This window comes from Streptomyces sp. BRA346 (genome assembly GCF_052851135.1).
This window is the reverse complement of sequence record NZ_JAIWIH010000027.1, coordinates 55,823-113,493: the sequence shown is the minus strand read 5'-3', so window position 1 is coordinate 113,493 and position 57,671 is coordinate 55,823. Positions and strand designations below refer to the sequence as shown.

Sequence of the window (57,671 nt, the reverse complement as noted above, 5' to 3'; positions counted from 1 at the left end):
GGTGTGGACGTCGGGGGCGCGTACGGCGGACTACGGCATCCTGCTGGCCCGTACGAACCCGGCGGCGCCCAAGCACAAGGGGCTCGGCTACTTCCTGGTCGACATGAAGCGGACCGCGGGGATCACCATCCGCCCGCTGCGGGAGATCACCGGGGAATCGCTCTTCAACGAGGTGTACTTGGACGACGCGCTGCTCCCGCCGGAGGCGGTGGTGGGCGAGGTGGACGCGGGCTGGGCGGTCGCCCGCAACACTCTGGGCAACGAACGCGTCCACATGGCCGACCAGCTGACCTTCGACACCGGTCTGGAGGCGCTGATCGCCCACGTTCCGGACACCGGCCCGGAGCGCGAGCGCGTCGGCGGGCTCATGGCCGAGGCCCACGCGCTCGCCTGCATCGGGCTGCGCACCACCCTGCGCCAGGTGTCCGGGGTGGAGCCGGGCGCGGGCGCGAGCGTCCGCAAGCTCGTCCAGACCGCCCATCAGCAGAAGGTCGCCGAACTCGCCCTGGAGCTGCTGGGTCCCGGTGGCGCGGTGCGCGAGGGCGCGGGGGAGCGGGCGCTGCACGGCTTCCTGATGTCGCGCTGTCTGACCATCGCGGGCGGTACGACCCAGGTGCAGCTGAACGTCGTCGCGGAACGGCTGCTCGGCCTGCCCCGCGATTGACCGGGGGTGTCTCGCCGATCATGCCGGGTTCCCGACGCCGCTGTGACATCAGCCGCTGCCGCGGCGGGCGGCACCTCGCGGCCCCGCGCTCGTCGCTCCCCCAGCTACCGCTGGGCGGTGCCCCCTGACGCCGCTCGCTGATCCGGCCTGACCGACAAGACACCCCCTAGGACTCGCCGCCGCCCGCGAATGCGCAGAAATGCCGATGCGTTGGGTCCGTGTGCAATGCGAGCATCACCGCCATGTCCACCCCAACTCCCCCTCCGCCCGCCCTTCCTTCCACCTCCGCCTCCACCCGCCGTCCGCCGCGCGCCTCGCCCCCGGCCTGGGCGGTGCTGCTGGCCGCCTGCTCCGGGCAGTTCCTGGTGGTCCTCGACATCTCGGTGGTCAACGTCGCCCTGCCGTCCCTCCGCACGGACCTGGGGCTCGGCGAGACCGCTTTGCAGTGGGTGGTCAATGCCTACGCGCTGACCTTCGCCGGGTTCCTGCTGCTCGGCGGCCGCGCGGCCGACCTCTTCGGACGCAAGCGGGTCTTCCTCACCGGGCTCGGGCTGTTCACGGCCGCCAGCCTGGCCGGCGGCGTCGCCCAGCAGCCCTGGCAACTGGTCGTGGCCCGCGCCCTCCAGGGCCTCGGCGCGGCCGTGCTCTCACCGGCCACGCTCACCATCCTCACCACCGCCTTCCCGCACGGCGCGGCCCGCACCCGCGCCATCGGCACCTGGACGGCGGTCGGCGCGGGCGGGGGAGCGGCGGGCGGGCTGGTCGGCGGGGTGCTGACCGAGTACCTGTCCTGGCGCTGGGTGCTGCTGGTCAACGTGCCGGTGGGCGTGGTGGTGCTGGTGGCCGCGGTGGTGTGGCTGACCGAGGGCCGCTCCGGGACGGCGCGACGGCTCGACGTCCCCGGAGCGGTGCTGGTCACGGCGGGTGTCACCGCGCTCGCGTACGGCATCGTGCAGACCGAGCCGCACGGCTGGGGCGCCGTCGCCTCGCTCGGGCCGCTGCTCGCGGGGCTGGCGCTGCTCGCGGTGTTCGTGGCGGTCGAGGCGCGTACGGAGGAACCGCTGATGCCGCTGCGGCTGTTCCGGATCCGGGCGGTCACGTCGGCGAACGCGGTGATGGTGGTGTGCGGCGGCGGCATGTTCGCCATGTGGTACTTCATGACGCTCTACTTGCAGAACGTGTTGCACTACAGCCCGGTCAAGGCCGGTCTCGCCTTCCTCCCGCACAGCTTGTCGATCGTCCTCGGCTCGAAGCTCGCGCCCCGGCTGATGGCCCGGCTGGACGGGAAGCTGCTGGCGCTCGCGGGCGGTTCGCTGGCCGTCGTCGGCTACGCGTGGCAGAGCCGGATGGGCGCGGACGGCACCTACGTCGGTACGGTGCTGGGCCCCGCGATCATCATGTCGTTCGGGGCCGGGCTGATGATGACCCCGCTCGCCGCCTCCGCCACCTCGGGCGCGGGCCCGTCCGAGGCCGGGTTGGTGTCGGGGCTGGTCAACACCTCGCGGCAGATCGGCGGTGCGCTCGGCCTGACCGTACTGGCGACGGTCGCGGCCGAGCGGATCACGGCCCGCGGCGGGGGCGGGCCGGAGGCGCTGGCGGCCGGTTACGGGCATGCGTTCGTCGTGGCCACGGGGATCATCGCGGCGGCGGTGGTGCTGATGGCCGTGGCCCTGCCGCGCACCCCGGCCGCGGCCCGCGCGGACTAGTACGCCAGTCGGACTTCCGACGCTCGTCCTCACCGGCTCCAGCACCTGCTCTCGGGCGCGGTGTGGGACGAGGACGCCGTGCGTGATCAGGTGCGTGGCTTCGTCGCCCGCCGTCTGGGAGCCGCGACCAAGGGGCAGATGCGTTACGCGCGCAACGCCTGCGACAGCGCGTCAACGGTCACGCCCACGATGGCCAGGAGCTGCGCCGGGCTCGCCCCGGCCCTGCTCATCACGGCGAGCGACCCGCGATAGCAGACTTCATCGCCGACGACGACTGACACCCGTCGAACCGCGCGAAACTCAGCCCACGAAGTCCGACTGCCGTACTAGGACGTCAGGAACCCGCGGATGTACCCGGCCACGGTGTCCAGATGGCTTTCGAGCAGGAAGTGTCCGCCTCCGCGAATCAGGTGGATCTCCGCGTCCGGCAGGTCCCTCGTGAAGGCCCGTGCGCCGTCCGGGCCGAAGATCTCGTCGCCCGCGCCCCAGACCGCGAGCAGCGGGACCTGGCGTTCCCGGAAGTAGGCGTGCACCCGCGGGTAGAGGGGCGGATTGGTGGCGTAGTCGCGGAACAGGGCGAGCTGGACGAGGTCGTTGCCCGGCCGGTTGACCTCGCGGTGGTCGGCGGCCCAGGTGTCGGGATCGACCAGCTCGGGCCGGTCCACTCCGTGCAGGTACTGCCAGCGGATGGCGTCGAGCGAGAGGGCGGCACGCACGGCGGGTTCGGTCTCGGGGCCCGGGTTCTCGGCGTACGCCCATACGGGCTTCCAGAATTCCGGTACGAAGCCGTCCTCGTAGGCGTTGCCGTTCTGCGTGATCACCGCGGTGATCGCGTCCGGGGTGCGCAGGGCCAGCCGCCAGCCGATGGGTGCGCCGTAGTCCTGGACGTACACGGCGTAGCGGGTGATGCCGAGCTGGGTCAGCAGGGCTTCGGTGATGTCGGTCAGGGCGTCGAAGGTGTAGGTGAACGCGTCCACGGGCGGGGCGTCGGAGTTGCCGAAGCCGAGGTGGTCGGGGGCGATGACGTGGAACCGGTCGGCGAGCGCTGGGATGAGGCGGCGGAACATGCGTGAGCTGGTGGGGAATCCGTGCAGCAGCACCAGCGTGGGTGCCTCGCGGGGTCCTGCCTCGCGGTAGAAGACGCGATGGCCCCCCACGGTCGCGCAGTGGTGGCGGATCTCGACCATGACTAACCCCTTCGAGGTCTTTTGATGGTTATCACTGGTGTCCAGTAGACCGCCCTGGGAGTAACCTGTCAAACGGCTTGATGGAGTTAGTGAGGTAGGTGATCGGTCCGTGCTGGACGACCGGGCCCTCATGGAGGCGCTGAACAGCACCCCCGTGGTGGATGGCCGACGCCAGGATCTGTGGCGCGACGACCATGAGCTGGACAGATGGGCGCGGGAGCACGGGGGGCTCGGCGGCGACGAGGAGCGCCGGTGGCTGCGCACCGCCCGCGACGCACTCCAGGCGGTGGAGTCGGGCACCTCGGCGGAGCCCCGGCTGCGCCGCGTCCTCGCGGGCGTGCGCAAGGTCCCGCAGCCCGGTGTGTCGGGTATCGAGTGGCAGGTGGAAATGCCGCCGGAGCGCAGGCTCGCGGTGGAACTCGTCCTCGCGTGGGCGGACGTCAAGGAGCGCATGCCCGGCCGCCTGCGGCCGTGCGGGAACCCCGAATGCCGCCTCTTCCTCTTGGACCGCAGCCGTGCCAACACCGCGCGGTGGTGCTCGATGAAGACCTGCGGGAACCGGCTCAAGGCCCGTCGGCACCAGGCGCGGGCCCGGGACGCCGCGCCCCCCGAGTAGCCGTCCGCGGTACGGGCCGGCTCCTGGCGGGTCGCGCGCCCGGCGGAACCGGCGAAGCCGAGGGTGGCGGGCCCCGGGTGCCTGCGCCCCCGGGGGAGGCCCGGCGGCCGGGATGGTGACGAACGGCCCCCGGCGGGTCCGGCCGGGTGGCGAAACTCGCGAAACTGACGACCTGTCAGCAGCCTTCCCCCGTCAGGGGGATTGGGCTATACAGGTGCCATCGGCTAGAACGCGTTCTAAACGCGGCGCGGCCCTGCCGACCAGTGACGACCCCGGCGCGGCCGACGGTGCGGACGGGCGGGCCGGGGTCTTCCCGCCCCTCCCGCCAAGGAGCGCTGTCGCCCTATGCCCATCGACGCCACCGAGGCCGTCTCGGCCGAGCCCCGGACCACCGCCCTCGCCTGGGGACACAAGGACATCCAGCTCTACCACCTGGGCATCGGCGCCGGAGTCCCGGCCACCGACCCCGATGAGCTGCGCTACACCCTGGAGAGCGAGCTGCACGTCCTGCCCAGCTTCGCCACCGTCGCGGGCGGCCGGATGGCGCTCGCCGGGGGGCTGAACGGCCCGGGGATCGACGTCGACCTCGCGTCCGTCCTGCACGGCGGCCAGACCGTCGAGGTGCACCGGCCGATCCCGGTGACCGGGGACGCCACCCAGACGTCCCGGGTCGCGGCGGTGTACGACAAGGGCAAGGCCGCGGTCATCGTGCTGCGCACCGAGGCGGCCGACGCGGACGGCCCGCTGTGGACCTGCGACAGCCGCATCTTCGTCCGCGGCGAGGGCGGATTCGGCGGCGAGCGCGGCCCGTCCGAGCGGCTGGAGACCCCCGCCCGTGAGCCCGACCGCACGGTGGAGCGGGCCATCCGGGAGGACCAGGCGCTGCTGTACCGGCTCTCCGGGGACTGGAACCCGTTGCACGCCGACCCCGGGTTCGCCAAGGTCGCGGGCTTCGAGAAGCCGATCCTGCACGGGCTGTGCTCGTACGGCATGGTCCTCAAGGCGGTCGTGGACACCGAGCTGGGCGGCGACGTCGCCCGCGTGCGCTCGTACACCACGCGCTTCGCCGGGGTGGTGTACCCGGGCGAGACCCTGCGCATCCGGATGTGGCGGGACGAGGGGCGCGTCCAGGTGACGGCGAGCGCCGTCGAGCGCGACGACGCGCCCGTCCTCGGCGACACGGTCGTCGCCCACGCCTGACCTTCTGATCCCAACTTATTCAAGAGGAGGCGCTGTGCGCGCAGCCGTACTGCACGAGACGGGACAGGACAAGCTCGAAGTCCTCGACGACATCGAGGCCGTGGGCTTCGGCCCCGGCAAGGTCCGGCTGCGCATCAGGGCCACCGGGCTGTGCCACTCCGACCTCTCCGCGATGAGCGGCGTGCTGCCGCAGCCCGTGCCCTTCGTCCCCGGCCACGAGGGCGCGGGCGAGGTCGTGGAGGTCGGCGACGGGGTGACCGGGCTGAGCCCCGGGGACAGGGTGCTGGTGTGCTGGCTGCCCGCGTGCGGCGGCTGTCCGTCCTGCAAACGCGGCCAGAGCCAGCTGTGTCTGTCCGGGTTCATGAACGCCGGAACGCCCAACTTCAAGCACGCGGGCGACGATGCCTCCCAGGTCTTCGGCATGGCCGGGACCGGGACCTTCGCCGAGGAGGTCGTCCTCCCGGCGCCGTGCGCCGTGCCGATCCCCGACGACGTCCCGTACGACATCGCCGCGCTCATCGGCTGCGGCGTGACCACCGGGCTCGGCGCGGCCCTCAACACGGCGCGGGTGGAGGCCGGTTCGTCGGTCGCCGTCATCGGCTGCGGCGGGGTGGGCATCAGCGTGGTGCAGGGCGCCCGGGCGGCGGGCGCGGCCCACATCGTCGCCGTCGACCCCGTCGCCTCGCGGCGCGAGGCGGCGCTGCGCTTCGGCGCCACCGAGGCGGTCGCCCCGGAGGGCCTCGACGACGCCAAGAACAGCGTCACCGCGGGCGAGGGCTTCGACTACGTCTTCGAGGTCGTCGGCAAGTCCGCCACCGCCCGCCGCGCGTACGAGACCACGCGGCGCGGCGGCACGCTGTGCGTCGTCGGGGCGGGCGCGGTGGACGACTTCCTCCAGCTCAGCATGTTCGAGCTGTTCTTCGACGAGAAGCGGATCCTGCCGTCCCTGTACGGCGGGGGCGATGTGCTGCGCTCGTACGAACGGACCATCGCGCTGTGGCGCGCGGGCCGCATCGACCTCGCCGGGCTCATCACCCACCGGGTGCGGCTCGGCGAGATCAACGAGGCGCTCGGCCAGATGCGGACGGGGGAGGCGCTGCGCACATGCATCGAGATCTGAAACGTCCCCTGGTGGGGAAGACCGCGATCGTCACCGGCGCCGGGCGCGGCCTCGGCCGCGCCGAGGCGCTGGAGCTGGGCAGGCTGGGCGCCGCCGTCGTCGTCAACGACTACGGGCAGGGCGGCCGCGACGGCTCGGGCGAGGCGTCCTGCGGCCCCGCCGAGGAGGTGGCCGAGGAGATCCGTGCGGCGGGCGGCCGGGCCACGGCCCACGTGGGCGACGTGGCCGACTTCGACACGGCGCGCGCACTGGTGCAGCTCGCGGTCGACACGTACGGCGCGCTGGACATCCTGGTCAACAACGCGGGCATCCTCCGCGACCGGATGGTCTTCTCGATGACCGAGGACGAATGGGACTCGGTCATCCGCGTCCACCTCAAGGGCCACTTCAACACCATCCGCTTCGCCGCCGCGCACTGGCGGACACGCTCCAAGGCCGCCGGGGGCGGGCCGGTGCACGGCCGCATCGTGAACACCTCGTCCGAGGCGTTCCTCGCCGGATCGCCCGGCCAGCCCAACTACGCGGCCGCGAAGGGCGGCATCGTCGGCCTGACCCTCTCCACGGCGGGCGCGCTCGCCAAGTACGGGGTGACGGCGAACGTCATCTGCCCGCGGGCCCGCACCCGCATGACCGAGGACGTCTTCCCGGACATCGACCTCGCGGAAGACCGCCCCGACCCGCTGTCCCCCGCGCACGTGGCCCCGCTCGTCGGCTACCTCGCCTCCCCGCAGGCGACGGCGGTGAACGGCCAGGTGTTCGTGGTCCACGGGGGCATGGTGGCGATCGTGGAACGGCCGCGGGTGGCCGCGAAGCTGGATGCGGTGGGGGAGGTCTTCGGCTTCGGGGAGCTGGACGGCCTGCTCACGCCGTACTTCGACGAGCGGCGGGGGGAGGGGTTCGCGGCGCTGGAGGTGCTGAGCCTGAAGCGGGGGTGACGCGGTCGTCGGGGCGGGGGCAAACGGCCCACCCCTCCCTGCCCCGCAGCCGTGCGCCGTCTGCTGCGCGTGCTGCGGGAAAGGGAGGGGCGGGGTGAAGCGCTCCCGGCGCCCTTACGAGACGTTACGAGGCGTTCTCGCTCGGACGGCGGTGGCGGCCGTGCGCCGGAGCCTGCGGCTCCTCGGACGCGGCCTGCTGGCCCCGGTGCTTGCCCTGGCCTGAGGCGGCATCGGCCTCGGCCGCCTCCTGCGAGCGCGCCTGGGTCATGTCGGTTCGGGCTTCGGACATGTGGGAAGTCACCCCGGTAAGTTCGCTGCGTACTCTGCGCGAGGGGCCCGCCACAACGTCGATACACGCCGTGCCAACCGGTCTGCGCAGCCCCAGCGACCGAGTCTAACCAGGGCGGTGATCGCGGACCCAGCGGGGTGGCCGGGGCTCCCGTGACCTGGCGAGAGGCGCCTGCTGGAGCGGCACGGGCCGTGGGGCGACCACGGTCAGCTCGGACTCCTGGCCGGTCTCCTGCTCGACCCCGGGCCAGCATCCCGTCCCCACCCAAGGCTCCACCCCGGACTCCCCCCGCCCCGCGCCCGTGCCCGCACCGAATCCGCCGTCCGGGCCCGCGCCCGCGACCGAGCCCGGCCCCAGGCCCGCGCCCGCGTCACCGAAGCGCGCGCCCGCTCCCGGGTCCGGGTGCGCGCTCACGCGCACGCGCGCACCCGCGCTCGTATCCGCACCCGCGCCCGCGCGCCCATCGGCACCGAAGCTCGCGCTCCAGTCCGCGCGCGGGTCCGTCTCCAGCCTCGCGCCCGCATCGAAGCGAGCCCCTGCGGCCAGGCCCGTGCCCGTGTCCGGACCCGCGCTCGCACGCGAGTCCGTGCCCAGGCTCGGGCCCGTATCGAAGCGCGTATTCGGACCCTGGCTTGCGTCAGCGCTCAGGCCCGAACCCGCGCGAGCGCTCTCACTCAGATCCGTGCCCGCGCCGAAGCGCGCCCTCGCGGTCGGGCCCGGGTCCGCGTCCGTGCTCTCCGCGCGCGGGTCCGCGCCTGGGCCCACGCGCATGCGCGCACTCGCGTCCGCACCCAGGTCCGTGTCCGCGCTTACGCGCGCGCCCGCGACGCCCCAGTCGGCACGCGGATCCGTGCCCGCGCCCAGGCGCCTGACCCCACCGAAGCTCGCCCCCGCGCCCAAGTCCGCACGCGGGTCGGTACCCCCGCCCGGGCTTGTGTCCGCCCCCGCGCTGAGGCTCGTGCCTGCGCTCGTGCCCGTACCGAAGCGCCCGCCCGTGCTCTGGCCCCTGCCTGTGCCCAGTCCCGTGCCCGCACCCAAGTCCGTATCCGTGCCCGCGCCCGCGCCCGCGCCCAGGCCCCCGTCCGTGTCCGCCCCCGTGCCCAGGCTCCTGCGTACGCCCGCGCCCAGGCTCGCGCCCGCGCTGAAGCTCGCGCCCGCGCCCCAGCCCGCGCGCGGATCCGTGGCCGCGCCCGCGTGGGTGACCGCATCAGCCCCGGTGGCCTCGCCGCTGACCTTCCGCCACGGCGTGATCCCGGACACCTCCGAACCGCGGGCCGGGCGGGGGGCCCGCCGGATCACCCGCGGGGTCGCGGAGGATCCGGCGGACGCCCGCGGCGCCGTGGCCTCCGGCAGCCACACCCGCGCCAGCCCGCACGGCACCTGCCGCGTCGCGTACGGCAGCCACAGCTCTCCGTCCCGGCTCCACAGGCCGGACCCGGCCAGCCAGCCCTCCGGTGCCGAGAACTGGCGCAACCGCCGCTCGGACGGCCGCCATACCCCCACCCACGGCCGCCCGCCCGCCGCGGCGTCGATGCGGAAGGCCACCGCGCACGCCTCCGGCATCAGCATCTGCCCCGGCTGGATCGCGAAGGGGGTGGCCGTCGCCTGGGCGGGCGGGCGCAGGCAGTCCGGGAAGCGGACGGGGAGGGTGCTGCCGAGGACGCCCCACCCGAGCCGCTCGTCGCCGGGCGCGTCGGACCGTACGAGCAGCAGACCGCTGTCGGGGTCGGCGAGGAGCAGACGGTCGTTGCTGCGCTCGGTGATCTGGAGCAGCGGGCTGGTCTCGCCGCCGCGCCCGAGGTCGACGACGAGGGTCTTCGTACGGCCGTCCAGCTCGCGGTCGAGCGCGAGCAACCGCCCCATGCGGTCCAGCCAGGCGCCGCCCGTGCAGCGGCCTGGCACCTCGGCCAGGTGCTGGAGCCCGCGGGCGCCGCCGTGGATCAGCCACACGGAGGTGGACCGCGGGCCGCGCCCCAGCGCGTACGCACAGGTGCCGCCGGGCGCGGGCGGCAGCAGCGAGACGTCGGCGCGGTCGATGCCGCCGAGCACCCGCTCGCCGGTCCCCGGGCCGGTGGGGTAGAGCAGCGAGAAGGCGTGGTGCCCGGCCACCCGGCGGTGGATCAGCACCTGCCCGTCGGAGAGCGGCAGCACTTCGCTGTCCGGCTCCTCGGGCTGGGCGCCCGGCAGCGGCACGGCGTACGGCTCGGGCCCGTCCAGCGTCCAGCGCTCGGGGAACCAGCAGCCGGTGTCGCCGCCGAGCGTGAGCCGCGCACCGTACGAACGGTCCGGGGTGATGGTGAAATCCGTGGACCTTTCTCGTGGCCGGGCGCTGCCTCCCGTGGCGAGGGTGGCGTCGAAGGCACAGGCGGTCATCGTTCAGTCACCTCCGGCCACTGAACGTAGGTTTCGTACCCCCTCCCGGTGGCCGATAAGAGGTCGGTTCCACCCTTACGAGTGGCTGCTGACCGATTCGCCTGAGAGGTCGGGGATGAGTGTGCTGTAAGGGGTCGCTCCGCCGTGCGATTAAAGTAAGGCACACCTAAGTGCCACCTTCCGCACGACCCCTGGAGCACCAGATGTCCGTACGCCGCCGCAGCAGCGCCGCCCTCGCCCTTGCCCTCGCCGGGGCCCTCTCCCTCGCCGCCTGCGGCACGTCCGACAGCGGCAAGGACGACGCCAAGGGGAACGGCGGCGGGGGCAAGTCCGTCGCGCAGGGCGGCAAGGACTTCGGCAAGGCCGCCGAGCAGACCGCGAAGATGGGCACCGACGCGAAGCCCGGCCAGTTCCCGCGCACCATCACCCAGGCCATGGGCAAGACGGAGATCAAGAGCAGGCCGAAGCGGGTCGTGGTGCTCGACGTCGGCGAGCTGGACAACGTCGTCTCGCTCGGCATCAAGCCGGTCGGCTACGCGCCCTCCGAGGGCGACCAGGCCGTCCCCGGCTACCTCAAGAAGGAGGCCGGGAACCCGAAGAACGTCGGCACCATCAACAACCTCAACCTGGAGGCCATCAACGCCCTCCACCCCGATCTGATCCTCGGCAGCAAGCTGCGCGCCGAGCCGCTCTACGACGAGCTGAAGCAGATCGCCCCGACCGTCTTCTCCATCCGCCCCGGCTTCACCTGGAAGGAGAACTACCTCCTCAACGCGGCGGCCCTGGACCGCACCGCCGAGGCCAAGGCAAAGCTCGACGCGTACGAGACGAAGGCGAAGAAGCTGGGCGAGGACATCGGCCCGAAGAAGCCGACCGTCACCATGCTGCGCTTCATGCCGGAGTTCACCCGGCTCTACGCCAAGGCGTCCTTCATCGGCACGATCCTCCAGGACGTCGGCCTGCCCCGGCCGAAGAACCAGCAGGTCGAGGACCTGGCCACGGAGATCGGCCCGGAGCGGATCAACGAGGCCGACGCCGACTGGATCTTCACCGGGGTCTACGGCGACCCCAAGGCCACCAAGCGGGACCAGGCGGAGTCCAACCCGCTGTGGAAGAAGCTCGACGCGGTCAAGGCGGGCCACGCCAAGAACGTCAAGGACGAGACCTGGTACCTGGGCCTCGGCGTCACCGCCGCCGACCGGGTGCTGGACGACCTCCGCGGCTACCTGGTCCGCTGATCCCCCATCAGATAGGTCATCGAGGGGCGGTCGCGCTGAGTGAAGGCAGGGGCAAGGCTTCCCGGTGATCTGGGAGGTAGCCTTGCCCCGTGCCCGCTCTCACCGATGTCCTCGCCGCCCTCGACGCCCTCTGGCCGCCCGAGCGGGCGGAGCAGTGGGACGCCGTCGGGACGGTCTGCGGGGACCCCGATGCCCAGGTCAGCCGCGTCCTGTTCGCCGTCGACCCCGTCCAGGAGGTCGCCGACGAGGCGGTGGCGCTCGGCGCCGATCTGCTGATCACCCACCATCCGCTCTATCTGCGGGGCACGACCACGGTCGCCGCCTCCACCTTCAAGGGGCGGGTGGTGCACACCCTGATCAGATCCGACATCGCGCTGCACGTCGCGCACACCAACGCCGACCGCGCCGACCCCGGCGTCTCCGACGCCCTCGCCGGAGCGCTCGACCTGCGGCCGGTCCGCCCGCTGGTGCCGGACCCGGCCGACCCCGCCGGACGTCAGGGGCTCGGCCGGATCTGCGAACTCGACCGCCCCGAGACGCTGGGCGAGTTCACCGAGCGCGCCGCCGCCCGGCTGCCCGCCACGGCGCAGGGCATCCGCGCCTCGGGCGACCCGGACCGTACGATCCGTACCGTCGCGGTCTGCGGCGGCTCCGGGGACGGCCTGTTCGCGGAGGCGCGCGCCGCCGGAGTCGACGCGTACCTGACCGCCGATCTGCGCCACCACCCGGCCTCCGAGGCGCGCGAGCACAGCGACCTCGCACTGGTGGACGCCGCGCACTGGGCCACCGAATGGCCGTGGACCGAGCTGGCCGCGGCACAGCTCGACGAGATCTCCGACCGGCACGGCTGGGACCTGCGCACCCATGTGTCCCGCAAGGTCACCGACCCCTGGACGGCCCACGCCGCGGCCGCCGCCCCGTTCCGGGCCTTCGCGCCCGACCCCGCCTCGGCCTCCCCGGCCTGAGGCCCGCCTCTTCCGTCCCCTACGACCACCTCTGGAGCCCCCCGCTGAACGCCGCGCCCGCAGACCAGATCCGCCTGCTCGACGTGCAGGGCCTCGACGTACGGCTCTCGCAGCTGGCGCACAAGCGCCGGACGCTGCCCGAGCACGCCGAACTCGACACCCTGACCGCCGACCACACCCAGCTGCGTGACCTCCTCGTCGCCTCCCAGACCGAGGAGAGCGACACCGCCCGCGAGCAGACCAAGGCGGAGCAGGACGTGGACCAGGTGCGCCAGCGCGCCGCCCGCGACCAGAAGCGCCTGGACTCCGGGGCCGTCACCTCGCCCAAGGACCTGGAGAACCTCCAGCACGAGATCGCCTCCCTCGCCCGGCGCCAGAGCGACCTGGAGGACGTCGTCCTGGAGGTCATGGAGCGCCGCGAGGCCGCCCAGGAGCGGGCCACCGAGCTGGCCGGCCGGGTGGAGTCCCTCCAGGCCAAGATCAGCGACGCCACGGCGCGGCGCGACGCGGCGGCCGAGGAGATCGACGCCGAGATCGCGACCGTCACCAAGGAGCGCGAGGTCATCGCCGGGACCATCCCCGCCGACCTGCTGAAGCTCTACGACAAGCTGCGCGAGCAGCAGGGCGGCGTCGGCGCCGCCCGGCTCTACCAGCGGCGCTGCGACGGCTGCCGCCAGGAGCTGGCCATCACCGAGCTGAACGAGGTCCGCTCGGCCCCCGCCGACACCGTGGTGCGGTGCGAGAACTGCCGCCGGATCCTGGTCCGTACGCCCGAGTCGGGGCTGTAGGGCCGATGGCACGGCGTCGCTTCATCGTCGAGGCCGACGGCGGCTCCCGGGGCAACCCGGGGCCCGCCGGGTACGGCGCCGTCGTCCTCGACGCGGTGACCGGCGAACCGCTCGCCGAGGTCGCCGAGTACATCGGCACCGCGACCAACAACGTCGCCGAGTACAAGGGCCTCATCGCCGGTCTGCGGGCCGCCCACGCCCTCGACCCGGAGGCGGAGGTCCAGGTCCGGATGGACTCCAAGCTGGTCATCGAGCAGATGTCCGGCCGCTGGAAGATCAAGCACCCGGACCTGCGGCCGCTCGCCACCGAGGCCAAGGGACTCCTGCCGCCCGGCCAGGTCACGTACGGCTGGATCCCGCGCGAGAAGAACAGCTACGCGGACCGGCTCGCCAACGAGGCCATGGACGCGGGCAAGCTGGGCGAGCAGTGGCAGCCCAAGGTGCCGCCGGGCGGCACCCTCGCCGCTGCCGCCCCCGAGGCCCCCGCCGACGACACCCTCGCCGAGCCCGCCGCCCCCGAGGCCCCGTCGGCCGCGGTGGCCCCCGTCAGGGGCTGGGGCTCCGCCGACCTCGGGGCGCCGACCACCTTCGTCCTGCTCCGGCACGGCGAGACGCCGCTCACCCCGGAGAAGCGCTTCTCCGGCAGCGGCGGCACCGACCCCGGCCTCTCCGACATCGGCCACCGCCAGGCCGAGCTGGTCGCGGCCTCCCTCGCCGCGCGCGGCACCATCCAGGCCATCGTCACCTCGCCTCTGAAGCGCTGCCGCGAGACCGCCGACGCCGTGGCCGCCCGGCTCGGTCTCGACGTCCGCGTCGACGAGGGGCTGCGCGAGACGGACTTCGGCGCCTGGGAGGGCCTGACCTTCGCCGAGGTGCGCGACCGCCACCCGGACGACCTCGACGCCTGGCTCGCCTCCTCCAAAACCGCCCCCACGGGCGGCGGGGAGTCCTTCGCCGCGGTCGCCCGCCGCGTCGCCCTCTGCCGCGACAAGCTGATCGCCCGCTACGCGGGCCGTACGGTGCTCCTCGTCACCCACGTCACGCCGATCAAGACCCTGACCCGCCTGGCCCTCGGCGCCCCGCCGGAGTCCCTGTTCCGCATGGAACTCTCGGCGGCGTCCCTGTCGGCGGTGGCGTACTACGGCGACGGCAACGCCTCGCTCCGCCTCCTGAACGACACGTCCCACCTGCGGTAGGCCTTGCGGCTGCGGCAGTCCGCGCCTTCGCCGGCAGCCCACTTTCCTACTCTTTTGATAAAGTGGGCCCATGTCAGAGGCTGAGGAGTCGTACAGCATCGGTGAGGGGCCGGCCACCCGGGTCAGTCTCTCCCTCCCCGAAGGGACCGCCGAGGCGATTCGTGCGCGCGTCGGCAAGCGGGAATTCTCGGCGTTCATCACCGAAGCGGTGGAACGTGAGCTGCGTGGTCAGATACTGGACGAGTACCTGGCCGACTACGAACGGCGCAAGGGCCCGGTCTCTGCGGAGGCGCAGGAGCGGGCGCGTCAGGTCTTCGACGAGGCGTTCGCCGAGGACGAGCAGTGGCCCGCCGCAAGCTGAGCCATGACGGGACGCTCGTCCTGGACAGTGAGGGCCTCTCCAAGCTGCTGGGCGATGACGAATCGGTCGTCGCCCTGGTCGCGGAGGCGCGAAGGCGGGGTATGGAAGCCGTGGTCTGTGCGCTCACCGTCATCGAGGCCGTGCATGCGCGCATCGACAAGGCCCGGCTGGGCTGGGTCCTTTCCGGTCTCCGTGTCTTCCCGGTGGGGGAGGAGGAGGCAAAGGCGGCCTCGGTGCTGCTGATGGAGGCTGGTCTGCGCGGCCACAAGTACGCGATCGACGCGGCCGTGGCGGCGACTGCCCTCAAGCAGCGGCACCCCGTTGTCATGTTGACCTCCGACGTGGACGACATGACCAAGCTCTGCGGCGACCGGGTGCGCCTGGTCGCCGTGTGACGCGGCTCCGGCCCCGCAACGCGGTTGTGCGCCGGGGGCGGGTGATCGTCTCCGCAGCGCCTGCGGCGGTAGGCGCGAATGGCCTCGCGGGCCCTGCGGATCGCCGTCCGGAGATCTTCCTTCGCCGCCGCACTCAGCGGCGGCGCCCCCTCATGAACTGCCCAGGTCGACCAGTAGGAGTCCAGGTGGCCGCATACCCGGGCGAGTGACGTCTGGACCCCAGGTGCGGGGAGCTGTCAGATGGGTTCGGCCATCCCGTAGCCGGATGCAGGCCGGTTCGTGGTGGTCGCCCGCCGGTGTTGTCATGCCCGCAGGGCGGCCGCCTCCCGGGCCAGGGACTCCACACGCGCCCAGTCGCCCGCCGCCACCGCGTCCGGCGGCAGCATCCATGTGCCGCCCACGCACCCCACGTTGGGGAGCGCGAGGTAGTCGGGGGCGCGCTTGGCGTTGACGCCGCCGGTGGGGCAGAAGCGGGCGTCCGGGAGCGGGGACGCGAGGGCCTTCAGGTAGGCCGTACCGCCGGACGGCTCGGCCGGGAAGAACTTCATCTCGGTCACCCCGCGCTCCAGCAGCGCCACGACCTCGGACGTGGTCGAGACGCCCGGCAGCGACGGAATCCCCGAGTCCCGCATCGCGCCCAGCAGCCGGTCCGTCCAGCCCGGGCTGACCAGGAAGCGGGCCCCGGCCGCGACGGCGGTGTCCACGTGGCCGGGGATGAGTACGGTGCCCGCACCGACGACCGCCTCCGGCACCTCCGCCGCGATCGCCCGGATGGCGTCGGCGGCGGCCGGGGTACGGAAGGTGACCTCGATAGCGGGAAGGCCACCCGCGACCAGGGCACGGGCCATCGGGACCGCGTCCGCCGCGTCGTCGATGACGACGACGGGGATGACGGGGGCGAGATCGAGCAGGGAGGGTGCGTTGTCGTCTGTCACGGGACCATTCTGCGGGCGCGTGGCATGTCTCGCAACGCACGTTGCGGAGGGTGCAATGATTCATGCCGCGGGCGGTCGGCCGAGCTCTGCGCAGCGCCGCCCACCCCGCGGGCCGACCTGTTAACTGCCCCTGCCGCCCGCCCGGCCATCCCGCGGCCTCCCGGCTGCCCTCGCCCGCACCCCGCACCCTCGGCGGGCGTGCCGGGGCCCGGCTCCCGTGGCGTCGCGGGAGCCTGTCACTCCGGACGCCGGGTCGTGGCCGCGGGCGGGGTTCGGCCGCACGCGCCACCGATGACCCGGCTCCGGCCCGGACCGGGCTAAAGCTCCGTCACCACCACGTCCAGCGCCCACGGCCGCCCCGCGCGCTCCGGAGCCGTCGCCTCCACCACGTACCCGAACCCGCGCAGCGCCTCCACCAGCTCCGCGGGGCCCGCCGGCTCGGCTCCGGAGGTCAGCAGGTCGCGCACCATCCGGCCCTTGGTCGCCTTGTTGAAGTGGCTCACCACGGACCGCTTCTCCACGCCGTCCACGATCTTCGACTGGAGCACCCGCACCGTCGCCGTGCGCTCCGCGACCTCCCCCTTCGGCTTCCACGCCGTCGTATACGCGGCCGACCGCAGGTCGAGGACCAGGCCGGTCCCGGCGGCCTCCGGGAGGACGGTGGCCATCGGCGTACGCCAGAAGGCGCCGAGCGCGCCGAGGCCCGGGAGCTTGACGCCCATCGAGCAGCGGTACGACGGGATGCGGTCATCGATCCGTACCGCGCCCCACAGGCCCGAGAAGACCAGCAGCGAGCGTTCGGCGCGGGCCAGGGCGGGCGCCGGGAGGGAGGCGAGGCCGAGCGCGTCGTACAGCACACCGGTGTAGATCTCCCCGGCGGGCCGCGTCCCGGCCGACCGGAGCGCCGCGTTCTTGGCGACCTCGCCGCGCAGCCCCGCGCTGAGCCCCAGCACCTCGGCCGCCTTCGCCTCGTCGCCGGAGCAGAGCGTGACCAGCTCGTCCAGGACCCGGGCCCGCGCCTCGCCGAGGCCCGGGAGCGACAGCGATCCCAGGTCCAGCGGGGATCGGGAGCCTCCCGTGGCCTTTCCCTCGGACGGCGGCAGCAGGACGAGCACGGGTTCTCCTCGAAAGCTTCGGCGGTACGGTGCGGGGCGGTACCGGTGGCGCCACCCCGGCCCCGCAGCCTACCTACGCACCCGCCTCCCGCAGCCACACCGTGGTGTCCGGCGGCAGCTCATCCGACAACGGGCCGCTGCTCAGCAGCACCTCGCCCACGGCGGGCAGCGGGGCGGCGGCCGACGACAGGTTGGTGACGCTGTGCCAGCCGCCGGGGCGGCGGAAGTGCAGCACCCCGGCGCTCAGTTCCGCGACCGAGCCCTGCCACTCCACCGTCTCGTCCCCCTGCAACTCCCGCCGAAGCCGCAGCGCCTCCCGGTACAGCTCCAGCGTCGAACCGGCCCGCCCCTCCTGTGCCTCGACCGACAGCTCCCCGAACCCCTCCGGCTGCGGCAGCCACGCGCCGCCCGCGCCGAACCCGTACGAGGGGCCGCCGCGCGTCCACGGCAGTGGCACCCGGCAGCCGTCCCGGCCCTTGACCCGGTGGCCGCTGCGCTCCCAGGTCGGGTCCTGGAGTACGTCCACGGGCAGGTCGGCGACCTCCGGAAGCCCCAGTTCCTCGCCCTGGTAGAGGTACGACGAACCGGGCAGGGCCAGCATCAGCAGCGTCGCGGCACGGGCCCGCCGCAGCCCCAGCGCGAGGTCGGTCTCCGGTTCCCGGCCGTCGGCCAGCAGCCAGGCGTCCCGGCCCGGGCCCGTCAGATCGTCCGGCAGGGCGAGCCGGCTGCGGTGCCGGATCACATCGTGGTTGGACAGGACCCAGGTGGCCGAGGCGCCCGCCTCCCGGGCGGCGGACAGCGCGCCGTCGATGACGGAGTGCAGGGCGGGGGCGTTGAGCGGGGCGTTCAGGAAGTCGAAGTTGAACGCCTGGCCCAGTTCGTCGGCGCGGGCGTACGACACCCGGCGGGAGTTGCGCACCCACGCCTCGGCGACCCCGATCCGCGGCGGGTCGTACTCGTCGAACACCCTGCGCCACTCGCGGAAGATCCCGTGCACCTCGTCGCGGTCCCACAGCGGATGGCTGCCGTCCTCCGGCAGGTCCTCCGGCTCGTAGCCGGGCACGTCGCCGATGTCGCGCAGCGGCTCGGCCAGGTCCTTGGCCAGCCCGTGCGCGACGTCCACCCGGAAACCGGCCACGCCCCGGTCGGACCAGAAGCGCAGCGTGGCGAGGAAGTCGGCGCGTACCTCGGGGTGGTCCCAGTTGAGGTCGGGCTGTTCGGGGGCGAAGAGGTGGAGGTACCACTGCCCGTCGGGCAGCCGGGTCCACGCGGGGCCGCCGAAGCACGAGACCCAGTCGGTGGGCGGCAGCCCGCCGCCCACCCCGCGCCCCTCGCGGAAGACGTACCGCTCGCGGGCCGGGCTGCCCGGGCCCGCGCGCAGGGCCTCCTGGAACCAGGCGTGGTCGTTCGAGGTGTGGTTGGGGACGATGTCCACCATCACCTTGAGCCCGAGCCGGTCCGCCTCCGCGACTAGCCGGTCGAAGTCGTCGAGGGTGCCGAGCCGCGGATCGACGTCGCGGTAGTCGGCCACGTCGTAGCCGCCGTCGGCGAGCGCGGACGGATAGAAGGGGCTCAGCCACACGGCGTCCACGCCGAGCCCGGCGAGGTACGGCAGCCGACCGGTGATGCCGGGCAGATCGCCGATGCCGTCGGCGTCGGAGTCGGCGAAGCTGCGGGGATAGATCTGGTAGATGACGGCCTGCCGCCACCAGTCGCTGTTCACGCGGTCGTCGCTCACGGTGTCCTCGCCGTGGAAGGAAGGGGGTCCAGCCGTCCAGGCAGTGTCCCGGGGCGCGGCGCGGTCTGTCGAGAGGGCAAGATCGCCCGCCGGAGCCGCCCCGGCGTGCGTGCTTCTGTGCCACGATCGAGTGAGGAACACTCTTTTCGCCGGGTACCGACCCCCTCGGTACCTACGCTGGCGGCGAGACAGGGAAGAGGGTGGCATGAGCGCCATGGCACACGAACCGCTCACGCAGGACCACGACCACGTCCTGCTGGAGGGTTTCTTGGCCCTGGATACGCCGGAAGGCTTCCGGGCCGAGCTGATCGAGGGGGAAATCGTCGTGACACCGCCGCCGGACGGGGACCACGAAGATCACATCAGTCTGATCGCTGAGCAGGTGTTCATGCGGTCTGAGACGCGCATGCAGTTCTCGGGCAACAAGGGGCTCACGGTCCCGCGCGGCGGGCTCTGCGTACGCAACCATGTGATCCCGGACGGCACCTTTGCCCCCAGAGAACTGCGGTTGTTCCGGGGCGCCGACTCCTGGATGCCGTGCGAGGGCGTGTCCATGGTCGCCGAGGTCACCTCGACCAAACCGGGCCGGGACCGTACGGCGAAGCGCCACTGCTACGCACGCGGTGGCATCCCTCTCTACCTCCTCGTCGACCGGGACAACAGCGACGTGACGCTCTTCAGCGACCCGGAGGGCGCCGACTACCGTCAGCGCGTCACCGTCCCCTTCGGCAAGCACCTCGACCTGCCCGCTCCGTTCTCCTTCTCGCTGGAGACGACCGACTTCGTCTGAGCCGCCCCGCCCGGGCCGGTACCATGGTCACTACGGCGGACGAGCCGGCCGGGCGGTCGCGTCGGGGTCCTTCGGGGTCCCGCCGAGGAACGTCCGGGCTCCACACGGCAGGGTGGTGGGTAACGCCCACCCGGGGTGACCCGCGGGACAGTGCCACAGAAAACAGACCGCCGGGGCCGCAAGGCGCCCGGTAAGGGTGAAACGGTGGTGTAAGAGACCACCAGTGCCCAGGGTGACCTGGGCAGCTAGGTAAACCCCACCCGGAGCAAGGTCAAGAGGAGTCACCGCAAGGCGGCTCTGCGCGGATGATCGAGGGCTGCCCGCCCGAGTCCGCGGGTAGACCGCACGAGGCCGGCGGCAACGTCGGCCCTAGATGGATGGCCGCCTCCCCGCGGGCCGCAAGGCCCACGGGAGACAGAACCCGGCGTACAGGCCGACTCGTCCGCCGCCACCTGCGACTTCACCTTGGAAAGGGACTCTGACCTGCGTCGGAGGTCCTTTCCGGTCTTTCACGGGCTTACCGCGTTAGGCGGCGGAAAATCCCTCGGAAGTCCCTCGGACAGCACTGAAAGTCCCTGAAAGGTCCCAGGAGCGGAGGGGCGGGCAACGCCTCTGAGCTGGTTCAGAACCGATGGGGGTCGAACGCTTCGCAGATGTGGGCGGGTGCATGATCTCTACGGTGCCGACCAGTCCACGGTGGTGCGGGAACGCCAAAGGCCGCAACTGAGATCAGATAGGGACCGAACAGCGGCCCGCGCCACTGATACGCTCGCCTCTGTTGACGTGTGTACTTCGCGTCCCGTGCGCCTCTCCTCCGCACGCTCGACGCGGAACGGGGGCGATGGTGTTCGAGCCGCTGAGAGACGGTGATCCCCGTGAGATCGCTGGCTTCCGTTTGTCTCGGCGTCTCGGCCAGGGCGCGATGGGCGTTGTCTACCTCGGCTACCGCAGTCCTCGCCCGGTGGCGATCAAGGTTGTGAAGCCGGCGTTGGCGGACGAGCCGTATTTCCGTCAGCGCTTCTCCCAGGAGCTGGAGGCGATCCGGCGCGTCGGGGGATTCCACACCGCCGCGCTCGTGGATGCCGATCCCGATGCCGAGCAGCCATGGATCGCGACCGAGTACATACATGCGCCGTCGCTCGAATCGTTGCTGCACCAGCACGGACCAGTGAGTTGAGGTTCCCCCGAGATGCGGGGAGGAGTGACAGGGGGTCACGAGGAAGTACCCGCTGGAGTTGCGTGACCGCGCGGTCCGCATGTATCGCGCCGCTGAGCCGAAGCCCGTCATCCGCCGTATGGCCGAGGAACTCGGCGACTCACTTCATGCCGCAGGCCGGAGCGCGCGGCCTCGCCGTAATCGAGTCTTGGTTCACGGATTCTGCGGAACGTCCCTGAAGGGTCTCAGGAGCGGAGGAGCGGGCAATGCTTCTGAGCTGGCTTCAGGCAGCAGATTCGCACCTTGGTGGAACACATGATCAGACGGAAGCCGCCTCAGAGTCCGGAGACTACCCAGGCGAACGGCGTAGGTGTGCTGTTCGGGGACGTTGATGACGTGGCTTTCGTCGTCGGCCATGAGGTGGTGGCCGCCGACGCGACCGCGGACGGGAGCGGTGTGCAGGCTGTTCTTCGTCTTGGCGGGCGCATGATGTCGCGGCGTGTCGGCCCTCAGCGAGCGCGAGCGCAGGGTCGAGGGTCATGGAGCGCTCGTAGTTAGTCGTCGATGACCTGGTAGAGCGTGGTCCAGAAGTCGTGGACGGCATGCCCCGCGTCCGGGGTGGACATTCCGGTCTGGGTGAGCAGGATTCCGGTGAGCTGATTGCTCGGGTCGGCGTATGCGGTGGTGCCGGTACCGCCGTCCCGGCCGAACTGACCGATGGGCGCGTAGTCGCCACGGTAGGTGCGCACCGCCATCCCGAAGCCCCATCCGCCGTGCAACCCCTGTCCGGAGGACAGATAGGCGATGTTCCTGTACATGGCGTCACGAGCGCCTTGTTGCTCGGGCGTAAGGCGATTGCTGGTCATCAGATCGACGGCGGGCCGGGACAAGAGCCGCTCGCCCCCGTGCATACCGTGATTCAGCAGCATCTGGAAGTAGGCGTGGTAGTCGTCGACAGTGGAGACCAGGCCACCGCCGGCGCCCTGGAACGCCGGAGGCTGGCCTCGTCGAGCAGAACCATCGCCGCCGCCATCGTGACCGGTTTGGACGTGGACGCCATCCGGAAAATCGTGTCCCCGCGCATCGGCGCGCCACCGTCATGGCGCATCGTCCCGAACGCTTCGACGTGGGTCTGGCCGCCGCGGCTGACCAGGAAGACGAGGCCGGGAATCTTCTTGGCTTCGATATGTTGTGCAAGCACGTCGCGCAGTCTGCGCAGTCCTGCATCGGAGAAGCCGTGGTTATTCGTTCCCCTCATGAATCTCCTTGTCCACGGTGTTGGACCTCACGGCAGCCACCACGGGAACCGTGGCTGATCATGCCGGGCACAGGTCCTCTACCGTCGGGTCCGGGAGGAGCTGTGCCCACCGATGCTCGGTGCTGAGACGACAGACGCGTGTGGCGACGTACTCGGCGTCGGTGCTCCAGACGCGGGCGGCGCTGGGCGGTCCGAAGGTTGCCAGGGCGTGGCCGCCGGGAGAGAAATACGCCGGGGACTCGGCGTCTGTGGGGCCGCTGAGAGCGGCGTGCAGGCGCGCGGTGCGGGTGTTCCACAGCCGTACGATGTCTTCGTTGCTGGTGGTGGCGAGGGTAGAGCCATCGGGGCTGAAGGACGCTCCGATGACTTGGCCGACCTGACGGGCCGTCAGGATGGCCTTGATGCGGCGGGCGGCGACGTCCAACAGGCGCAGACCGTTGTTGGTGCCGACGGCTAAGGTGCTCCCGTCGGGGCTGAAAGCCAGGGCCATGTTGGCGTCCCTGGGGCCAGGTAGACGCGTGGCGCGGTGTCCGGAGCGGAGATGCCACAGGCGTGTGGTGCCACCGCTGTTCACGAAGGCCAGAGCGCGGCCATCGGGGCGGAGTTGCAGAGCGGCCAGGCTCCGGGCTCCATGGAGGACAGCGGTGGTGCGTTGGCTGGCGACATTCCACACACGAATGGCGCCGTCGGCGGTACTGACGGCCAGGGTGTTGCCATCAGGGGTGAGAGCCACCTGAGTCACGGCGCCGGTGCCCTTTTGGAGGGCGGTGGTTCGCCTGCCGGTGTTCAGGTTCCACACTCGGACGGTACCGTCCCGACTGCCCATGGCCAGGACACGGCCGTCGCGGGTGTTCGTGACTGCGGTGAAGGACCGATTGGTGCGGATGGGTGCCGGGCGGGTGCGCCCGGGCGGCGTGGACCAGCCCAGCATGTTGCCGTGGTCGACCGTGACGGAGGCGTCGCGGTCAGCGAAGGGCACGCGTGCAGTGGTGGTGCCGGAACGGCCGGCCAAGGTGGCGAGGGGACGATGCGAGGTCACGTTCCACAGGCGGATGGTCGAGTCTTTTCCCGTCGTGGCCAGAATACGGCTGTCGGGCGAGAACGCCGCTGCATAGGCGAACTCGTCTACGTGCAGGGTGGTCAAAGCCTTGTGCGTGCGGGGGTGCCACAGCCGGACGGTGCGGTCCGTGCTCGCGCTGGCCAAGGTCCGGCCATCGGGCGAGAACGCCACCTGCTGCACCGTGCGGGAGTGGCCGGTCAGGGTCGCGAGGCGAACGTGGGTGCGGGCGTCCCACAGCTTGACGCTGCCGTCGTTGCCAGCCGTGGCGAGGGTACGGCTGTCAGGGGAGAACGCGACGGTACGCCCGGCACCGGTGCGGTCGGCCAGGACCGCGAGGTTTTTGTGGGAGGAGACATCCCACAGGCGGGTCGTGGGCCCGCTGTCAGCGCTGGCCAGCGTACGGCCGTCCGGCGAGAACGCCAGGCGCAGTACCGCATCGGAATGCCCGGTCAGGACGGCGAGGGCCCGGTGGTCGCGCACCGACCACAGACGCACCGTGCGGTCGGCACTGGCGGTGGCGAGGGTATGACCGTCAGGGGAGAATGCGACGCCTTCGACCATGTTGGTGTGGCCGGTGAGGGTCGCAAGGAGGCGGTGGGAGCGGACGTCCCACAGTTTGACGCTGTCGTTGCCGGCGGTGGCGAGAGTGCGGCCGTCGGGAGAGAACGCGACGGTGTTCACGACGTCGGTGTGGCCGAGCAGGGTGGCAAGCAGACGGTGGGAGCGAACATCCCACAGCTTGACGCTGTGGTCGAAACTCGCACTGGCGAGGGTACGGCCGTCAGAACTGAAGGCCGTGCTCTGCACCGCGCTGGTGTGCCCAGTGAGCTGGTTGGCGTAAAAGCGGGAATAGGCGCTCAGTAAGCTGCCACGCGATTCCGTGGTAACGGCCTGCCGATATCCCCTCAGGGCAAGAATCATGGCCGCCTCAGGGTGATCATTGCTCAATTGGGCAGCGCGGGCCGCAGTTTCCCGGGACACGGCCAAACGCCGCTGGTGCTCAGCATCGTTGCGCTGATGATAAGCCATCAATGTGGCGATGAGGGCAAGGCACAGGAGAGTGGCGAGAGTGATCACGGTGCGGCGGGTACGACGTTCGTGACGGCGACCAGCGACGACCGAAGCATCGAGAAAAGCGAATTCCAGGGGGTTTAGGGCCTCCTGGCTGGTGCCGGTGAAGGCTTCCTCGGCTTGGGCCAGGCGCGTGCCGCGGTAGAGAACTCCTGCGTCGCGGTCGAGTTTGTGCCAGGCGAGGGCGTCGTGGGTGAGCTGGCGGTGCAGGCGGATGCGGTCGCGTTCTTCGTTGATCCAGCCCTGCAGACGGGGCCATGCGGTGATCAGCTTTTCGTGGGCGAGGGATACCGTTCCGTCGTCAAGGGTGAGCAGGCGGGCGCGTGCCAGCCGGTCGAGGACGGCCTGGGTGTCGGCCCTGGTGTTGAGATCGAGGACCGTGAATTCGGTGCGGGGGGTGGGGCGGTGGGTGTCCTCGGTCCCGTCACCGGGGGCGATCAGGCGTAACAGGATGCGTCGGGCGAGGGTGGCCTGGGTGGGGGTGAGCTGGTGGTAGGCGTCCTCGGCGGTGCGGGCGATGGCGCCGTGTAGGCCGCCGGCTGCGTCGTATGCGTCGTGGGTGAGGATGTGTCCGCGTCGGCGGCGCCAGGTCTCCAGTAGGGCGTGGGACATCAGGGGCAGCGCGCCGGGCTCGTCGGTGACCTCGTCGAGGATGTGGGCGGTCAGGTCGCGTTCCACGTTCAGCCCGCGCGCCTGTGCCGGGCGCACGATGGCCGCGCGCAGTTGCTCGGTGTTCATCGGGCCGAGCAGCAGGGTGGCGTCGTTGAGGGCTGCGGCCAGGGCGTGGTTTTCGGTGCACCGGCCGAAGAAGTCGGCTCGTAGGGCGAGGACTACCCGTAACCGGTTTCCGGGCTCTTGGGCAGCCAGTAAGCGCTCCAGGAAGTCCGCCCGGTCCTCGGGAGAGGCGCAGAGGGTGAACAGCTCTTCGAACTGGTCCACCAGCACCCAGGTATCCCCCGCGCCCTCGGCCGGTGCCAGCAGATCGGCACGGTCCATCGGTCGGGCGCCGGGGGTGAGCACCCGCACTGCGGCTGGCCTGTCGTCCGCATCCTGACCGCAACGGCGCAGCCGTGGGATGAGGCCGGCGCGCAGGAGGGAGGATTTGCCGCTGCCCGAAGCTCCCACCACGGCGCCCAGCCGATGTCGGCGGGCCATCGCCTCCAGCCGCGCCGTCGTTTCCTCGCGGCCGAAGAACAGCTCCGCATCGCCCGGTTCGAAGCGCTCCAGCCCCCGGTACGGCGGCTCACCGTCCTCCTCGGGCGGTCGCGGTACCGCCGTGATCTCCGCATCCGCCTGTTCCCATCGGTGCCGCCACTCCTCCACGTCACCTCGGCAGGCCCGCACATAGGCCAGAGCGACCGGAAGCGTTGGCAGCCGCTCACCACCCGCGGCCTGCGACAAGGTCGCTGCCGAATACCCCGCACGGCGAGCCATGCTCCGATAGCCCGGAGCCCCTGCCTCGTCGCGGAGCTTGCGCAACTCGTAGGCGAATCGCGCGACGGGTCCGTCCTGCGGATCGATTGGCTTCTCCGGACGCCCCACTGGTCCTTCCCCTCCCCGGCAATTCGCCTGCCCCTTCGACCAGCCTAAAGATCGACTCACGGCCACGGCAATGACGCCGATCACGAGCCGACGATCGCGGCTGAATTGATCAGAGCAGCTCAGACGGGCTGCCAAACAACTCCGGGGGCCGGTGAACTCGGTGTTGTCCGGGCTTGCGGAAGTGGCACGACGGGGGGACGTGACGCACCGCAGCCCGGGCATCCAGCCTCGTCTCAAGGAATCGCTGCTCCCGATGAGCGGCGGCCCGGCAACTACGTCGGCAACCGAGGGATGAATAGGCACTTACCACGTCACAGGGGAAGAGGCTGGTGGACAAGGCCCGCTTGTGGGATCTACCCGCTGGGCGCCGCCTCTTCCCCTCCCTCATGCAGCGGTCTTCGACGCTGCCCTCAGGAAAGGACCTTTCAAAGTGAAGAGTTCAGGTATGAAGCAGGCCGCGGCCGCGCTTGTAGCGGTAGCCGCAATTGCCGGCGCGTCGCCCGCCTTCGCCGTCACGGCAGCCACCGACGGCGCGAAGGCCAAGACCTACTCCCACGGCAAGAAGATCAAGGTCAAGGACACCAAGAGCGACGGACACAAGGTCAAGGCGCACTACTACCGCGCCAACTCGTCGACCACCAAGCGTGTGCTGTGGAACAAGAAGGGCGCAGGCAAGTGGGCGAAGAGCGGTTCCGGCTCGACCATTTTCAAGATCCAGGCATGCAAGGAGATCAACAACGGACCGGACAAGTGCAGTGGCTGGCAGCACAGGTGACCGGGTAGAGCCCCGGACTGCGCCGTGACATGCCGGGGCCCCGCGAGAGGTTCTCGTGGGGCCCTGCTGGCGAAACCCCCGAGAGCTGACGTCACCCATGTTCCGACACACTCGGAGTAAGTACATGAGCTCTACACCCTTGCCGGTTGCCCCACACGGATCGACGGCAGGAACCGGGCAGGCCACGCCCCCGGCAGCCGGTCGCGGCAGATGCCGTGCGGCTTGGCGGATCCATCGATGGGTCCTGGCGGTGGCCACCTGCCTGCTGGCGATGAGCCTGTCCGCGATAGCGGTGGTATATGCAGCTCATCAGGGGCAGGAGAGGCGCAGCGCGGGCCGGGTGCCGCAGCAGGAGACGCCAGGAGACGGCAAGAAGCCGGTGGCTCTGTGGCAGCAGGTCGTCGACACGGTGGGGGACCGCACCCATGACGTGGTCGTTGTGATTCCTCTGGCGAAGAACGCGGCACCTCCGCCGGGTCTCAGTCGCTGGCCCGAGTCGGGCGAGGCGTTCCTCTCCCCGGGGCTGGTAGAAGCCGGGAGGGGAGAAGGAGTGACCTCGCGATACGGCAGGTTCGCCGGGGTCATCTCGAAGGAGGGGCTTGAATCCCCTGGCGAGCGCCTTGCCTATGTTCATCCCGCGGCCGGGTTGGCCGACAGGGAGGATATGTGGGAAGTCACCGGGTTCGGGCAGCAGGGAACAGGCTTCCCGCTGGGCCGACACGCGTACGTTTTCGGTGTGGACCGTCTCTATTGGGGGCTGTTCGGTCTGGCAGTGGTGCCCTCCTTGCTGCTCGCGGCCGTCGCCGCCCGCGGCGTGAATGCCTTTCAGGAACGCGAGGGGGGCGCTGCGCGTGTCGCGCGTGGTGGGCGGAGGTCGCGTTTCATAGCACATGTATGGCGCACTGTGGCCTTGGGAACGGCGGCGAGTTGTGCCGTGAATCTCTGCGCTCTGTTCACCGACCTTCACGTTCCCGCCGTCGACTTCGTTCTGGACCGTGACGACGTGCGTTCCGTCATGCCCTTGGTGGGTGCTGCTCATCTCCTCACGCTACTGACGGTACTGGGACTCCTTGTCGTACCTCGGCGGCGCCTACGGATCACTCCGAAGCCTAGCCGCCGCCGGATCGCACCTCATTTGGACCGCATCAGGAGCGGATGCTGCCGCCTCTTCTTCCTCGCGCTGCTGGTGACGGTCCGCGGCACCGAGTTAGCTCCCGAGAGCACGCGCCTCACGGTTTATCTGACGAGTCTGGCCATCACTATGGTCTGTGCACCGGCAGCCCTTGCGACGACATTGAAGTCCTGCGGCGACCTGCTAGTCAGGGCAGGTCGAAGAAGGGGGGCGAAAACAGCGCGGGCCATGGGCGTGCTCTTGAAACGGCCTCCGCTGCCGTTGACCGCACTGGTTTCCGCCGTTGTGGTCTCCATCATGCTGGCGGGCCAGGTCCTGCTGTGGAACGGCGTGCCTGGCGACCTGGCAAGCCAGGCACAAAGCACTCGCGAACGCGTCGGAACCAGCATCGTAGAGGTTAGTGGCCATGCGTCGGCCGATGGGCTGAGGTCATTCGAGCGCGCTCTGCCCGACAAGGCCATGCTGCTCGCCGTGCACGACAGAGGGGACGATGGGCGAGGGAACTTGCGGGTGGAACTCGTGGGTTCCTGCGAAGCGTTGCGCGAGCTTGCAGCCCCCTGCTCGACCAAGCCGAAGGAGGTCACCGACGACGGGGGTCACAGGGGAGATGCCCGGCTTGAGGAATTCATGCGCTGGAATAGCATAGGACCGACCGGAGGAACCCTCACCGCCTCACACGGGTCTCTGGCCCGGGAGGCGACCGGAATAGCGGGACCCGTATCCCTGATCGTTTTGGGCTCCGATGGGGCTTCCCTATCCGTGCCGGATATGAAGAGGCTGGCCTACCGTCATCTGTCCGCCTCAAACAGCGTCGACACGCCAGGCGGCACATGGATCGTGGGCGCGGGCATGTCCCTGGAAGCGTCACAGTGGGCGCTCCTCCTGTCCTTTGTCATGGTCTTCTGTATGGCGGCCGTCGCCGCGCCAGTCGCCGCGGGACGCAAGGCGGTTCCCCTTACGCTGTGTCTTGCCCTCTTCATCCTTCTTCTGACCGCCGCGGGTATCGGCGAAGCTGTTGCGTCCTGGCTAGCTTCGCCGATGGACTCCCGGGCATGGCCCACTGTGACGATCAATGCCTTAGCACCACTCACCTACGCGGTGGCAGCAGGCGCCGGGTTGATTACGGTAGGGGCGCTCCGCGGCAAGTTCGCCCAATCCACGGCGCCTGCATCAATACCCTCTCGAGAAGTGCCAGTCTGTATCGCCGGAACTCGGCTGGACAACACCCGCAGGCAGTCTGCACGACATGGAGATCGCACTTCACCGGGCTGGGATGGGGCCAGCACCTGACCCGTACGCCACCGTATGCGCAACGGCTCACCAGGTGATACGAAGCTCAGGAGTTGCCATACTCCGCTGTGGAGTTGGTCGGGACGGGGGAGCAAGAGGGGGAATCATCGTGCCGGATTCGCGGAGCCCCGAGGCGGTGCTGGGGGCGGCGATCCTGCGCGTGCGCGCACCGGACAGCACCGACGGAGCTGCCGGCGACATCGGCGGGGCGGGATTTCTGATCACCAGCGAGCTCGCGCTGACCTGTGCGCACGTCGTGTGTGACGCGTTGTCGCTGCCGCGGGACGCGCCCCGGCCCGACGGGGTGTGCCTCACCGTGGACCTGCCGCTGGACGGCGGTGGGCGAGGACGCGCAAGCGCCGAGGTCGAGCATTGGGTGCCCACCGGGCCAGACGGCAGGGGCGACATCGCCGTACTACGGCTGACGGCTCCGATCCCGGGGGCGCGGCCGGCGCGCATGGCGGAGGCGGACACCGTCTGGGAGCACGCGGCACGCGTGGCCGGGTTCCCGGCGACCTCGCCGGGAGGAGTCTGGCACCGGGGGAGACTGCTGGGCGGGACCGCCGAGGGATGGGTGCAGTTCTCGGCGGCCGACGGCGAGGCCGCCCCCGTACAGGGCGGTTTCAGCGGAAGCCCGGTGTGGGACGAGCAACTGGGTTGCGTTGTAGGAATGGTGACCCGGGCCCAGGTCACCGGGGAGCGGCGGCAGAGCTTTCTGATAGCGACGCGCACGATCGCACAGGCGGTGCCTGAGCTGGCCGAGGTGCTGCGCCCGGCGACGCCGTTCCGTGGGCTGGCCGCATTCCGGGAGGAAGACGCGGCGGTCTTCTTCGGGCGGGAGGCGGAGGCCGAGGACATCGCCCGGCTCGTACGGGCGCATCCGTACGTGACGATGGTGGGGCCGTCGGGCAGTGGGAAATCCTCCCTGGCGTTGGCCGGCGTCGTACCGCGGTTGCGCACCGAGGGTTTCAAAGCCGTCGTCGTGCGGCCGGCCGCCGGGCGGTCGCTGCTGACCGTACTCGCCTCCGAGCTGGTGGCGCTGCTGCATCCGGAACTGCGCGGCACTGAAAAGCTGCTCAGGACACGCGAGCTGGAGCCGCTGCTGAGTGAGTCCGGCAGGCTGGCGGAAACAATCAGGCTGGCGCTGGAGGAGTCGGGGGCGCAGCGTCTGCTGGTCGTCCTGGATCAGGGTGAGGAGCTGTTCGCGGGCGGCGGGGAGGCGGCCCAGGCTGCGGCCGCTGTGCTGTTTCCCGCCGACCCGCCAGAGGAGCTGCGTGTCCTGGTCACCTTGCGCGCGGACTTCCTGGAGACCGCACTGTCCCATCCGGCAACTGGCCCGGCGCTCAGCCGTACGGTCCGCGCCCTCGCGCCGATGGTCCGCGAGCAACTGCGTGCGGTGATCACACGGCCGGTGGAGGCCATCGCGGGCGTGGAGTACGACCCGGGACTCGTCACGGCCATGCTGGATGACGCGGGCGCCGAGCCGGGCGCGCTGCCGCTGCTGGGCTTCGTCCTGGAGCGCTTGTGGCGCGGACAGCGGCACGGAGTCCTGCGCTTCGACACCTACCAGGAACTGGGCGGCGTGCAGGGCGCCCTGGGCCGGCAGGCCGAGACCATCTGGCACGCGTGCGTGGCGGACCAGGACACGGATACGGCGCTGCGGCTGCTGACCGGGCTGGTGCGGGTGCTCCCGGGCGGCGAGGGCACCCTGCGCAACGTTCTCACCCGCGAGGAGGCGGGCCCGCAGCGGTGGCGGATCGCCCAGGCGCTCGCCCGGCAGCGGCTGCTGGTCCTGGGGAGCAGCCCGGAGGCAGGCGAGACCGTCGAACTCGCGCACGAAGCGCTGATCCGGGCCTGGCCCCGCCTCGCTCAGCGAGTGGAGGACGATCGGGCGTTTCTGACCTGGCGGGCGGGCCTGCGCCGGGACATGGAACGCTGGGAAGCCTCGGAACGGCGGACCGAACGGTTACCCGGCGTGGACGAGCTGCGGGCCGCACGGCCGTGGCTGGACAGCCGGAGCGCGGAGCTCACCGCAGGGGAGCGGGATTTCCTGCAGAGGGGCCAGCAGCACCGCCAGAAGGTGACGAGAGCCAAGCGTGCCGCGTGGGCGGCCGGAGCCCTGGTGATGGTCCTGCTCGTCACGCTCAGCACCAGCCTGGTCGTCACCTCGGGAGCCAAGGAACAGCGGGAGGCCGAGGCACACTCGCGGGAGCTGGCCGACATCTCGGCGGATCTGGCGGAGCGGGATCCGGCGCTGGCGGCCCGAGTGGCGATGGCGGCATACAAGGCCGCGCCGACGAGGGAGGCCAGCAATGAGCTGCTCCGGCGTTACATGGGTTACCGCGATACGCAGTGGGCCGTTTCCGGTACGCAGGGCGCCCTCGACGCGATGGCGACCAGTGCTGATGGCGCGGTCACTCTGATCACCACCGAGCTGGGCCGGGGGACCCTCTTCGTACGGGGCGCGGACGGGAATGTCCGCAGGGTCCAATTTCCCGTCGAGCGGTACCTGGGCTATCCGATGGTCAGTGCGGACGGCAGACGAATCGCTTACACGACGGAGGAGGGCTCGCTGGTCTGGCACGAGGTGCGGCCCGGCTCCAAGGCGCTGCTGGGGCCTGGCCGCACTCTCCAGGGCGGTGACACCGCACACGACGACAACAAGAGGATCAATTTCACCCAACGCCGCGTTGCTGTCCTCTCCCAGGACGGCACACGCGCCGCGACGATCTCCGGCAGACAGATCGACCTGTGGGATCTGGAGGCCGGCAAGCACCGGACGTTGCCGCTCTCGGCGCCGGCTGCCCTGTCCGTGTCGTTCGGTCCCGACAACGACACGCTCGTGGTGGACGAGGAGGCCACGACCCCCAACCTGGCCCAGATGGGCCCCGTAGTGGCCGTGGACGCCCGCACGGGGAAGACCAGGAAGCTGGGAGCAACGATCAGCTCGACCGCGGTATCGGGTGACGGCTCGACGGCCGTGATGTGCAAGGAAGGCGGGGACGACTCCGACGGGCAAGTGGTCTACCGCGCGGTGCGAGTCAAGGACGGCCGGGAGATCAGCCGTTACTCCGACGAGAAACTGATCGGCTGCAACGACACGGCCGTCGACAGCGCGGGGCACCGGATGGCTCTGGAGGACGAAAGCCGACGCGTTCTGGTCGACGTACCGAGCGGGAAGCAGCTGGCCACGACCGACGGATTTGCCGAGTCCGGCGACGGCGAGCTGACCAACCCGCAGCTGCTCGGAGGACCGGAAACACCCGTCCTGGTCACCGCGCGGGGCACTCAGGTCACCGCGCGGCCCCTGGCCACCCGGCCGCAGCCCGAACTCGCATTGCCCACGCTGCTCGACCACGGCCGACGGCTGATCGGACGAGAGGGAACGAAGGAACACCAACGGGTCAGGCTGGTCGACCCGTTGCGGGAGATGAGGTCCCTTGCCGCGAGCAGGCCGGTGTCGAAGAATGATCTCGGCGGGCATCCGGTGTGGGCGGAGGAACCGGAGGATCTACCGCTGGTAGTTGGCCGGAACGAGAAGCTGATGGCCGACATGGTGGCGTACAACAAGGTCGTCGTCCGGTCCTTGCCGTCGCTGCGCGAGGTGTCACGGATCACCCTTCCCCTGGGTACGGCGAACCACTTCGGCGACCGGGAGGCACCGTCCTCCCACTTCCTCAGCAACGGTGAGCTCCTGACCCAGGTGGCGGGCCGACTGGATCGCTGGGACCCCGAGACGGGCCGGCGGCTGTCGACGGTCGATCTACGTGACCTGAAGCTGTCCAAGCGCGGCCCCAAGCCGTTCGACCCGCAGGAAGACCCACCTGTCTCCGGCTTCTGGGTGGGTTCGTACCCCAAGAAGGACCACGTACTGGTCAAGGTCGAAGGCGACGCCAAGGTGCATGTGGTGGACCTGCGCGAGCAGCGGGAGGCGAAGGAACTCGGGTTCCGGGTGGGAGCGGATTCCGTGACCGTCCATATGGACCGAAGCGGCAAGTATGCAGCTGTGTACGCCCGAGGGGCGATGGTCGAACTGTGGTCCATGCGGGCCGACGGGGAGGCGAGACGGTCCCTGGGCCCGATCGGGCCCGTCACACAATCCGGCGAAGGCCGTGGATTCGTGGCGAGCTTCCTTTCCGGACAGCGATTCCTCCTTGCCGAAGGCGACTCCGCTCGCATCTACAAGGCAGGCGGCCGTTCCTACGACATCTCATACGACTTCGGTGAGCCGCAGACCTTTTTGAACGCATCGCAGGACGGGAAGGTCTTGCTGAGCAAGACACCGGACGACTTCGACATCGTTCCCAGCGGGGGTTTCGATGTCGTCCGGCTCGACCCCGCCCTGTGGCGTGACAAGCTCTGCCGGGTTGTCGGCCAGCAGAGGTTCACGGCTCCGGAGCGGAGCGCCGTCCCCGCCGAGCTGCCGGATCGCGTCTGCCCCGACTGAGCCCGTCAGGTGCCAGCTGTCGGACGAGGCAAAGGCCACGCGCGCGTCGTGCACTCCCCGCTAACGACTTTACAGCGTCAGCCCCGGCATTCTGCTGAGGTATCTACCGGTCAACGCGCGGAGAGAGGGCGATTTCATGGCCTGGTTGAGCAGACGCAACGCACTGGTGGGCCTGCCAGCGCTGGGGGCTACGGCGGCAATGGGCGGCACGGCGCAAGCAGGTGCCTCCCGCGGCCCACACGTCCCGCCGTTGGACATCGTCACGGGAGAGGACGGCTTCTCTGCTCCCCAGGCAGCCGGCGCGGGAGCCGTTTCCTTCCGGTTACGGACCACGAGCCACCTGACGGGCGCTGTTGGTCTCGTCCGGTTGCGGCGCGGCGTGTCCGTGGCGGAATTCCGCACCCGGCTTCGGCGGATCTTCGCCACCGAAGGGAGGGAGAACATCGAGGCGACCAAGGCCCTGATGGCCTCCGCCGAACTGTACGGCGGCGGCTTCACCCACGTGGGTACCGACACCGTCTTCACCCTGGACCTGGAAGCTGGCCGCTACCTGGTTTTGGAGTTCCTTGACTTCGAGGATGATCGCGGCCGCAACCCTGTGCCGGGGCAGGAGTACATACGCACCCTCACCGTCCATCGACCCCGCAACCAAGCCCAGACCCCACCCGCCGCCATCGTCACGGCAAGAAAAGTACCTGGCCTGGGGCCCCGGTTCGACTTGTGCGGCAATCCCAATCCCAATCGCCCGCTCCGCTACGTCAATCACATGCGAGGTCAAGTCGACGAACTGGTTCTCTACCCCATCGCCGACGACGCGGTCACCGAAGCCGATATCCAAGCGTTCTTCGACGACACCACCCCCTCGCCCCCGCCCTTCGACGTCAGCCGATGGCTGGGCAGCCCGCCGCTCTCCCCGGGGCGGACAGCAACCCTGACTCCTCCTCTTTCCCTTGGCCGGTACGCCGCTGTCACCTGGGTCACCAGCATCCACGACGCCCGCCCCTTGAGCGCCCACGGCCAGCATCGCATCCTCACCGTGGCCTAGAAGACTTGCGAGTACCGGGCCATCGAGGCCGAGCGCAGGCCGAGCATGTGCCAGGAGCGGAAGCCGCGCGGAAGGCCAGCGGCTGGCCCTTCCGCCTCCGCTCCTGACTCGGTACGCCTGCCGACCTCGGAACGGGGCCGCGTGAGCGCCACCGGGCAGTGCACCGGCCTCGCCGTCATCGAGTCTTGGTCCCGGACCCAGCGGAAAGTCCCTGAGGAGTCCCAGGTGGCGTATTCGGCGGCGAGGGGCGAGCAAACTAGCAGGTCAGAGCTTGATCGACCCTGGAGCGGGACAGAACCCGGCGTACAGGCCGACTCGTCCGCCGCCCACGCTCCCTGCCTGGTCACACCGGGCAGAGAGCGCTCTGAAGATCACGGTCGTGCTCGGTCTTGTCCTAGGCTGCCCGCATGATCCGCGCTGTGGCCCCCGCCAACGACACCCGCCCAGCGAAGGCAGCGGGTCTGCGTACGCCTGCCCGGGCGAATGCGCCGCGAGCTTCCCGAAGCAGCGCGACCCGTTCGAGCAGACCTCCCTGGCCCGCGACGTCCCCGTAAGGGCGCAGCGATGACGGCCCGCCCGAGCCGACGGCATGGAGCCGGTTCGGGGCCGGCGCGGACGGGATCGGCCGTGGAGAGCGGCCTTCGGACACGTCAGATGGTGGGGTCCTGATAACTGAAGCCGCTCCAGGAGGTGGTGCCGCCGAGGGTGGCGACCGTGATGGTGATGTTGTCGGCGGAAGTGTGGGGCGGGGCGATGGCGGTGACCGTGGTGTCGGAGACGACGGTGAAGGGAGCGGAAACGCCGTCGAAGGTGACCTGGTGCGTGGTGGCCAGGCCGGTGCCCGTGAGGGTGACGTCGGTGCCCCCGGCGGTGCGTCCGGTGGTGGGGACCGCGCTGGACACGGTGGGTCCGCCGACGTAGGTGAAGGTGAGACCGCCCGCGGTTCCGCCGGGAGTGACGACGGTGACCGGTACGGGGCCGGGGGCGGAGGCGCTGGGGACCGTGACGGTGATCGCAGTGTCGGTGACGGACTGGATGACGGCCTGACGGGAGCCGAAGCGCACGGCCGTGGCGCCCGAGATGTTGACTCCGGTGATGACCGCGGTGCCTCCGCCGTTGACCGGACCCATCGCGGGTCCTGCCCCTCCATAGGGGTTGCTGGTGGTGCTGATGCCGGACAGCAGCGGGGCGGGGCGGTAGACGAAGGTGCCGAATCCGCCGGTGCCACCGGGGGTGGTGACCGTCACCGGGACCGCGCCCGATCCGGGCGGGGTTCTGACGGTGACCGAGGTCGCGGTGTTGGAGAGGATCGTGGCCGCGGCGCCGCCGAAGTGCACCGCGGTGGCCGCTGCCAGGTTGTGGCCGCGGATGGTCACGATGGTCCCGCCCGCGGTGGAGCCCTGACCGGGCATCAGGGTCAGTGCGATCACGCTGACGGTGTTGTCGGCGCTGTTGGTGACGTACAGGCGGGACGCATCCGGGGAGACCGCGACGCCGATCGGGCTGTTGCCCACCGGGATGCTGTCGACGGCGGTGTTGGTGGCGGTGTCGATCACCGTGACGGTGTTGGCGCTGAGATCGGCCACGTAGACGGCGGTCCCGTCCGGGCTCATGGCCACCATACGAGGGCCGTTGCCCACGGGGATGGCGGCGGTCACCGTGTTGGTGGCGGTGTCGATCACCTTGACGGCGTTCTCCCCGGCGACGCTGACGTAGGCGCGGGTGCCGTCCGGTGTGAGGGCGACGAGGATGGGCACGTCACCGGTGAGGATGCTCGCGCTGACGGTGTTGGTGGCGGTGTCGATCACGGCCACGGTGCCGTCGCCGGCGTTGGGCACGTAGACCCGGGTGCCGTCCGGGGAGACCGCTGCCCCGGTCGGAAGGCTGAGACCGGTGATGGGGGTGGTGACCGAGTTCGTGGCGGTGTCGATGACGCTGACGACACCGGCAGTCTGGCACGTGACGTAGGCGCGGGTGCCGTCCGGTGTGAGGGCGCACTGGACGGCTCCGGCACCGACCGGGATGGTTGTCGTGAGGATGTCGGTGGCGGTGTCGATCACACCGACGCTGCCGGTGTCGAACAGGGTCACATACCCGCGGGTGCCGTCCGGCGAGAAGGACAGCAGACGAGGTCCACCCGGTGCGGCGATGGTCACCGTGACGGTGTTGGTGGCGGTGTCGATGACGCTGATGTCGTCCGAGGACTGGTTCGCGACGTACGCCCGTCCCCCGTCCGGGGTCAGCGTCACTCCCAACGGCGAGCCGCCGACCGGGATGGTGGCAACGGAAGGCGTCAGCAGCAGGGTGCTTCGCCGTGAGACGGTGTCGGTTGCCGACAGGGTCTGGGGATCGGCCAAGAGCAACATGATGGGGTCCTCTCCGAGGGCAGGTCTGCCGAGAAGTCCGGCCCCGGGTGAAGAACACAAACCCAGGGAACCCCGCCGCTTCTCCTGCTCACAGTGATGCACGGCGTCGGACGGGGGACAATCACCGACCGGGCGACATCAACCGGACAGCCGAGCGCGGGACTTTCCCCCGGTACCGTCCTCGTGGACCGTCGTCGGGCGCCGTCGCGCCGGGGCGGATTGCGTGCGCCGGTCATACACCATGCGCCCGTCGGTACCTCCACGCCGCCGCGCCACCGCGGCTTCAGTCGGCCAGCCGGTCCGCCACCGCCTGGTAGGTGGGTCAGGCCGTGGGCGACATGGTGCAGGGCGCTTTCGCGGGCCGTTCTGCCGTCGGTGCCGGGGCGGTCGCGTACGCCGTGGCTCAGCATGAGGTCGACCAGGCCGACGAGGTAGTCACCGGAGAGTTCGTGCTCGTAGTAGCCGACGGTGGCGACGCGGCCGGCCGCTCCCCGGTCCAGCAGCAGGTGTATCTGCCGCTCCGGGTACGGATCCGACCGGATGGCCAGGTCGAGGAGGGTCTGACCGGCGGTGTTGGCGGCGTTGATGTCGGCGCCCGCGTCGAGCAGGGACCACAGGATGCTCCAGTGCTCGTCACCGTCGACCCGGCGGGCGGCCGTGGCGAACTGGGGTGCGTTGCCGAAGGACGACTGGGCGCGCGGATCGGCGCCCGCCGCCAGCAGTGCGTCGACGGCCGCGGGCGTACGCGACGCCACGGCATGGTGCAGCGGTGCCGCGCCGTACTCGTCGAGGGTGTCGGCGTCGGCGCCCTCGCCGATCGCGGTACGCAGCGCGGCCGGATCGCCGGAGGCGGCGGCCCGCAGCAGGGCGCGGGCGGCCGGGGCCGACGTGCCGAGAGGCGGGAGTTCGAGGATCGCGTACGCCTCCTCCTGGTGCGGCGGGGCGGCGCTGGCCAGCATCGCGAACCGTCCGCCGGAGCAGCGCACGAAGGGTTGACCGGTGCCGAACCGGGCCTTACTGTCCTCCCACCCTTCTCGGTATATCGATTAACCAATCCGTTAACCGTCTTGGTTGGAGACATCCGTTGTGCGCCCACCCTTGAGTCGGCGCGGCCTTCTCGCCGCCGGGTCCGGACTTGCCGCCGCGACCGCCCTGCCCGCCCTGTCCGGCTGCTCCGCGCTGGCCGCCGAGGATGCCGATCCCCATACGCTCGTGATCCACAGCCAGCTGGGCACCACCGCGCCCGGCTCCCCGACCTATCTCGCCGCTCTGCGGCGCTTCCGGGCGGAGAACCCCGGCCTGAAGGTCAAGAACCTCATCAACGGCGACGATCTCGCCCAGGTCTACGAGACCTCGCGGCTGGCCCGTAAGGAGCCGGACGTCGTCATGGTCAACCTGTACGACAAGACCCTGGCCTGGACGGACGTGGGTGCCACGGTCGACGTCAGGGGCTATCTGGACGACTGGGGGCTGCGGGAGCGCGTCCTGCCGGTGGCGCTGAAGTCCTGGACCGATGGGAAGGGGCGGCTGCGGGCCTTCCCGTACTTCGCCACCAACTGGCCGATCGCCTACAACACGGCGCTCCTGGAGCGGGCCGGTGTCGACGGGATACCCCGCACCGGCGACGCGCTCATCGGCACCGCGCGGAAGCTGCGCGCCAAGGGCATCGGCCCGGTGACCACGGGCGGCAACGACTGGACCGGGCAGAAGCTGCTGGCGCAGATCATCCAGACCTTCCTCACCGAGGACGAGGCCGAGCACGTCTTCGCCACCGGGGACTTCAGCGGGAGCCGGGGCGCGCGGCAGGGGATCGACTACTTCGTGGAGCTGCGCGACGCCGGTGTCTTCGTCGACAAGGCGCAGGGTCTCACCTCGGACTCCATGACCACCCAGTTCAACACCGGGTCCGCGGCCATCGAGTCCGCGATGTCCTCGGCGCTGGCCGAGGTGCCGGAGAAGGTGGCGCGCCGGACCGAGGTGGGCGGCTGGCCGCTCGCGCCGGGAGCGGTCCACGACAAGCCCACGATCCTGCGCACGTACACCCTGATCGGCCTCTGGATCAGCCCGAACGGCGCCAAGAAGATCGAGGCCGTCGAGAAGTTCGTGCGCTTCATGTACCGGCCCGAGACCGTGTCCCGGTTCATCGAGGAGAGCGGCCGGGACATGGCCCTGCGGACCGACGCCGTCAGCACCGGCTTCCCGCTGGTGGCCGCGGCGCAGCGGCTCGGCGGCCGGGTGAGCCAGGCGCTGCTGCCGGACGTGTACGTCCCGCCCGCCGCGACCCAGCCGCTCATCACCGCGACGAGCACGTCCTTCACCCGCGGGACCGGCGCCGCGAAGGTGCGCGTCGCCCTCGAAGCCGCGTACCGCGGTGCGTGAGGTGCCCCGTATGAGAACTTCACCCGAACCCCCGGGAGTCACCCCATGACGACGCTGACGCCCACCCGGGGCGGGACCGTCCTCCCGCCCCCGGCCCCGTCCCCGTCCGCGGCGCGCCGCAGGCGCGAAGGCGGCACGATCCTCGCCGTACCGGCCCTGGTCTGGTACCTGGTCTTCATGGTCGGCCCGATGGCCGCCATCTTCGTCGTGGCCGCCCTGCACTGGCCGGGAATGCTCCAGCCGGTCACGTTCGCCGGGCTCGGGAACGTCCGTACCGTCCTGGACGATCCGGTGTTCTGGGAGGCGGTGCGCAACACCGCCGTGCAGCTGGCCGTGGCGCTGCCGGTGATGATCACCTGCGCGTACATGCTGGGCTACTACGTGGCGCAGCGGCCACCGGGGCACCGGGTCGTCCGCTATCTGCTGTTCGTTCCGGGGCTGATCTCCACCCCCGCCAAGGCGATGGTGTTCTACGCCGCCCTCTCCCCGGACGGCCTGGCCAACGGGGCGCTCAAGGCGGTGGGGCTGGGGTCGCTGACCGATGCGTGGCTGGCCTCGCCGTCGACGGCGCTGGGCTGCCTGATCGCCCTGGACCTGTGGAGCGGCATCGGCTTCACCGCCGTCCTGTTCGCCGCCCGGCTCTCCAGCGTGCCGGACGAGGTCGGCGAGGCCGCGCAGCTGGACGGCGCCGGGCACTGGCGGGCCATGTGGCGCATCCACTTCCCGGTGATCCGCGACTACGTGGGCGTGGTGACCATGCTCCAGTTCCTGTGGACCCTCTTCGGCTCCGCCCAGCACGTCCTGCTGCTCACCCAGGGCGGGCCCGGCGCCTCGTCCACGACGCTCTCCTTCCTCGTCTACCAGAAGGCGTTCATCGCGGCCGACCTCGGCTACAGCCAGACCGTGGGGGTGTTCCTCTTCCTGACCGGGCTCGTGGGGCTCCTGCTCATCCGCCGTTCGTTCCGCCAGACCTACTGATCGGAGCCGCTCACCATGAAGCTCGGCAAGTCCTGGCTGCCCGCTCATGTCCTGGTGTGGACCTATGTCGTGCTGCTGGTCGTCCCGCTGTACTACTTCCTCGCCTCCTCCTTCAAGACCAACGAGGAGATCTTCGCCAGCCCCTTCGCGCCGCCGTCGTCCCTGGACCCGGGCAACTTCTCCACCGCGTTCCAGCGCGCCGACCTGGGGCTCGCGGTCGTCAACTCGTGCCTGGTGACGGCGTGTTCGCTGATCCTCACCCTCGCGCTGGCCATCCCCGCGGCGTTCGCGCTGGCCCGGTCCACCGGACGGCTGGCCGCGGTGCTGGAGAAGGTGTTCTCGCTCGGTTTCCTCATCCCCACCTTCGCCGCGCTCTTCCCGACCTTCCTGCTGGCCGCGGCGACCGGCCTGTTCCACACGCGCACCTTCATGGTGCTGTTCCTCCCGGCCACGGCGATGCCCCTGTCGGTGGTGATCCTGGTGCAGTTCATGCGGACCGTGCCCGCCGAGATGGAGGAGGCCGCCCGTATCGACGGCGCCTCCACCTTCGCCGTGCTGCGCCACGTCTACACGCCGATGTGCCTGCCGGGGATCGCGACCGTACTGCTGCTGAACTTCCTGACCTTCTGGAACGAGTACCTGTACTCGCTCGTCATCATCGGCCCGGACCCCGCCCAGCGCACGGTCCAGGTGGCGCTGCCCACTCTCAAGGCGATCACGGGAACCGATTACGGTGTGCTGACCGCGGGGACGATCCTCACCCTCGTACCGGTGTGGATCGTCTACACGGCGCTTCAGAAGCGCATGCAACGGGCGCTCATCAGCGGGGCGGTGAAGATGTGAGCACGGTGCCGGAGCAGCGCGTCCAGGGCGGGCGTCCACGGCCGACGATCAAGGCCGTCGCCGCCGTCGCGGGCGTGTCCACGGCCGCGGTGTCCCAGGCGTTCAACAACAAGGGGCGGCTCTCCGAAGCCACCCGGCGCCGCATCCTGGACGCCGCCGTGGACCTCGGCTGGTCGCCGAGCGCCTCGGCCGCCGCGCTGCGCAGCGCCCGCACCCGTACCCTCGCCCTCGTCGTACGCCGCCCCACCGACGTCCTGGGTGCCGACCCGCACTTCAGTGAGCTGATCACCGGCATCGAGGGCGAGTTGGCGCCGCGCGGATACGGGCTGCTCCTCCACCTGGTTACCGATGTCCACGAGGAGAGCACGCTGTACGAACGCCTGGCCGCGGAGGGCCGCGTCGACGGCGCCGTCCTCACCGACGCGCGCACCGACGACCCCCGCCCCGCGCTGCTGACCCGGCTCGGCCTGCCCGCCGTCATGCTCGGCGCGCCCGACCCCGACGCGGCCGTGCCGGGCGTCGGGCTGGGACACCAGGGCGCGGGCGTGGGGGAGGCGGTCGACCATCTGCTGGGCCTTGGCCACCGGCGCATCGCCTATGTGGCGGGCCCAGCCGAACTCCAGCACACCCGGCTGCGCCGCCGCCGCTTCGAGGACGGCCTGCGCACCGCGGGCCACCGGCCCTTCGCCGTGCTGCACACCGACTTCTCCGAAGGCGCGGCCATCGCCGCCACCGAAGCCCTGCTGGACGCCGCGGACCCGCCCACGGCCATCGTGTACGCCAACGACTCCATGGCGGTGTGCGGCATCGGCACCGCCCAGCGCACCGGGCTGCGGGTCCCGGCCGACCTGTCCGTCGTCGGCTACGACAACCTGCCGATCGGCCGCTGGCTGCACCCCCGCCTGACCACCGTCGACCAGCAGGTGCAGCAGGTCGGCGCGGCCGCCGCGCGGCTGCTCCTGGCCCGCTGCGGCGAGGACGCGGGGGACGCCCGGCTCGACGGGCGGCCCCGACTCGTGGCCCGCGACTCCACGGGCCCCGTTCCTCGTTGAACCGCTGATCCGCCACGTCCGCGCACGGACGGAAACCGAAAGCGACAGAAGAGAGCCCATGCGACGCCACAGCGCCCAGCTCACCCACCACCCCGCCGTCCTGCCCTGGCTCGGCGCCAACTTCTGGTCCCGCACCGGCGGGCCCCTGATGTGGCGGGACTACGACCCCAAGACGGTCCGCGAGGAACTGGGGGTCCTGCGCGAGCACGGTCTGACCATGACCCGCTCCTTCTTCTACTGGCCCGACTTCCACCCCGAACCGCACAGGGTCGACGAGGAGTTGTGCGCGCGCTTCCGTGACTTCCTGGACGCGCACACCGAGGCGGGGATGGGGACCATCCCGACCTTTATCGTCGGCCACATGTCCGGTGAGAACTGGGATCCGGCCTGGCGCGGCGGCCGCGATCTGTACGAGGACGTGTGGCTGGTCGGCCGCCAGGCGTGGTTCGTGTCGCAGATGACCCGTCGCTTCAAGGACCACCCGGCGGTCACGGGCTGGCTGATCACCAACGAGATGCCCGGCTACGGCCGTGTCTACCAGGTGGACCCGCCCTCCAGCGATGTCGTGACCGCCTGGGCCCAGTCCATGTGCAACGCGGTGCGGGCGGCCGGCGGTACCCAGCCGGTCTCGCTCGGGGACGGCGCGTGGGGCATTGAGGTGACCGGCCGGGACAACGGCTTCTCGCTGCGCGAGACCGCCGAGTACGTCGACTTCGTCGGCCCCCACGTCTACCGCTCCGACACCGACCGGGTGCGGCAGCACCACCGCGCCGCCTTCGAATGCGAGCTGGCCGCGGTGACCGGCGCGCCCGTCGTGCTGGAGGAGTTCGGGGTGTCGACCGACACGGTCTCGGCCGAGAACGCCGCCGTGTACTACCGCCAGACGCTGCACAACTCCCTCCTCGGCGGGGCCACCGGCTGGATCGCGTGGAACAACACCGACTACGACGACCTGTGGGACCGGTCCCCGTACGACCACCACCCCTTCGAGATGCACTTCGGCATCACCGACTCCACCGGCGCCCCCAAGACGCCGCTGCTCGAACTCCGCTCCTTCGCCGAGGTGTTGCGGCGGGTCGACTTCCCACGGTGCCGCCGCGCGGACACCGGCGCGGCGCTGGTGGTGCCCGCGTTCCTGGAGCACGATTACCCCTACAGCCGCCCCGCCGACCGGCCGCTCATCTTCACCTCGCTCCACCAGGCGTACGCCGCCGCGCGCGCCGCAGACCTGCCGGTGGGCTTCCTCCGCGAGGCGGACGGCCTCGAGTCGGACGGCATCGAGGAGGGCGTCTCGCTGTACCTGCTGCCCTCGACGCGCCAGCTGACCACCCGCACCCGGCGCGCACTGGAGCGGCGGGCCCGCGACGGCGCCACCGTGTACCTCTCCTTCTGCTCCGGGGAACACCCGGGCACCCGCGGCCCCTGGTTCGACGGTCTGGACGCGCTGTTCGGGGTGGAACTCCAGCTCTCGTACGGGGTGGCGGAGCCCATCGAGGACGACACCCTGGTCATGACCTTCACCGAGGACCTCGGCCCGCTCACCGCCGGGGACACGCTGCGGTTCCCCGTCGCGGGCAACGAGGACTCCCGCGCCTACCTCCCCGTCGTCCCCCGGGAGGCCAGGGTGGTCGCCACCGACGCCCACGGCCGTCCCGCGCTCCTGGTCCACGAGACCGGCCGTGGCCGCACCGTGCTGGCCACGTACCCGCTGGAGCACATGGCGGCGCGCACCGCCCGCGTCAATCCCGAGCAGACGCACCGGCTGTACGCGGCGCTCGCCGAACTCGCCGGTGCGGACCGCCCGGTGACGGTCGACACCCCGTATGTCGGCGCCGATGTGCTGGTGCACGAGGACGGGCGGCGGTTCGTGTGGCTGGTCAGCCAGTCGGCGGAGCCGCTCACGGTGCGCCCGGCGGCGGACGGGGAACTGCGCGACCTCGCGACGGGCGAACCGGCCACGGACATCGGACTGGACGCGTACGGCGTACGGGTGCTGGAGCTCGGGGACGCGGACGCCGGGGCCGGAAACTGAGGGATGCGCTCGCTGCGTCCGTATATGACGAGGAACCAGAGGGACCGAAGGAGTACAGCACATGGCAACGCCCCTGAGCGCCGACAGACTTCTGAAGGCCTTGCGTGACGAGGGCCTGACCGTCCACGAGGTCCGCAGCTGGCGCTCGCACAACCGCAACTCCAAGGGCGCGTGGGGCCCGGTCAACGGCGTCATGATCCACCACACCGCCAGCTCGGGCACCGACAGTTCCGTCGCACTCTGCTACGACGGCCACGCGGACCTCCCCGGGCCGCTCTGTCACGGCGTCATCGACAAGAAGGGCGAGATCCACCTCGTCGGCAACGGCCGCGCCAACCACGCGGGCCCCGGCGACAACGACGTCCTGAACGCGGTGATCAACGAGACCGGGCTGCCGTCCGACAACGAGGCCGACAAGGACGGCAACGCCCGCTTCTACGGCTTCGAATGCATCAACCTCGGCGACGGCGACGACCCGTGGCCGGAGGAGCAGAAGCTGGCCATCGAGAAGGTGTCCGCCGCCCTCTGCCGGGCCCACGGCTGGAGCGAGAAGTCCGTGATCGGCCACCTGGAGTGGCAGCCGGGGAAGAGCGACCCCCGCGGCTTCACGATGAACGGCATGCGCACGCGCATCGGCAAGCGGCTCGGCGCCACGCCGGAGGGCCCCGACGAGACGAAGCCGAAGCCCCTGGCGGAGTACGAGCCCTTCCCGGGCGCCGACTTCTTCCGCGACGGCCGGGACAGCAAGATCATTACGGCCATGGGGAAGCGTCTCGTGGCCGAGGGCTGCGACCACTACGAGGAGGGCCCGGGCCCGGAGTGGACGGGCGCCGACCAGAATTCGTACGCGGCGTGGCAGCGGAAGCTCGGCTTCTCCGGCGATGACGCCGACGGCATCCCGGGCCAGACGAGCTGGGACAAGCTGCGCGTACCGCAGGACTAGGTGTCTCGCCGATCATGCCAAGCTCCCGACGCCGCGGTGACATCAGCCGCTGCCGCGGCGGGCGGCACCCGCGGCCCCGCGCTCGTCGCTCCCCCAGCTACCGCTGGGAGGTGCCCCCTGACGCCGCTCGCTGATCCGGCCTGATCGACAAGACACCCCCTAGCCTTCCGGAGGGCCTCGCGCCACGGCGCGAGGCCCTTTCCGCGCTCCCGGACGGTCAGTCGAGGCAGAACTCGTTGCCCTCGGGGTCGGCCATCACGATGTGCCCGGTGCCGAGCGGGGGAGCGGGCTCGTGGCGCTCCAGCCGGGTGGCGCCGCGGGACACCAGCCGTTCGGCCTCCGCCTCCAGCGCCGCCATCCGCGCGTCCCCTTCGAGCCCGGGGGCGGCCCGTACGTCGAGGTGCACGCGGTTCTTGGCCCGCTTGCCCTCCGGCACCCGCTGGAAGAACAGCCGCGGCCCGGAACCATTGGGGCCGAGCAGCGCCGAGGCGTCGTTGCGCCGCTCGGGCGGCACGCCCATCGCCTCCAGGGCCTCGTCCCACGAGCCGAAGCCCTCGGGCGGATCCTGCACCCGGTAGCCCAGGACCTCGGCCCAGAACGCGGACAGCGCGGCCGGGTCGGCACAGTCGAAGGTGATCTGAACGTCGCGGGCCATGTGTCAGCTCGCCTCCCGTCGGGTCCGGTGGGTGTGCAGATACAGATCGCGCAGCAGGCACACCTCGGACAGATGGTGGATCATCTCGCGGTTGATGTGCAGCACGAGCGCCGCCATCGGATGGTCGGCGTACGGGCCCTCCGCCGTCCCGCAGGGCCGGGCGAGGCCGGACTCGCCGAGGGACTCCACCCCCGCCTGCCAGGTGGCGTACTCCGCGTCGAGCTGGGCCAGCGCCTCGGCCGCGGTCGCGGCGTAGGGATACGACTGGTAGTCGGTGGGCGTACGGCCGAAGTGCGAGGCGTTCCGCATCGCGAGCACGCCGACGATCACGTGCCCGAGGCGCCAGGCGATCGTCGGGAACGGCGGCGGGTCGGGCTCCGGCATCGCGAAGTCGATGGTCATCGCGCCGGACCCGGCCTGCACCGGGGCGCTGCCGGTGCCGCGCGGGCGCACGTTCCAGCAGCCGGGCACCGGCTCCCAGAAGTACTCGTCGTCGGTGAGCCCGTCGAGACGGTCGCGCAGCTGGTACGTCCAGTGCCAGCCGATCTGCTCGCGCAGCAGGGTGTTCCACGTCTGGTCGTTCATGAGCGCAGCCTTGCGCAGATAGCGGACAGCTTCCTTCCGCGATCGGTGGAACGATGAGGACATGACCGTAGAGGGGACGACCGAACGGGTGCTGCGGCTGCTGGCGCTGCTCCAGCGCCGGGCGTCGTGGACCGCCGCCGAACTCTCCGCCGAGCTGGGCGTCACCGACCGCTCGGTGCGCCGCGACGTGGAGCGGCTGCGCGCGCTCGGCTACCCCGTCCACGCGGCGCCGGGCGTCGGCGGCGGCTACCAGCTCGGCGCGGGCACCCGGCTGCCGCCGCTGCTCCTCGACGACGAGGAGGCCATCGCGACCGCGGTGTCCCTGCGGCTGGCGTCCGGCGGCACGGTCGCCGGGGCGGGCGAGGCCGCGCTGCGGGCGCTCGCCAAGCTCGACCAGGTGATGCCGCCCCGGCTGCGCGCCGAGGTGCGCGCGGTGCACGGCGCCACCGAGACCCTGGTCGGCCCCGGCGTCGAGATCGACGCGGAACTGCTGGTGACCCTCGCGCGGGCCTGCCGCGACGCGGTACGGGTGCGGTTCCGCTACGCCGCCCGCGGTGGCGATGAACGCGAGCGCACGGTCGAACCGGTCCGGATGGTCACCACCGGCCGCCGCTGGTACCTGATGGCCTGGGACACCGACCGCGACGACTGGCGCACCTTCCGCCTGGACCGGATGCGCGAGGCGACGGCCACGACCTGGCGCTTCCGCCCGCGGGAACACCCGGACCCGGTGGCCTACGTCCAGCAGTCGGTGACCGGGGCGCCGTACCGCTACGTCGCCCGGGTCCGCCTGCACGCCCCGCCCGCCCGGGTGCGCGAGCTGGTGCCACCCCAGGTGGGCCGCGTCGAGGACGACCGCGACGGCTGGTGCGTCCTCGTCGCGGGCGGCGACGACCTGGACTGGCTCGCCGTCCACGTGGCCCGCCTGGGCATCGAGGCGGAGATCCTGGACCCCCCGGAACTCCGCGAAGCCGCCGCCCGCCTGGCCCGCCGCATAGCGGCCATGGCCACCCCCGGCTGACGGCCCGACCTCCACGAGGCCCAAAAATGCGCTGCCGCCGCGAGGCGGCTGCGCTATCGTGACCGCGTCCTGTTGTCTCCGATAGAGGTGGACGTTGCGCATCTGAGGTTCGCGATCATCGCGCGGTACGGCGTTGCCGTACGCGTGGATGCGACCTCGGTGCATGAGCCGTCCCTCACTCCGACAGGCCCCGCACCCCATCCGCCCCTCCCGGCCCGGCCGCCGCGTGGTGCTCGCATACGACGCCCTTGTCCCAGCGCTGACGACTGCGAGAATCACCATGGCCGAAACCACCACGCCCGGCGTCGCCGTGACCTGCTCCAACCTCTCCTTCCAGTGGCCCGACGGCACCCCGCTCTTCGACGGGCTGTCCCTCACGGTCGGCCGGGGCCGCACCGGGCTCGTCGGCACCAACGGCACCGGAAAATCCACCCTGTTGCAACTGCTGGCCGGTCAGCTGCGCCCCGCCCGCGGGTCGGTGACCATCGGCGGCAGCCTCGCCTATCTGCCGCAGAACATCACCCTCGACACCGCGCTCCGCGTCGACCGCGCGCTGGGCATCGCCGAGCGGCGCGCCGCGCTGCGGGCCATCGAGGCCGGGGACGTCCGTACGGAACACTTCGAGACGGTCGGCGACGACTGGGACGTCGAGGAACGGGCGCTCGCGACCCTCGGCTCGCTCGGACTCGGCGGCCTCGAACTCGACCGCACCGTGGGCGAGATGTCCGGCGGGGAGACCGTACTGCTGCGGCTGGCCGCGCTGCTGCTGGAGCGCCCCGACGTGCTGCTGCTCGACGAGCCGACCAACAACCTCGACCTGTTCGCGCGGCGCAGGCTCTACGAGGCCGTCGACTCCTGGCGCTCCGGAGTGCTGATCGTCGTCAGCCACGACCGCGACCTGCTGGAGCGGGTCGACCGCATCGCCGAACTGCGGTCCGGGGAGGTGAGCTGGTACGGGGGCGGCTGGTCCGCGTACCAGGAAGCCCTGGCCGTCCAGCAGGAGGCGGCCGGGAGGGCGCTGCGGGTCGCCGAGGCGGACGTCCGCAAACAGCGGCGCGAACTGGAGGAGAACCAGATCAAGCTGGCCCGCCGGGAGCGGCGCGGCAAGAAGATGGAGGCCGAGCGGCGGGTCCCGCGCATCGTCGCGGGCAACCGCAAACGCGCTGCCCAGGAGTCGGCGGCCGGGCTCCGCGGGGTGCACGAGGACCGGTTGCGGGAGGCGCGCGAGCGGCGCGAGGAGGCCGCGGAGGCGGTCCGCCAGGACGCCGAGATCCGGGTGGACCTGCCCCACACCGCCGTCCCCGCGGGCCGCACCGTGCTGAGCCTGAGCGCACTGCGCCCTTGCCACGGGCGGCTGCGCGGCGGCGACCTCCGGGTGCACGGCCCCGAACGCATCGCGCTGGTCGGCCGTAACGGGGCGGGGAAGACGACACTTCTGCGCACCCTCGCCGGGGAGCTGGCCCCGCTGTCCGGCGAGGCCAGGGCGTTCGTACCGCTGCGCTTCCTGCCGCAGCGCCTGGACGTGCTGGACGACGAGCTGAGCGTCGCGGCGAACGTGTCCCGCAGGGCGCCCGGCGTCAGTGACAACCACATCCGCTCCCAGCTCGCCCGGTTCCTGTTCAAGGGGGCGCGCGCCGAACAGCCCGCGGGCACCCTCTCCGGCGGTGAGCGCTTCCGGGCCGCCCTCGCGGCCACCATGCTCGCCGCCCCGGCCCCGCAGCTGCTGATGCTGGACGAGCCCACCAACAACCTCGACCTGGCCAGCGTGCGTCAGCTGACCGGTGCGCTCGCGTCGTACCGGGGCGCGCTGCTGATCGCCGGTCACGACCTGCCGTTCCTCGAATCGGTCGGCATCACGCGCTGGCTGCTCGTCGGCGAGGAGCTGCGGGAGACGTCCGCCGAGGAGGTGATCGCGCTGTTGGAGGAGTCCGGTGAGGAACCCGCATGATGCCTACGTGCCCTCGTTGCCGCGCAGCTCCTCCACCGCGGTACGGGCGGCGGCGCCGATGACCGCGTCCGCGCGCGGCAGTCGGCTGTCGGCGCGCGCCGCCTGGGTGAACACCACGGCGGTGTACGCGCTGCCGTCGGCGAGTTCGACGACCCCGGCCTCGTGGCGCATCGACCCGAACGTCCCGGTCTTCCCCGACACGGTCACGTCGTCGTACGGAAACCCGGAGGCGAGCCGGTGCGTCCACGGCTGCCTGCCCATGACCTCGCGCATGACCGCGCAGGCGTCGGCGGAGGCCGCCCGGCCGGTCCAGATGGCGCGCAGCAGCCGGGCCATGTCCGCGGGCGTGGCGGAGGACTTGAGGAGGGGGCCGTAGACGGCGAGGGGAACGGTCGTGTCGTTGTCCGCGAGGCGCCGCATCGCCGCGCTCAGCGACTCGGCCCCGGTCTCCGCCACCAGCTGCGCGAACGTGGTGGCCACACCGCCGTGGATGCGGGTGTCCGGCATGCCGAGGTCCCGGCACACCTCGTCGACGGCCTCGGTGCCGACCCGGCGCAGCAGCACGTCGGCGGCGGTGTTGTCGGACACGCTCATCATGAGGGTGACCAGGTCGCGGAGGGAGACGGTGATGTCGTCGCGCAGGATGGAGATGCCGGTGGGGCCGGGCATCCGGTCCGACGCGCCGAGCGTCATCCGCTCGTACGGATCGAGCGTCCCGGCGTCCACGAGCCGCCAGAACGCGACCATCAGCGGCACCTTGTAGACGGAGCCCACCGGGACCGGCTCGTCGGGGTCGATCGCCACGCACGCCTCGGGGCGGCGCAGATCGGCCACGTGCAGCCAGCCGCGGACACCGGCGTCGGCGAACAGGCCGCGGATCGTGCGCCGCGCCCGGACCTCCCACCCCTGCGGCCCGCTCATCGCGCCGCCCGCGCCGCTGCCACGTCGAGGGACGCCGCCTGCAACGACAGGGCCTCCACCAGCAACCGCGCCGTCCGCTCGGTCTCCTCGCCGTCCGGCTGCCGGGAGTCCCACACCACCCGCAACCGCAGGGGCAGCGGCGGGTCGACGGCCCGGGTGCGCTCGATGCCGTCGGCGGTCAGCGTGGGGTCGGCCGTGACCAGCGTCGCCTGACCCGCCGCCACCAGGGCGAGCCCGGCGCGTTCGTCGGAGACCGTGACGGTCTCCACGCGCCGCCCGCGGCTGGCCAGGGTGTCGACGAACAGGTCGTACGCCGCCGGAGCCTCCTCCCGCGGGCGCACGGCCACGGGCAGCCCGCGTGTTTCCGTGTGGGCGTCGGGGCGGTCGGGGGCGTCGGCGGGCGTGAGCAGCCAGGTGGGGAAGAGCACCACCCGCCCGGCCGCCAGCCCGTGCAGCACCGCCGGGTGCTGCACCACCGCGATGTCGAGCCGCCCCGCCGCGGTCTCGGACAGCAGCGTGGCGGTCGGCGCCGTCACCACCGCGAGACGGCCGCGCTCCCCGGCCCGGACCGGCGCGGAGGCCACCGCCGCCGCGACCCGCGGGGGCACCTCGGGGGCCAGACCGAGCCGCAGCCGCCGCCCGTCGGCCCGCTCGCGAGCCCCGGCTTCCCGCAGCTCCGCCAGCGCGGTGAGCGCGCGGCGGGCGTGCGGCAGCAGCAGGGCGCCCTCGTCGGTGAGGGCGACGCCCCGGGTGCGGTCGAAGAGGCGTACGCCCAGCAGCGTTTCGAGTCGGCGAAGCCCCTGCGACAGCGGTGGCTGGGTGATGCCCACGCGCTGCGCGGCGGCGCCGAAGTGCTGCTCCTCCGCCAGCGCGACGAAGATTTCCACGTGCCGTTCGGTCAGCAACGAGCCCCCCTGACGTGCCCGGATATCCAAATGGAATCACGCGGACGTCGAGAGTGTATTCGACAGGGCGAACGGCCGCGGTCTTCACTGACGGCGTGCGACTCCGGCACGACTCCCGTCACACCGAACCGTCACACAGGCCGTCACACCGACCGTCCCACCACGAGAAACGAGGACCGCCCGTGCAGCACATCACCCCACGCCCCGCCGCCCCGTCCCGCCGCCGCGTGCTGGCCCTGGGCGCCGGTACGGCCCTGGCCGCCCTGGTGCCCGTACCGGGCACCGCGTCCGCGGCATCCGCAGCTGACGTCACCCGGCAACTGCGGGCACTGGAGGAGGAGTACGCGGCAAGGCTGGGCGTGTTCGCGTTCGACCCGGCCACCGGGGCGACGGTGGCGTACCGGGCCGAGGAGCGCTTCCCGATCTGCTCCGTCTTCAAGGCGCTCGCCGCCGCGGCGGTCCTGCGCGACCTCGACCGCGACGGTGAATTCCTCGCCAAGCGCGTCCACTACACCGAGGAGTTCGTCCGGAAGGCGGGCTACGCCCCGGTCACGGGCAAGCCGGAGAACATCGAGGGCGGGCTGACCGTCGAGCAGCTGTGCGCCGCCGCCGTCAGCGAGAGCGACAACGCCGCCGGGAACCTGCTGCTCCAGGACCTGGGCGGGCCGACCGCCATCACCCGCTTCTGCCGTTCCCTCAGCGACGGGACGACCCGGCTCGACCGCTGGGAGCCGGAGCTGAACACGGCCGAGCCCTGGCGGGACACGGACACCACCAGCCCCGGCGCCATCGGGAAGACGTTCGCCCGCCTCGTCCTCGGCCGTGCGCTCACCCGCGAGGACCGCACGCGGCTGACCGGGTGGCTGGTGGCGAACACCACCAACACCGAACGGTTCCGCAAGGGCCTGCCCGCCGACTGGATCCTGGCGGACAAGACGGGCGGCGGCACCCAGTACGGGGTGGCCAACGACGTGGGCGTCGTCTGGCCGCCGGAGCGCACCCCGCTGGTGCTGTCGGTGCTCTCCACCAAGTACGACCCCCAGGGCCCGACGGACAACCCCCTGGTGGCCCGGGCCGCCGCCCTGGTGGCGGACGCGCTCGTCTGAGTGGGTCCTGTGTGAGGGTGCGTCAGATCACCGGCGGGCGGCCCAGCCGCGTCATCCGCCACACCGTGCGCCACCGCATGGGCCGCCGGGTGCCGCACGGGGTGCGGACGCCCTCCAGGAAGCCGCCGCCCCAGGCCCGCAGCCCGTCGAGGGCGCGGGTGCGGGCGAGGGTGAGGAGGGTCCACGTACCGAGGTAGACGGGGACCAGGGGCAGCGGCAGGTGGCGGCGGGCGAGCCAGACGCGGTTGCGCGCGGTCATCCGGTGGTAGACGGCGTGCCGGGCGGGGGAGGTGCGGGGGTGCTGGAGCAGCAGTTCGGGGGCGTACAGCACCTTCCATCCGGCGTCGAGCGCCCGCCAGGCGAGGTCGGTCTCCTCGTGGGTGAAGAAGAACTCGTCCGGCCAGCCGCCGATCCGTTCCAGCATCGGCACGGACAGGGCGTGTCCGCCGCCGAGGAAGGTGGTCACCTCGCCGCCGCGCATCGGGTCGCTCGCCCGGAGCCGGGGGACGTGGCGGCGCTGGGTCTCGCCGGTCTCGTCGGCGATGCGGAAGCTGACGATGCCCAGCCGCGGGTCGTCCGCGTACAGGTCGCGCACGGTACGGAACACATCGGCGTCCACGAGCAGCCCGTCGTCGTCGAGGTCGATGACGACGTCGACGTCACCGAAGTCGCGCAGCCGCTGCCAGGCGACGTTGCGGCCGCCGGACACGCCGAGGTTCTCGTCCAGCTCGACCGCGGTCACCTCGTCCGGCATCGCGGGCAGCGGGGAGCCGTTGCCGACGACGACGATGCGGGTGGGCGGTACGTCCTGTTTCGCGACCGACTCCAGCAGGGCGGCCACCTCTCTGGGCCGATTGCCCATGGTCAGGATGGCGACGCCCAGACGTGGTTCGGACACGGCGGAACTCCAGGGGGTTGGTTACGGTGAGGTGATCGTAACCAGACGCTCAGGCGGCCTGTCGAAACACAGCGCATGTTCATCGACATACGCAAAAGCGGTCATTCGTCGAGCGCGGAGAGCGCATTCTTCGCAGCGCTGATCGCTCCGTCGCGGACCACCTTGGACGAGGGAGCCTTGTGGCTCTCGAAATCGCCGCCGTTGTAGGTGGCCACGATGGTCGCGTTGTCCTTGCGGACGGTCACCACCGCCTCGCGCACCTGCTGGTCGTCGTCGCTGGTGATCTTGTCGTTGACGGTCGCCTTGTCGCCGAGCCCGGACACCGGGTCGCCGGAGCCCGCGGGCGCCCGGCCGGTGACGTCGAAGCTTATGTCCAGCCAGCGGTAGTCGAAGCCGTCCAGGGCGTGCCAGGAGCAGCCCGAGCGGCGGTTGAGGTCGCTGGACTTCAGCTCGTTTCCGCTGGTCTTCGCGCCCGGCACCAGCTTCTTGACCGTGGCGGCCGGGAGCGCGGAGCAGGCCTCGGCCGGCGGCTTGGAGTAGCGCCCCGCCGTGCTCGCGCCGCCTCCGCCCCCGTCCGGGGCGATCCCGGATCCGCCGCCCCCCGTCGGATCGGCGGCGGACGGGGTCGGGGAGGCGTCGGCCGCCTGGGAGCGCGTGTCGTCCGCGTCGCCGGAGCCGGAGGTGGTCATGGCCACGCCTGCCACGGCGAGGACGGCGACGGGCAGGATGCGGGCGACCAGGGTGAGCGGGAGAGAACGCAATGCGGTCTTCTTCGATCGTGGGTGGTCGGATCTGCGGTCAATCTGGGTCGTATCTTTGGGCGAAGTTGATCTCTTGGGGTGAATTTCCGCTCGGTCACATTATTCGATCGGGCCGGGGGTTATCTACGATCGGTGACGACCCACCGCCCGTCAGCCGCGACCGATGTACGGCATCCCCGTCGCCAGTACCGTCGCGAACTGCACATTCGCCTCCAGCGGCAGCGAGGCCATATGCCGCACGGTACGTGCCACATCCGCCACGTCCATCACCGGCTCGGCCACCACCTCCCCGTTCGCCTGGAGTACACCGGCCCGCATCTGCCCGGTCATCTCCGTCTCCGCGTTGCCGATGTCGATCTGTCCGCAGGCGATGGAGTACGCCCGCCCGTCCAGCGACAGCGACTTGGTCAGCCCGGTCAGCGCGTGCTTGGTCGCCGTGTACGCGATGCTGTGCGGGCGCGGGGCATGGGCGGAAATCGAGCCATTATTGATGATCCGTCCGCCTCGCGGATCCTGATCACGCATCAGCCGGAAGGCGCCCTGTGCGCACAGGAAGGCGCCCGTCAGATTGACGTCCACGACCGCCTGCCAGTCCTCGGCGCTGAGGTCCTCCACCGGCACCCCGCGCGGGCCGAAGCTGCCCGCGTTGTTGAACAGCAGGTCGAGCCGTCCGAAGCGGTCCCGTACGGTCGCGAAGAGGGCGTCCACCTGCGCGGGCCTGCTCACGTCCGTCGGCACGGCGAGGACCGAGGGGCCGTCGCCCGCCCGCCGCGCCGTCTCCGCGAGGGTCTCCTCGCGGCGCCCCGCGAGCACCACCGACCAGCCCGACTCGTAGAGTTCGAGCGCCACCGCCCGGCCGATCCCGGAGCCCGCGCCCGTCACCACGGCGACCTTCGACACCACCGGCACACCCTCGCTTCGGTTCATGGAGCGGCAGCGTACGCCACGTCACATCCCTGCTCCCGCAGGGTGTATGACGGCAAACGTCCTATCCGGAAACGGACCTCACCCAGCCGACATGTGTGCGTCGTGTATAGGCAAGCGTGCGGCCTCCCCCTGACACTCCAATTCCTCTGACGCCACGAGCCAGGGGAGAGCACATGGCACACGCCGCACACCAGCAGGCGATACGAGCCGCGGCAGCACATCTGGGCCGCCGCCGCTTCCTCACCGTCACCGGAGCAGCCGCCGCACTGGCCTTCTCCACCAACCTGCCCAGCGCCCAGGCCGCGCAGGTACGTACGGACGCGCTCACCGAAAACCCCTTCACGCTCGGCGTGGCATCCGGCGATCCGCTGCCCGATGCCGTCGTGCTGTGGACCAGACTCGCGCCCCGCGCCTACGAGCCGGGCAACGGACTGCCCGAGGAGGGCGCCGTCACGGTCGAGTGGCAGATCGCCCGCGACGAGCACTTCAGCCGGGTGGTCGCGCGCGGAACCGCCACCGCACACGCCGAGTTCAACTACACCGTGCACGTGGACGCCAAAGGCCTCGAACCCGACCGCGTCTACTGGTACCGCTTCCGGGCCGGCAAGTGGACCAGCCCCGCCGGCCGCACCCGCACCACCCCGTCGTACGGCGCCAAGATCCGTGACATGCGCTTCGGCCTGGTGTCCTGCCAGGCGTACCACGACGGCTACTACACGGCCCTGAAGCACCTCGCGGGCGAGGACCTGGACGCCGTCTTCCACGTCGGCGACTACCACTACGAGTACGCCGTCAGCGCGGTCGGCGGCGCCCGCAACTACACCGACCGCACCCTCCCCGCGCACTTCAACACCGAGACCATGACGCTCGGGGACTACCGGCTGCGCTACGCCCTCTACAAGTCCGACCCGGACCTCCAGGCCGCCCACGCCGCCTTCCCCTGGTTCGTCACCTGGGACGACCACGAGACCGAGAACAACTACGCGGACGACATCGACGAGCACGGCAACCCGCCCGAGGAGTTCCTGATCCGCCGTGCCGCCGCCTACCGGGCGTACTGGGAGAACATGCCGCTGCGCATGCCGCAGCGGCCCGACGGCCCCGACATGCGGCTCTACCGGCGCTTCCACTACGGCCGGCTCGCCCAGTTCGACATCCTCGACACCCGCCAGTACCGCTCCAACCAGGCGTACGGCGACGGCTGGCAGTACCCGGGACCCGAGTCCGAGGACCCCTCCCGCACCCTCACCGGCGCCACCCAGGAGCGCTGGCTCCTGGACGGCTTCCGCCGCTCCACCGCCACCTGGAACGTCCTCCCGCAGCAGGTCACCTTCTCGCAGCGGAAGAACACCACCGCCGAGCGCTCCCAGCTCTCCATGGACTCCTGGGACGGCTACCCCGCCTCCCGCTCCCGCGTCCTGGACGGCGTCCAGCAGGCGGGCGTCGACAACCTCGTCGTCCTGACCGGCGACGTCCACGTCCACTACGCGTTCGACATCAAGAAGGACTTCAACAACCCGTCGTCCCCGACCCTGGGCGTCGAGTTCGTCGGCACGTCGGTCACCAGCGGGAAGGACGGCGCCGACAAACCGGCCAACTGGTCCACCTACATGGCCGCCAACCCGCACATGAAGTTCTACAACGGCCGCCGCGGCTATGTGACGGTCACGCTGGACGGCAATCAGGCGCGGGCCGACTACAAGACGGTCTCCGCGGTCACGACCCCGGGCGCGCCGCTCACCACGGCGGCGTCGTTCGTCAGCGAAGCCGGAAACCCTGGGCTTCAGCAGGTCTGACCGGTGAGAGCCCCAGGGCCCGCGGCGCCCCCACCGGCGCCGCGGGCTCAGTCCGGGCCTACGGGGCCGCAACCGCGGCGGTACGCGCTTCCTCCCGGGCCGCGTCGAGCAGTTCGTGCCCAGCGCGGCATCGCCGACCGGTCCGGCAGTCGGCGCATCCGGTCGTGGCGTTGTCGAGGAACCGGCTCCAGGCCGTCGGCTTCTGCGCGTCGGGGCGCACGCCGCAGGCGGGACCGCAGGCCCACACCTCGTACGTCGTCCGGGTCGGCCCCCGGTCGACGGTGACCGTACCGGCCGACCGGTCGGCGGCGAGGCGCGCGCCGCAGAGCACGCAGTCCCAGCCGTGGAGCTTCTCGCGAGTGAGGGCGGCACGGTCCATAGCGGGCATACAGGCTCCCGTTCCGACTTGACACCAGAACGGTACCCGCGGTCGGCTCCGCGGGTACGGTCGTTCGGTCCCATTCCGGTCGAGGCCGTCGCGTTGCCTTGACAGCGTGTTCAGCCACGGGGACCGGCCAGTCGCCTCCTCGGGCAGCCTCGGGCCGGGGGTCGGTCAAGGGCCATGGGGAGAAGCTGGTGCGCACAACCGGGTGAGGGGGAAGCGGCTGCGTCGAGTCGAAGCGTCTTTTGGAGTCCCTGGCAGGCGGTGTTGCGATGTGGGGAGAGGCCGGGCATGAAGAAAGGGGCAGTGGCTGTAAACAGCGAGTGCCCCTTTAAGTCTGCCCTTAGGTTAGCAGGGGTCCGCTCCCTCCGCTGCCGTACCTTTCGTGCCCAGCTCGATACCTTCCGTGCCCGATGACCTCTATGCGCGCCACGCTCTCGCGCGCATGATCGACTACTTCACCGACGAGGGCACTCCTTGGGCTCGAAGGCTGTGGGACATCGGCTCGGTCCTGGCTCTGGAGGAGCTCTGGGAGGCGGGCGGCTGGCAGGCTCAGGGTGTTCTGTCTTCTGCCGCCTGTGACTGGCAGCGTGCCGAACTGCGCAGGTTGATCGGTCCGGACCGTGGCTTGGGGGAGCGCGAGCTGCGCCAGGAAATCACTGCTCTCCTCAGCGCTCCCCTGCCTGATCCGAGTCCGGCTCGGCGGCGGTTGCGGGAGGTCATCGATCACGCCCGGTCCGGATATCTCGAACGTTGGGCCGTGGCAGTGGCCTCGGAGAACCGTCC

The 57,671-nt window shown here is 71.2% G+C and carries 46 protein-coding genes, 1 other RNA gene and 3 pseudogenes (2 of these 50 running past the window's edge); 30 read left to right on the top strand and 20 right to left on the bottom strand.

Features of this window, described 5'->3' with window-relative positions; all coding sequences use genetic code 11:
• Both LCH29_RS29425 and LCH29_RS29420 read left to right on the top strand, forming a co-directional pair.
• On the top strand, nucleotides 1–664 hold the end of the coding sequence (locus LCH29_RS29425) for an acyl-CoA dehydrogenase (RefSeq protein ID WP_446464723.1). The gene continues 1,502 nt to the left of window position 1, outside the view; only the last 664 of its 2,166 coding nucleotides appear in the window; the start codon falls outside the window, past its left edge; its stop codon occupies nucleotides 662–664.
• Between the two features lie 242 nt (nucleotides 665–906).
• Entirely contained in the window at nucleotides 907–2,370 is a 1,464-nt protein-coding gene (locus tag LCH29_RS29420; RefSeq protein WP_446464722.1) for an MFS transporter, read from the top strand.
• A gap of 143 nt (nucleotides 2,371–2,513) precedes the next feature.
• Here LCH29_RS29420 and LCH29_RS29415 read toward each other — a convergent pair.
• Nucleotides 2,514–2,612 (bottom strand): annotated as a pseudogene (locus tag LCH29_RS29415) (TetR/AcrR family transcriptional regulator); the annotation flags it as partial.
• 84 nt (nucleotides 2,613–2,696) lie between these two features.
• Complete coding sequence (locus LCH29_RS29410) at nucleotides 2,697–3,557, bottom strand: alpha/beta fold hydrolase (RefSeq protein ID WP_446464721.1); 861 nt, start codon at nucleotides 3,555–3,557, stop codon at nucleotides 2,697–2,699.
• Between the two features lie 109 nt (nucleotides 3,558–3,666).
• On the opposite strand from LCH29_RS29410, the gene LCH29_RS29405 reads away from it, so the two are divergent.
• From LCH29_RS29405 to LCH29_RS29390, 4 genes are all read left to right on the top strand, one after another.
• Nucleotides 3,667–4,173 carry a CGNR zinc finger domain-containing protein gene (locus LCH29_RS29405; RefSeq protein WP_446464720.1) on the top strand — a complete coding sequence of 169 codons (507 nt, stop codon included), beginning with the start codon at nucleotides 3,667–3,669 and terminating at the stop codon, nucleotides 4,171–4,173.
• 345 nt (nucleotides 4,174–4,518) lie between these two features.
• Entirely contained in the window at nucleotides 4,519–5,373 is an 855-nt protein-coding gene (locus tag LCH29_RS29400) for a MaoC/PaaZ C-terminal domain-containing protein (RefSeq protein ID WP_446464719.1), read from the top strand.
• Nucleotides 5,374–5,407: 34 nt separating this feature from the next.
• The gene (locus LCH29_RS29395) at nucleotides 5,408–6,493 is read left to right on the top strand and encodes a Zn-dependent alcohol dehydrogenase (RefSeq protein WP_446464718.1); all 1,086 of its coding nucleotides are present in this window, start codon (nucleotides 5,408–5,410) and stop codon (nucleotides 6,491–6,493) included.
• Entirely contained in the window at nucleotides 6,478–7,428 is a 951-nt protein-coding gene (locus LCH29_RS29390) for a 3-oxoacyl-ACP reductase (RefSeq protein ID WP_446464717.1), read from the top strand. The genes LCH29_RS29395 and LCH29_RS29390 overlap by 16 nt, the downstream gene beginning before the upstream one ends.
• Nucleotides 7,429–7,552: 124 nt before the next feature.
• On the opposite strand, the gene LCH29_RS29385 is transcribed toward LCH29_RS29390, so the two are convergent.
• The gene (locus LCH29_RS29385) at nucleotides 7,553–7,717 is read right to left on the bottom strand and encodes a hypothetical protein (RefSeq protein WP_199844197.1); all 165 of its coding nucleotides are present in this window, start codon (nucleotides 7,715–7,717) and stop codon (nucleotides 7,553–7,555) included.
• A 1,311-nt stretch (nucleotides 7,718–9,028) separates the two neighbouring features.
• Nucleotides 9,029–10,090 (bottom strand): annotated as a pseudogene (locus LCH29_RS29380) (hypothetical protein); the annotation flags it as partial.
• Between the two features lie 203 nt (nucleotides 10,091–10,293).
• Between LCH29_RS29380 and LCH29_RS29375 the strand changes: the two are divergent.
• The 6 genes from LCH29_RS29375 to LCH29_RS29350 all read left to right on the top strand — a co-directional run bounded on the left by LCH29_RS29375 (nucleotide 10,294) and on the right by LCH29_RS29350 (nucleotide 15,033).
• The gene (locus tag LCH29_RS29375; protein ID WP_446464716.1) at nucleotides 10,294–11,328 is read left to right on the top strand and encodes an ABC transporter substrate-binding protein; all 1,035 of its coding nucleotides are present in this window, start codon (nucleotides 10,294–10,296) and stop codon (nucleotides 11,326–11,328) included.
• Nucleotides 11,329–11,417: 89 nt separating this feature from the next.
• Entirely contained in the window at nucleotides 11,418–12,293 is an 876-nt protein-coding gene (locus tag LCH29_RS29370) for a Nif3-like dinuclear metal center hexameric protein (protein ID WP_446464715.1), read from the top strand.
• Nucleotides 12,294–12,337: 44 nt separating this feature from the next.
• The gene (locus tag LCH29_RS29365; protein WP_446464748.1) at nucleotides 12,338–13,081 is read left to right on the top strand and encodes a zinc ribbon domain-containing protein; all 744 of its coding nucleotides are present in this window, start codon (nucleotides 12,338–12,340) and stop codon (nucleotides 13,079–13,081) included.
• Between the two features lie 5 nt (nucleotides 13,082–13,086).
• On the top strand, nucleotides 13,087–14,277 hold the full coding sequence (locus tag LCH29_RS29360; RefSeq protein ID WP_446464714.1) for a bifunctional RNase H/acid phosphatase: 1,191 nt from the start codon (nucleotides 13,087–13,089) through the stop codon (nucleotides 14,275–14,277).
• A gap of 70 nt (nucleotides 14,278–14,347) precedes the next feature.
• A complete protein-coding gene (locus LCH29_RS29355) occupies nucleotides 14,348–14,638 on the top strand; it encodes a hypothetical protein (RefSeq protein WP_446464713.1) in 291 nt (96 codons plus the stop codon).
• Nucleotides 14,620–15,033, top strand: coding sequence for a DNA-binding protein (locus LCH29_RS29350; protein ID WP_446464712.1), 414 nt, complete (start codon nucleotides 14,620–14,622; stop codon nucleotides 15,031–15,033). The genes LCH29_RS29355 and LCH29_RS29350 overlap by 19 nt, the downstream gene beginning before the upstream one ends.
• 302 nt (nucleotides 15,034–15,335) lie before the next feature.
• On the opposite strand, the gene eda is transcribed toward LCH29_RS29350, so the two are convergent.
• The 3 genes from eda to LCH29_RS29335 form a co-directional block, all read right to left on the bottom strand.
• Nucleotides 15,336–15,968 carry a bifunctional 4-hydroxy-2-oxoglutarate aldolase/2-dehydro-3-deoxy-phosphogluconate aldolase gene (eda, locus tag LCH29_RS29345; RefSeq protein ID WP_446464711.1) on the bottom strand — a complete coding sequence of 211 codons (633 nt, stop codon included), beginning with the start codon at nucleotides 15,966–15,968 and terminating at the stop codon, nucleotides 15,336–15,338.
• 317 nt (nucleotides 15,969–16,285) lie between these two features.
• On the bottom strand, nucleotides 16,286–17,083 hold the full coding sequence (yaaA, locus tag LCH29_RS29340; RefSeq protein ID WP_446464710.1) for a peroxide stress protein YaaA: 798 nt from the start codon (nucleotides 17,081–17,083) through the stop codon (nucleotides 16,286–16,288).
• A gap of 73 nt (nucleotides 17,084–17,156) precedes the next feature.
• A complete protein-coding gene (locus LCH29_RS29335; protein ID WP_446464709.1) occupies nucleotides 17,157–18,821 on the bottom strand; it encodes a glycoside hydrolase family 13 protein in 1,665 nt (554 codons plus the stop codon).
• Nucleotides 18,822–19,035: 214 nt separating this feature from the next.
• On the opposite strand from LCH29_RS29335, the gene LCH29_RS29330 reads away from it, so the two are divergent.
• The 3 genes from LCH29_RS29330 (at nucleotide 19,036) to LCH29_RS29320 (ending at nucleotide 20,788) form a co-directional block, all read left to right on the top strand.
• The gene (locus LCH29_RS29330; RefSeq protein ID WP_446464747.1) at nucleotides 19,036–19,611 is read left to right on the top strand and encodes a Uma2 family endonuclease; all 576 of its coding nucleotides are present in this window, start codon (nucleotides 19,036–19,038) and stop codon (nucleotides 19,609–19,611) included.
• 40 nt (nucleotides 19,612–19,651) lie between these two features.
• Nucleotides 19,652–20,056, top strand: an RNA gene (rnpB, locus tag LCH29_RS29325) — RNase P RNA component class A.
• Nucleotides 20,057–20,452: 396 nt separating this feature from the next.
• A complete protein-coding gene (locus LCH29_RS29320; protein WP_446464708.1) occupies nucleotides 20,453–20,788 on the top strand; it encodes a protein kinase in 336 nt (111 codons plus the stop codon).
• 533 nt (nucleotides 20,789–21,321) lie between these two features.
• On the opposite strand, the pseudogene LCH29_RS29315 reads toward LCH29_RS29320, so the two are convergent.
• The 3 genes and pseudogenes from LCH29_RS29315 to LCH29_RS29305 form a co-directional block, all read right to left on the bottom strand.
• A pseudogene (locus LCH29_RS29315) lies at nucleotides 21,322–21,756 on the bottom strand (serine hydrolase); the annotation flags it as partial.
• Entirely contained in the window at nucleotides 21,687–22,025 is a 339-nt protein-coding gene (locus LCH29_RS29310; RefSeq protein WP_052701625.1) for a serine hydrolase, read from the bottom strand. The gene LCH29_RS29310 and the pseudogene LCH29_RS29315, both read right to left, overlap by 70 nt.
• A 58-nt stretch (nucleotides 22,026–22,083) precedes the next feature.
• Nucleotides 22,084–25,698, bottom strand: a complete 3,615-nt coding sequence (locus LCH29_RS29305; protein WP_446464707.1) for an nSTAND1 domain-containing NTPase — start codon at nucleotides 25,696–25,698, stop codon at nucleotides 22,084–22,086.
• Nucleotides 25,699–26,143: 445 nt separating this feature from the next.
• Here LCH29_RS29305 and LCH29_RS29300 point away from each other — a divergent pair, with 445 nt between their 5' ends.
• The 4 genes from LCH29_RS29300 (at nucleotide 26,144) to LCH29_RS29285 (ending at nucleotide 34,387) form a co-directional block, all read left to right on the top strand.
• On the top strand, nucleotides 26,144–26,473 hold the full coding sequence (locus LCH29_RS29300) for a hypothetical protein (protein ID WP_446464706.1): 330 nt from the start codon (nucleotides 26,144–26,146) through the stop codon (nucleotides 26,471–26,473).
• A 250-nt stretch (nucleotides 26,474–26,723) separates the two neighbouring features.
• On the top strand, nucleotides 26,724–28,895 hold the full coding sequence (locus LCH29_RS29295) for a hypothetical protein (RefSeq protein WP_446464705.1): 2,172 nt from the start codon (nucleotides 26,724–26,726) through the stop codon (nucleotides 28,893–28,895).
• Nucleotides 28,896–29,004: 109 nt separating this feature from the next.
• On the top strand, nucleotides 29,005–33,342 hold the full coding sequence (locus LCH29_RS29290) for an nSTAND1 domain-containing NTPase (protein ID WP_446464704.1): 4,338 nt from the start codon (nucleotides 29,005–29,007) through the stop codon (nucleotides 33,340–33,342).
• A 250-nt stretch (nucleotides 33,343–33,592) separates the two neighbouring features.
• Complete coding sequence (locus tag LCH29_RS29285; RefSeq protein ID WP_446464703.1) at nucleotides 33,593–34,387, top strand: hypothetical protein; 795 nt, start codon at nucleotides 33,593–33,595, stop codon at nucleotides 34,385–34,387.
• A gap of 650 nt (nucleotides 34,388–35,037) precedes the next feature.
• Here LCH29_RS29285 and LCH29_RS29280 read toward each other — a convergent pair.
• Both LCH29_RS29280 and LCH29_RS29275 read right to left on the bottom strand, forming a co-directional pair.
• Entirely contained in the window at nucleotides 35,038–36,744 is a 1,707-nt protein-coding gene (locus tag LCH29_RS29280; RefSeq protein ID WP_446464702.1) for an IPT/TIG domain-containing protein, read from the bottom strand.
• Nucleotides 36,681–37,712 (bottom strand): ankyrin repeat domain-containing protein, encoded by a 1,032-nt coding sequence (locus LCH29_RS29275; RefSeq protein WP_446464701.1) that lies wholly within the window; start codon nucleotides 37,710–37,712, stop codon nucleotides 36,681–36,683. The genes LCH29_RS29280 and LCH29_RS29275 overlap by 64 nt, the downstream gene beginning before the upstream one ends.
• A 127-nt stretch (nucleotides 37,713–37,839) precedes the next feature.
• On the opposite strand from LCH29_RS29275, the gene LCH29_RS29270 reads away from it, so the two are divergent.
• From LCH29_RS29270 to LCH29_RS29245, 6 genes are all read left to right on the top strand, one after another.
• A complete protein-coding gene (locus tag LCH29_RS29270) occupies nucleotides 37,840–39,132 on the top strand; it encodes an ABC transporter substrate-binding protein (RefSeq protein WP_446464700.1) in 1,293 nt (430 codons plus the stop codon).
• Nucleotides 39,133–39,177: 45 nt separating this feature from the next.
• Complete coding sequence (locus tag LCH29_RS29265) at nucleotides 39,178–40,110, top strand: carbohydrate ABC transporter permease (RefSeq protein ID WP_446464699.1); 933 nt, start codon at nucleotides 39,178–39,180, stop codon at nucleotides 40,108–40,110.
• Nucleotides 40,111–40,125: 15 nt separating this feature from the next.
• On the top strand, nucleotides 40,126–40,953 hold the full coding sequence (locus tag LCH29_RS29260; RefSeq protein WP_446464698.1) for a carbohydrate ABC transporter permease: 828 nt from the start codon (nucleotides 40,126–40,128) through the stop codon (nucleotides 40,951–40,953).
• Nucleotides 40,950–42,005: a LacI family DNA-binding transcriptional regulator gene (locus tag LCH29_RS29255; RefSeq protein ID WP_446464697.1), complete on the top strand. Its 1,056-nt coding sequence runs from the start codon at nucleotides 40,950–40,952 to the stop codon at nucleotides 42,003–42,005. The genes LCH29_RS29260 and LCH29_RS29255 overlap by 4 nt, the downstream gene beginning before the upstream one ends.
• Before the next feature lie 58 nt (nucleotides 42,006–42,063).
• A complete protein-coding gene (locus LCH29_RS29250) occupies nucleotides 42,064–44,037 on the top strand; it encodes a glycoside hydrolase 5 family protein (protein ID WP_446464696.1) in 1,974 nt (657 codons plus the stop codon).
• Nucleotides 44,038–44,098: 61 nt separating this feature from the next.
• Nucleotides 44,099–44,980: a peptidoglycan-binding protein gene (locus LCH29_RS29245; RefSeq protein WP_446464695.1), complete on the top strand. Its 882-nt coding sequence runs from the start codon at nucleotides 44,099–44,101 to the stop codon at nucleotides 44,978–44,980.
• Nucleotides 44,981–45,197: 217 nt separating this feature from the next.
• On the opposite strand, the gene LCH29_RS29240 is transcribed toward LCH29_RS29245, so the two are convergent.
• Entirely contained in the window at nucleotides 45,198–45,635 is a 438-nt protein-coding gene (locus tag LCH29_RS29240; RefSeq protein WP_446464694.1) for a VOC family protein, read from the bottom strand.
• A gap of 3 nt (nucleotides 45,636–45,638) precedes the next feature.
• Nucleotides 45,639–46,220, bottom strand: a complete 582-nt coding sequence (locus tag LCH29_RS29235) for a DinB family protein (protein ID WP_446464693.1) — start codon at nucleotides 46,218–46,220, stop codon at nucleotides 45,639–45,641.
• 61 nt (nucleotides 46,221–46,281) lie between these two features.
• Between LCH29_RS29235 and LCH29_RS29230 the strand changes: the two genes are divergently transcribed.
• Nucleotides 46,282–47,241: a helix-turn-helix transcriptional regulator gene (locus LCH29_RS29230; protein WP_446464692.1), complete on the top strand. Its 960-nt coding sequence runs from the start codon at nucleotides 46,282–46,284 to the stop codon at nucleotides 47,239–47,241.
• Nucleotides 47,242–47,521: 280 nt separating this feature from the next.
• Nucleotides 47,522–49,189 carry an ATP-binding cassette domain-containing protein gene (locus tag LCH29_RS29225; RefSeq protein WP_446464691.1) on the top strand — a complete coding sequence of 556 codons (1,668 nt, stop codon included), beginning with the start codon at nucleotides 47,522–47,524 and terminating at the stop codon, nucleotides 49,187–49,189.
• A 3-nt stretch (nucleotides 49,190–49,192) separates the two neighbouring features.
• Here LCH29_RS29225 and LCH29_RS29220 read toward each other — a convergent pair whose 3' ends face one another.
• A complete protein-coding gene (locus tag LCH29_RS29220; RefSeq protein WP_446464690.1) occupies nucleotides 49,193–50,110 on the bottom strand; it encodes a serine hydrolase in 918 nt (305 codons plus the stop codon).
• Nucleotides 50,107–51,015, bottom strand: coding sequence for a LysR family transcriptional regulator (locus tag LCH29_RS29215; protein WP_446464689.1), 909 nt, complete (start codon nucleotides 51,013–51,015; stop codon nucleotides 50,107–50,109). The genes LCH29_RS29220 and LCH29_RS29215 overlap by 4 nt, the downstream gene beginning before the upstream one ends.
• A gap of 182 nt (nucleotides 51,016–51,197) precedes the next feature.
• Here LCH29_RS29215 and bla point away from each other — a divergent pair, with 182 nt between their 5' ends.
• Nucleotides 51,198–52,121 (top strand): class A beta-lactamase, encoded by a 924-nt coding sequence (gene bla, locus LCH29_RS29210; protein ID WP_446464688.1) that lies wholly within the window; start codon nucleotides 51,198–51,200, stop codon nucleotides 52,119–52,121.
• A gap of 22 nt (nucleotides 52,122–52,143) precedes the next feature.
• On the opposite strand, the gene LCH29_RS29205 is transcribed toward bla, so the two are convergent.
• From LCH29_RS29205 to LCH29_RS29195, 3 genes are all read right to left on the bottom strand, one after another.
• Nucleotides 52,144–53,019 (bottom strand): glycosyltransferase family 2 protein, encoded by an 876-nt coding sequence (locus tag LCH29_RS29205; protein ID WP_446464687.1) that lies wholly within the window; start codon nucleotides 53,017–53,019, stop codon nucleotides 52,144–52,146.
• A gap of 101 nt (nucleotides 53,020–53,120) precedes the next feature.
• Nucleotides 53,121–53,780, bottom strand: a complete 660-nt coding sequence (locus LCH29_RS29200; RefSeq protein ID WP_446464686.1) for a hypothetical protein — start codon at nucleotides 53,778–53,780, stop codon at nucleotides 53,121–53,123.
• Between the two features lie 150 nt (nucleotides 53,781–53,930).
• The gene (locus tag LCH29_RS29195; RefSeq protein ID WP_446464685.1) at nucleotides 53,931–54,707 is read right to left on the bottom strand and encodes an SDR family oxidoreductase; all 777 of its coding nucleotides are present in this window, start codon (nucleotides 54,705–54,707) and stop codon (nucleotides 53,931–53,933) included.
• Between the two features lie 173 nt (nucleotides 54,708–54,880).
• Between LCH29_RS29195 and LCH29_RS29190 the strand changes: the two genes are divergently transcribed.
• A complete protein-coding gene (locus LCH29_RS29190) occupies nucleotides 54,881–56,503 on the top strand; it encodes an alkaline phosphatase D family protein (protein WP_446464684.1) in 1,623 nt (540 codons plus the stop codon).
• Nucleotides 56,504–56,561: 58 nt separating this feature from the next.
• Here LCH29_RS29190 and LCH29_RS29185 read toward each other — a convergent pair whose 3' ends face one another.
• Nucleotides 56,562–56,891: a hypothetical protein gene (locus LCH29_RS29185; RefSeq protein ID WP_446464683.1), complete on the bottom strand. Its 330-nt coding sequence runs from the start codon at nucleotides 56,889–56,891 to the stop codon at nucleotides 56,562–56,564.
• Nucleotides 56,892–57,291: 400 nt separating this feature from the next.
• Between LCH29_RS29185 and LCH29_RS29180 the strand changes: the two genes are divergently transcribed.
• Nucleotides 57,292–57,671, top strand: partial view of a hypothetical protein gene (locus LCH29_RS29180; RefSeq protein WP_446464682.1) — the beginning only. Its footprint extends 700 nt past the window's final position; the window shows 380 of its 1,080 coding nt (coding positions 1–380); the start codon lies at nucleotides 57,292–57,294; its stop codon lies beyond the right edge, outside the window.

What these genes read in the sequence shown, in the direction of transcription:
- LCH29_RS29420 (WP_446464722.1), top strand. Translation starts at nt 907, where the DNA reads ATGTCCACCCCAACTCCCCCTCCGCCCGCCCTTCCTTCCACCTCCGCC.
- LCH29_RS29410 (WP_446464721.1), bottom strand. Translation starts at nt 3,557, where the DNA reads ATGGTCGAGATCCGCCACCACTGCGCGACCGTGGGGGGCCATCGCGTC.
- LCH29_RS29400 (WP_446464719.1), top strand. Translation starts at nt 4,519, where the DNA reads ATGCCCATCGACGCCACCGAGGCCGTCTCGGCCGAGCCCCGGACCACC.
- LCH29_RS29390 (WP_446464717.1), top strand. Translation starts at nt 6,478, where the DNA reads ATGCATCGAGATCTGAAACGTCCCCTGGTGGGGAAGACCGCGATCGTC.
- LCH29_RS29385 (WP_199844197.1), bottom strand. Translation starts at nt 7,717, where the DNA reads ATGTCCGAAGCCCGAACCGACATGACCCAGGCGCGCTCGCAGGAGGCG.
- LCH29_RS29375 (WP_446464716.1), top strand. Translation starts at nt 10,294, where the DNA reads ATGTCCGTACGCCGCCGCAGCAGCGCCGCCCTCGCCCTTGCCCTCGCC.
- LCH29_RS29360 (WP_446464714.1), top strand. Translation starts at nt 13,087, where the DNA reads ATGGCACGGCGTCGCTTCATCGTCGAGGCCGACGGCGGCTCCCGGGGC.
- LCH29_RS29355 (WP_446464713.1), top strand. Translation starts at nt 14,348, where the DNA reads ATGTCAGAGGCTGAGGAGTCGTACAGCATCGGTGAGGGGCCGGCCACC.
- LCH29_RS29330 (WP_446464747.1), top strand. Translation starts at nt 19,036, where the DNA reads ATGGCACACGAACCGCTCACGCAGGACCACGACCACGTCCTGCTGGAG.
- LCH29_RS29320 (WP_446464708.1), top strand. Translation starts at nt 20,453, where the DNA reads ATGGTGTTCGAGCCGCTGAGAGACGGTGATCCCCGTGAGATCGCTGGC.
- LCH29_RS29310 (WP_052701625.1), bottom strand. Translation starts at nt 22,025, where the DNA reads ATGAGGGGAACGAATAACCACGGCTTCTCCGATGCAGGACTGCGCAGA.
- LCH29_RS29300 (WP_446464706.1), top strand. Translation starts at nt 26,144, where the DNA reads ATGAAGCAGGCCGCGGCCGCGCTTGTAGCGGTAGCCGCAATTGCCGGC.
- LCH29_RS29275 (WP_446464701.1), bottom strand. Translation starts at nt 37,712, where the DNA reads ATGCTGGCCAGCGCCGCCCCGCCGCACCAGGAGGAGGCGTACGCGATC.
- LCH29_RS29265 (WP_446464699.1), top strand. Translation starts at nt 39,178, where the DNA reads ATGACGACGCTGACGCCCACCCGGGGCGGGACCGTCCTCCCGCCCCCG.
- LCH29_RS29260 (WP_446464698.1), top strand. Translation starts at nt 40,126, where the DNA reads ATGAAGCTCGGCAAGTCCTGGCTGCCCGCTCATGTCCTGGTGTGGACC.
- LCH29_RS29250 (WP_446464696.1), top strand. Translation starts at nt 42,064, where the DNA reads ATGCGACGCCACAGCGCCCAGCTCACCCACCACCCCGCCGTCCTGCCC.
- LCH29_RS29245 (WP_446464695.1), top strand. Translation starts at nt 44,099, where the DNA reads ATGGCAACGCCCCTGAGCGCCGACAGACTTCTGAAGGCCTTGCGTGAC.
- LCH29_RS29240 (WP_446464694.1), bottom strand. Translation starts at nt 45,635, where the DNA reads ATGGCCCGCGACGTTCAGATCACCTTCGACTGTGCCGACCCGGCCGCG.
- LCH29_RS29235 (WP_446464693.1), bottom strand. Translation starts at nt 46,220, where the DNA reads ATGAACGACCAGACGTGGAACACCCTGCTGCGCGAGCAGATCGGCTGG.
- LCH29_RS29230 (WP_446464692.1), top strand. Translation starts at nt 46,282, where the DNA reads ATGACCGTAGAGGGGACGACCGAACGGGTGCTGCGGCTGCTGGCGCTG.
- LCH29_RS29225 (WP_446464691.1), top strand. Translation starts at nt 47,522, where the DNA reads ATGGCCGAAACCACCACGCCCGGCGTCGCCGTGACCTGCTCCAACCTC.
- LCH29_RS29220 (WP_446464690.1), bottom strand. Translation starts at nt 50,110, where the DNA reads ATGAGCGGGCCGCAGGGGTGGGAGGTCCGGGCGCGGCGCACGATCCGC.
- LCH29_RS29195 (WP_446464685.1), bottom strand. Translation starts at nt 54,707, where the DNA reads ATGAACCGAAGCGAGGGTGTGCCGGTGGTGTCGAAGGTCGCCGTGGTG.
- LCH29_RS29190 (WP_446464684.1), top strand. Translation starts at nt 54,881, where the DNA reads ATGGCACACGCCGCACACCAGCAGGCGATACGAGCCGCGGCAGCACAT.
- LCH29_RS29185 (WP_446464683.1), bottom strand. Translation starts at nt 56,891, where the DNA reads ATGCCCGCTATGGACCGTGCCGCCCTCACTCGCGAGAAGCTCCACGGC.